This is a genomic window from Aquimarina sediminis, from assembly GCF_002895435.1.
GTDB lineage: Bacteria > Bacteroidota > Bacteroidia > Flavobacteriales > Flavobacteriaceae > Aquimarina > Aquimarina sediminis.
On sequence record NZ_POYJ01000005.1, the window covers coordinates 173014 to 230684 of the forward strand.

The 57671-nt window shown below is 31.8% G+C and carries 62 protein-coding genes (1 of these 62 running past the window's edge); 34 read left to right on the forward strand and 28 right to left on the reverse strand.

Going from position 1 to position 57671, the window contains the following annotated elements:
• Positions 1 to 1463, forward strand: the final stretch of a protein-coding gene (locus C1X07_RS13260) for a VCBS repeat-containing protein (protein WP_103070508.1). The gene continues 1876 nt to the left of window position 1, outside the view; the window shows 1463 of its 3339 coding nt (coding positions 1877–3339); the start codon falls outside the window, past its left edge; it ends in the stop codon at positions 1461 to 1463.
• Between the two features lie 23 nt (positions 1464 to 1486).
• On the opposite strand, the gene C1X07_RS13265 is transcribed toward C1X07_RS13260, so the two are convergent.
• Positions 1487 to 1861 (reverse strand): hypothetical protein, encoded by a 375-nt coding sequence (locus C1X07_RS13265; RefSeq protein WP_103070509.1) that lies wholly within the window; start codon positions 1859 to 1861, stop codon positions 1487 to 1489.
• A gap of 228 nt (positions 1862 to 2089) precedes the next feature.
• Here C1X07_RS13265 and C1X07_RS13270 point away from each other — a divergent pair, with 228 nt between their 5' ends.
• On the forward strand, positions 2090 to 3172 hold the full coding sequence (locus tag C1X07_RS13270) for a bestrophin family protein (RefSeq protein ID WP_103070510.1): 1083 nt from the start codon (positions 2090 to 2092) through the stop codon (positions 3170 to 3172).
• A gap of 125 nt (positions 3173 to 3297) precedes the next feature.
• On the opposite strand, the gene C1X07_RS13275 is transcribed toward C1X07_RS13270, so the two are convergent.
• From C1X07_RS13275 to C1X07_RS13340, 14 genes are all read right to left on the reverse strand, one after another.
• Positions 3298 to 4257, reverse strand: a complete 960-nt coding sequence (locus C1X07_RS13275; protein ID WP_103070511.1) for a sterol desaturase family protein — start codon at positions 4255 to 4257, stop codon at positions 3298 to 3300.
• A gap of 290 nt (positions 4258 to 4547) precedes the next feature.
• Positions 4548 to 5261: a DUF4386 domain-containing protein gene (locus tag C1X07_RS13280; RefSeq protein ID WP_103070512.1), complete on the reverse strand. Its 714-nt coding sequence runs from the start codon at positions 5259 to 5261 to the stop codon at positions 4548 to 4550.
• 1 nt (position 5262) lies between these two features.
• On the reverse strand, positions 5263 to 5472 hold the full coding sequence (locus C1X07_RS13285; protein WP_103070513.1) for a helix-turn-helix transcriptional regulator: 210 nt from the start codon (positions 5470 to 5472) through the stop codon (positions 5263 to 5265).
• Complete coding sequence (locus C1X07_RS13290; RefSeq protein ID WP_103070514.1) at positions 5469 to 5921, reverse strand: hypothetical protein; 453 nt, start codon at positions 5919 to 5921, stop codon at positions 5469 to 5471. The genes C1X07_RS13285 and C1X07_RS13290 overlap by 4 nt, the downstream gene beginning before the upstream one ends.
• 408 nt (positions 5922 to 6329) lie before the next feature.
• A complete protein-coding gene (locus C1X07_RS13295; protein ID WP_103070645.1) occupies positions 6330 to 6821 on the reverse strand; it encodes an acyl-CoA thioesterase in 492 nt (163 codons plus the stop codon).
• Between the two features lie 119 nt (positions 6822 to 6940).
• On the reverse strand, positions 6941 to 7309 hold the full coding sequence (locus C1X07_RS13300; protein ID WP_103070515.1) for a 6-phosphogluconate dehydrogenase: 369 nt from the start codon (positions 7307 to 7309) through the stop codon (positions 6941 to 6943).
• 41 nt (positions 7310 to 7350) lie between these two features.
• The gene (locus C1X07_RS13305) at positions 7351 to 7698 is read right to left on the reverse strand and encodes a hypothetical protein (RefSeq protein ID WP_103070516.1); all 348 of its coding nucleotides are present in this window, start codon (positions 7696 to 7698) and stop codon (positions 7351 to 7353) included.
• Positions 7699 to 8037, reverse strand: a complete 339-nt coding sequence (locus C1X07_RS13310; RefSeq protein ID WP_103070517.1) for a hypothetical protein — start codon at positions 8035 to 8037, stop codon at positions 7699 to 7701.
• Positions 8038 to 8097: 60 nt separating this feature from the next.
• Positions 8098 to 9447, reverse strand: a complete 1350-nt coding sequence (locus C1X07_RS13315) for a DNA recombination protein RmuC (protein WP_103070518.1) — start codon at positions 9445 to 9447, stop codon at positions 8098 to 8100.
• Between the two features lie 81 nt (positions 9448 to 9528).
• Positions 9529 to 9891 (reverse strand): MmcQ/YjbR family DNA-binding protein, encoded by a 363-nt coding sequence (locus C1X07_RS13320; protein WP_103070519.1) that lies wholly within the window; start codon positions 9889 to 9891, stop codon positions 9529 to 9531.
• Positions 9892 to 9917: 26 nt separating this feature from the next.
• A complete protein-coding gene (locus tag C1X07_RS13325; protein WP_103070520.1) occupies positions 9918 to 10712 on the reverse strand; it encodes an ABC transporter ATP-binding protein in 795 nt (264 codons plus the stop codon).
• 48 nt (positions 10713 to 10760) lie between these two features.
• Positions 10761 to 13157, reverse strand: coding sequence for a gliding motility-associated ABC transporter substrate-binding protein GldG (gldG, locus tag C1X07_RS13330; protein ID WP_103070521.1), 2397 nt, complete (start codon positions 13155 to 13157; stop codon positions 10761 to 10763).
• A gap of 53 nt (positions 13158 to 13210) precedes the next feature.
• The gene (locus tag C1X07_RS13335; protein ID WP_103070522.1) at positions 13211 to 13504 is read right to left on the reverse strand and encodes a putative quinol monooxygenase; all 294 of its coding nucleotides are present in this window, start codon (positions 13502 to 13504) and stop codon (positions 13211 to 13213) included.
• A gap of 67 nt (positions 13505 to 13571) precedes the next feature.
• A complete protein-coding gene (locus tag C1X07_RS13340) occupies positions 13572 to 14402 on the reverse strand; it encodes an SAM hydrolase/SAM-dependent halogenase family protein (RefSeq protein ID WP_103070523.1) in 831 nt (276 codons plus the stop codon).
• 261 nt (positions 14403 to 14663) lie between these two features.
• On the opposite strand from C1X07_RS13340, the gene C1X07_RS13345 reads away from it, so the two are divergent.
• Positions 14664 to 15620, forward strand: coding sequence for a PhoH family protein (locus C1X07_RS13345; protein ID WP_103070524.1), 957 nt, complete (start codon positions 14664 to 14666; stop codon positions 15618 to 15620).
• 140 nt (positions 15621 to 15760) lie between these two features.
• Positions 15761 to 16708, forward strand: a complete 948-nt coding sequence (locus C1X07_RS13350; RefSeq protein WP_103070525.1) for a phosphoribosylaminoimidazolesuccinocarboxamide synthase — start codon at positions 15761 to 15763, stop codon at positions 16706 to 16708.
• Between the two features lie 259 nt (positions 16709 to 16967).
• Here C1X07_RS13350 and C1X07_RS13355 read toward each other — a convergent pair whose 3' ends face one another.
• The 4 genes from C1X07_RS13355 to C1X07_RS13370 all read right to left on the reverse strand — a co-directional run bounded on the left by C1X07_RS13355 (position 16968) and on the right by C1X07_RS13370 (position 22591).
• Positions 16968 to 17966: a DUF4421 family protein gene (locus C1X07_RS13355; protein ID WP_103070526.1), complete on the reverse strand. Its 999-nt coding sequence runs from the start codon at positions 17964 to 17966 to the stop codon at positions 16968 to 16970.
• A 123-nt stretch (positions 17967 to 18089) separates the two neighbouring features.
• Complete coding sequence (locus tag C1X07_RS13360; RefSeq protein WP_103070527.1) at positions 18090 to 18494, reverse strand: glyoxalase; 405 nt, start codon at positions 18492 to 18494, stop codon at positions 18090 to 18092.
• A gap of 224 nt (positions 18495 to 18718) precedes the next feature.
• Positions 18719 to 21787: a WD40/YVTN/BNR-like repeat-containing protein gene (locus C1X07_RS13365; RefSeq protein ID WP_103070528.1), complete on the reverse strand. Its 3069-nt coding sequence runs from the start codon at positions 21785 to 21787 to the stop codon at positions 18719 to 18721.
• A 66-nt stretch (positions 21788 to 21853) separates the two neighbouring features.
• The gene (locus C1X07_RS13370) at positions 21854 to 22591 is read right to left on the reverse strand and encodes a LolA-like protein (RefSeq protein WP_103070529.1); all 738 of its coding nucleotides are present in this window, start codon (positions 22589 to 22591) and stop codon (positions 21854 to 21856) included.
• An 88-nt stretch (positions 22592 to 22679) separates the two neighbouring features.
• Between C1X07_RS13370 and C1X07_RS13375 the strand changes: the two genes are divergently transcribed.
• From C1X07_RS13375 to C1X07_RS13385, 3 genes are all read left to right on the forward strand, one after another.
• Positions 22680 to 23570: a DUF72 domain-containing protein gene (locus tag C1X07_RS13375; protein ID WP_103070530.1), complete on the forward strand. Its 891-nt coding sequence runs from the start codon at positions 22680 to 22682 to the stop codon at positions 23568 to 23570.
• Positions 23571 to 23794: 224 nt separating this feature from the next.
• Positions 23795 to 24178 carry a hypothetical protein gene (locus tag C1X07_RS13380; protein WP_128755279.1) on the forward strand — a complete coding sequence of 128 codons (384 nt, stop codon included), beginning with the start codon at positions 23795 to 23797 and terminating at the stop codon, positions 24176 to 24178.
• A gap of 87 nt (positions 24179 to 24265) precedes the next feature.
• Positions 24266 to 25375, forward strand: a complete 1110-nt coding sequence (locus C1X07_RS13385) for a DEAD/DEAH box helicase (protein ID WP_103070532.1) — start codon at positions 24266 to 24268, stop codon at positions 25373 to 25375.
• Between the two features lie 8 nt (positions 25376 to 25383).
• Here the strand turns inward: C1X07_RS13385 and C1X07_RS13390 are convergent, their stop codons facing one another.
• The 7 genes from C1X07_RS13390 to C1X07_RS13420 all read right to left on the reverse strand — a co-directional run bounded on the left by C1X07_RS13390 (position 25384) and on the right by C1X07_RS13420 (position 32656).
• The gene (locus C1X07_RS13390; RefSeq protein ID WP_103070533.1) at positions 25384 to 25779 is read right to left on the reverse strand and encodes a response regulator; all 396 of its coding nucleotides are present in this window, start codon (positions 25777 to 25779) and stop codon (positions 25384 to 25386) included.
• Positions 25770 to 27983, reverse strand: a complete 2214-nt coding sequence (locus C1X07_RS13395) for a PAS domain-containing sensor histidine kinase (RefSeq protein WP_103070534.1) — start codon at positions 27981 to 27983, stop codon at positions 25770 to 25772. The genes C1X07_RS13390 and C1X07_RS13395 overlap by 10 nt, the downstream gene beginning before the upstream one ends.
• Positions 27984 to 28383: 400 nt before the next feature.
• Positions 28384 to 29331 carry a YeiH family protein gene (locus tag C1X07_RS13400; protein ID WP_103070535.1) on the reverse strand — a complete coding sequence of 316 codons (948 nt, stop codon included), beginning with the start codon at positions 29329 to 29331 and terminating at the stop codon, positions 28384 to 28386.
• Positions 29332 to 29409: 78 nt separating this feature from the next.
• Positions 29410 to 30306 carry a LysR family transcriptional regulator gene (locus tag C1X07_RS13405; protein ID WP_103070536.1) on the reverse strand — a complete coding sequence of 299 codons (897 nt, stop codon included), beginning with the start codon at positions 30304 to 30306 and terminating at the stop codon, positions 29410 to 29412.
• 262 nt (positions 30307 to 30568) lie between these two features.
• Positions 30569 to 31129, reverse strand: a complete 561-nt coding sequence (locus tag C1X07_RS13410; RefSeq protein ID WP_103070537.1) for a porin family protein — start codon at positions 31127 to 31129, stop codon at positions 30569 to 30571.
• Positions 31130 to 31190: 61 nt separating this feature from the next.
• Positions 31191 to 32255: a hypothetical protein gene (locus tag C1X07_RS13415; protein ID WP_128755280.1), complete on the reverse strand. Its 1065-nt coding sequence runs from the start codon at positions 32253 to 32255 to the stop codon at positions 31191 to 31193.
• 11 nt (positions 32256 to 32266) lie between these two features.
• A complete protein-coding gene (locus C1X07_RS13420; RefSeq protein ID WP_103070539.1) occupies positions 32267 to 32656 on the reverse strand; it encodes a lipocalin family protein in 390 nt (129 codons plus the stop codon).
• 272 nt (positions 32657 to 32928) lie between these two features.
• On the opposite strand from C1X07_RS13420, the gene C1X07_RS13425 reads away from it, so the two are divergent.
• On the forward strand, positions 32929 to 33798 hold the full coding sequence (locus tag C1X07_RS13425; RefSeq protein WP_164914161.1) for an AraC family transcriptional regulator: 870 nt from the start codon (positions 32929 to 32931) through the stop codon (positions 33796 to 33798).
• 125 nt (positions 33799 to 33923) lie between these two features.
• A complete protein-coding gene (locus tag C1X07_RS13430; RefSeq protein WP_103070541.1) occupies positions 33924 to 35000 on the forward strand; it encodes a DUF418 domain-containing protein in 1077 nt (358 codons plus the stop codon).
• Positions 35001 to 35060: 60 nt separating this feature from the next.
• Here the strand turns inward: C1X07_RS13430 and C1X07_RS13435 are convergent, their stop codons facing one another.
• Positions 35061 to 36110 carry a hypothetical protein gene (locus C1X07_RS13435; protein WP_103070542.1) on the reverse strand — a complete coding sequence of 350 codons (1050 nt, stop codon included), beginning with the start codon at positions 36108 to 36110 and terminating at the stop codon, positions 35061 to 35063.
• A gap of 233 nt (positions 36111 to 36343) precedes the next feature.
• Entirely contained in the window at positions 36344 to 37138 is a 795-nt protein-coding gene (locus C1X07_RS13440) for a hypothetical protein (RefSeq protein WP_103070543.1), read from the reverse strand.
• Between the two features lie 399 nt (positions 37139 to 37537).
• Here C1X07_RS13440 and C1X07_RS13445 point away from each other — a divergent pair, with 399 nt between their 5' ends.
• From C1X07_RS13445 to C1X07_RS13565, 25 genes are all read left to right on the forward strand, one after another.
• Positions 37538 to 39004, forward strand: coding sequence for a catalase (locus tag C1X07_RS13445; protein WP_103070544.1), 1467 nt, complete (start codon positions 37538 to 37540; stop codon positions 39002 to 39004).
• 126 nt (positions 39005 to 39130) lie between these two features.
• Positions 39131 to 40609 carry a catalase gene (locus C1X07_RS13450; protein ID WP_241507257.1) on the forward strand — a complete coding sequence of 493 codons (1479 nt, stop codon included), beginning with the start codon at positions 39131 to 39133 and terminating at the stop codon, positions 40607 to 40609.
• A gap of 15 nt (positions 40610 to 40624) precedes the next feature.
• Positions 40625 to 41086 carry an ankyrin repeat domain-containing protein gene (locus C1X07_RS13455; protein WP_103070546.1) on the forward strand — a complete coding sequence of 154 codons (462 nt, stop codon included), beginning with the start codon at positions 40625 to 40627 and terminating at the stop codon, positions 41084 to 41086.
• Between the two features lie 189 nt (positions 41087 to 41275).
• A complete protein-coding gene (locus tag C1X07_RS13460) occupies positions 41276 to 42025 on the forward strand; it encodes a hypothetical protein (protein WP_164914162.1) in 750 nt (249 codons plus the stop codon).
• A 31-nt stretch (positions 42026 to 42056) separates the two neighbouring features.
• Positions 42057 to 42290, forward strand: coding sequence for a thioredoxin family protein (locus C1X07_RS13465; protein ID WP_103070548.1), 234 nt, complete (start codon positions 42057 to 42059; stop codon positions 42288 to 42290).
• A 79-nt stretch (positions 42291 to 42369) separates the two neighbouring features.
• Positions 42370 to 42630, forward strand: coding sequence for a DUF2024 family protein (locus tag C1X07_RS13470; protein WP_103070549.1), 261 nt, complete (start codon positions 42370 to 42372; stop codon positions 42628 to 42630).
• A gap of 20 nt (positions 42631 to 42650) precedes the next feature.
• The gene (locus tag C1X07_RS13475) at positions 42651 to 42884 is read left to right on the forward strand and encodes a hexameric tyrosine-coordinated heme protein (protein ID WP_103070550.1); all 234 of its coding nucleotides are present in this window, start codon (positions 42651 to 42653) and stop codon (positions 42882 to 42884) included.
• Between the two features lie 4 nt (positions 42885 to 42888).
• On the forward strand, positions 42889 to 43509 hold the full coding sequence (locus C1X07_RS13480; protein ID WP_103070551.1) for a hypothetical protein: 621 nt from the start codon (positions 42889 to 42891) through the stop codon (positions 43507 to 43509).
• Positions 43510 to 43547: 38 nt separating this feature from the next.
• The gene (locus C1X07_RS13485) at positions 43548 to 44120 is read left to right on the forward strand and encodes a MarR family winged helix-turn-helix transcriptional regulator (protein ID WP_103070552.1); all 573 of its coding nucleotides are present in this window, start codon (positions 43548 to 43550) and stop codon (positions 44118 to 44120) included.
• A gap of 263 nt (positions 44121 to 44383) precedes the next feature.
• A complete protein-coding gene (locus tag C1X07_RS13490) occupies positions 44384 to 45127 on the forward strand; it encodes an AAA family ATPase (protein ID WP_103070553.1) in 744 nt (247 codons plus the stop codon).
• Positions 45111 to 45845, forward strand: a complete 735-nt coding sequence (locus C1X07_RS13495) for a YggS family pyridoxal phosphate-dependent enzyme (RefSeq protein WP_103070554.1) — start codon at positions 45111 to 45113, stop codon at positions 45843 to 45845. The genes C1X07_RS13490 and C1X07_RS13495 overlap by 17 nt, the downstream gene beginning before the upstream one ends.
• 100 nt (positions 45846 to 45945) lie before the next feature.
• A complete protein-coding gene (locus C1X07_RS13500; protein ID WP_103070646.1) occupies positions 45946 to 46839 on the forward strand; it encodes a MerR family transcriptional regulator in 894 nt (297 codons plus the stop codon).
• A gap of 55 nt (positions 46840 to 46894) precedes the next feature.
• Positions 46895 to 48358 carry a phytoene desaturase family protein gene (locus C1X07_RS13505; protein ID WP_103070555.1) on the forward strand — a complete coding sequence of 488 codons (1464 nt, stop codon included), beginning with the start codon at positions 46895 to 46897 and terminating at the stop codon, positions 48356 to 48358.
• A 1-nt stretch (position 48359) separates the two neighbouring features.
• Positions 48360 to 49202 carry a phytoene/squalene synthase family protein gene (locus C1X07_RS13510; protein ID WP_103070556.1) on the forward strand — a complete coding sequence of 281 codons (843 nt, stop codon included), beginning with the start codon at positions 48360 to 48362 and terminating at the stop codon, positions 49200 to 49202.
• Positions 49202 to 49642, forward strand: a complete 441-nt coding sequence (locus C1X07_RS13515) for a hypothetical protein (protein WP_103070557.1) — start codon at positions 49202 to 49204, stop codon at positions 49640 to 49642. Before C1X07_RS13510 ends, C1X07_RS13515 begins: the two co-directional genes overlap by 1 nt.
• On the forward strand, positions 49639 to 50091 hold the full coding sequence (locus C1X07_RS13520; RefSeq protein WP_103070558.1) for a sterol desaturase family protein: 453 nt from the start codon (positions 49639 to 49641) through the stop codon (positions 50089 to 50091). The genes C1X07_RS13515 and C1X07_RS13520 overlap by 4 nt, the downstream gene beginning before the upstream one ends.
• Positions 50091 to 50789 (forward strand): lycopene cyclase domain-containing protein, encoded by a 699-nt coding sequence (locus C1X07_RS13525; RefSeq protein ID WP_103070559.1) that lies wholly within the window; start codon positions 50091 to 50093, stop codon positions 50787 to 50789. The genes C1X07_RS13520 and C1X07_RS13525 overlap by 1 nt, the downstream gene beginning before the upstream one ends.
• Complete coding sequence (locus C1X07_RS13530; protein WP_103070560.1) at positions 50779 to 51252, forward strand: TspO/MBR family protein; 474 nt, start codon at positions 50779 to 50781, stop codon at positions 51250 to 51252. Before C1X07_RS13525 ends, C1X07_RS13530 begins: the two co-directional genes overlap by 11 nt.
• A gap of 74 nt (positions 51253 to 51326) precedes the next feature.
• Positions 51327 to 52739 (forward strand): SDR family oxidoreductase, encoded by a 1413-nt coding sequence (locus C1X07_RS13535; protein ID WP_103070561.1) that lies wholly within the window; start codon positions 51327 to 51329, stop codon positions 52737 to 52739.
• Between the two features lie 154 nt (positions 52740 to 52893).
• Positions 52894 to 53376, forward strand: coding sequence for a glutathione peroxidase (locus C1X07_RS13540; protein WP_103070562.1), 483 nt, complete (start codon positions 52894 to 52896; stop codon positions 53374 to 53376).
• A 1-nt stretch (position 53377) separates the two neighbouring features.
• The gene (locus C1X07_RS13545; protein WP_103070563.1) at positions 53378 to 53860 is read left to right on the forward strand and encodes an SRPBCC family protein; all 483 of its coding nucleotides are present in this window, start codon (positions 53378 to 53380) and stop codon (positions 53858 to 53860) included.
• Positions 53853 to 55139, forward strand: coding sequence for a cryptochrome/photolyase family protein (locus tag C1X07_RS13550; RefSeq protein WP_103070564.1), 1287 nt, complete (start codon positions 53853 to 53855; stop codon positions 55137 to 55139). The genes C1X07_RS13545 and C1X07_RS13550 overlap by 8 nt, the downstream gene beginning before the upstream one ends.
• Positions 55140 to 55279: 140 nt before the next feature.
• Positions 55280 to 56098 carry a helix-turn-helix domain-containing protein gene (locus tag C1X07_RS13555; protein WP_103070565.1) on the forward strand — a complete coding sequence of 273 codons (819 nt, stop codon included), beginning with the start codon at positions 55280 to 55282 and terminating at the stop codon, positions 56096 to 56098.
• A gap of 178 nt (positions 56099 to 56276) precedes the next feature.
• Entirely contained in the window at positions 56277 to 56777 is a 501-nt protein-coding gene (locus tag C1X07_RS13560; protein ID WP_103070566.1) for a peptidase associated/transthyretin-like domain-containing protein, read from the forward strand.
• Positions 56778 to 56891: 114 nt separating this feature from the next.
• Positions 56892 to 57302 (forward strand): hypothetical protein, encoded by a 411-nt coding sequence (locus C1X07_RS13565; protein WP_103070567.1) that lies wholly within the window; start codon positions 56892 to 56894, stop codon positions 57300 to 57302.
• Positions 57303 to 57671 lie beyond the last annotated feature (369 nt).

A 57671-nucleotide genomic window follows, 5' to 3' on the forward strand; every position in this document is an offset into this window, starting at 1 on the left:
CTAAACAAGTACTACTTCCTCATAAAATGTCGGCATTTGGACCTGGAACCGCTGTGGCTGATGTAAATAATGACGGGTTGGAAGATTATTTCATTGGGGGAGCATCGGGATATCCTGGTGGATTGTATATTCAAAACAATTCGGGGTTTGAAAAAAGCATATCCAAAGTGTTAGATGAAGATAAAGGGTATGAGGATGTAGGAGCCACTTTTTTTGATGCAGATCAGGATGGTGATCAGGATTTGTATGTAGTAAGTGGTGGTTATGAATTTTTACCAACTTCAGAAATGCTTGAGGATAGGTTATATATCAATGATGGAAATGGCAATTTTACAAAAACCAAAGAGGGTGTTTTGCTACAGCTACCTACAAGTGGATCAAGAGTATATACTCTGGATTTTGATAAAGATGGTAAACAAGATATATTAGTTTTAGGAAGGCAAGTACCAGGACATTACCCAGCTTCAGCAAATACATATTTGTTAAGAAATATAAGTGCCAAAGGAAATGCTTTATTCGAGGATGTAACCCGTTCTTATGCTAAGGACTTTATTAATCTGGGTATGGCAACCAGTGCTGCTATTACTGATTATAATAATGATGGCTGGTTGGATATCGTTGTTGTAGGGGAGTGGATGCCAATACGGGTTTTTAAAAATGTTAAATCGGGGTTTAAAGAAGTGTCACAAGAACTGGGATTAACAAAGGATACAACCGGATGGTGGTGGAGTATTAAAGAAGGTGATTTTGATCATGATGGAGATATGGATTATGTGGTTGGTAATAATGGATTAAATTATAAGTATAAAGCATCAGAAGAGGAAACTTTTGATATGTATATAAATGATTTTAATAAGGATAATAAGGATGATATTGTGCTTAGCTATTATAATGAAGGAAAACAATTTCCTGTTAGAGGAAGAGAGTGTTCGTCTGATCAGATTTCGATGATTAAACATAAGTTCAAAGATTATGAAAGTTTTTCAGAGGCTACATTGGCTGACGTGTATACTCAAAAATCTTTGGAGCAGTCCATACATTATCAAGTAAAATCTTTTGCAAGTATTTATATAGAAAACAAAGCAGGAAAGTTTATCATTCATAATCTACCAGTAGAAGCACAGGTATCTTCAATACATCAGATTCTAGTAGATGATTTTGACAAGGATGGTAATTTGGATGCTCTTATGGCAGGAAATTTATATGCTTCAGAAGTAGAAACGCCAAGGAACGATGCGGGACATGGTCTGTTTTTAAAGGGAGACGGAAAAGGAAGTTTTACTTCCATACCTCCTGTAGATAGCGGTTTGTTTATACCAGGAGATGTTAAAGATATGACATTATTGCACACCCAAAATATAAAGTATATCGTTGCCGCCAAAAACAATGACTATCTGCAATTTATAAAGATAAATAAAGAAGAAAAAGATATGCTTTTGACTAATATTGACCCAAAAAAATGATTGTTTTTTAATTCTTGATATTGCTATTTTTCTTTAAAACCATCTGCTTCCCAATCTAAGATAATATCTATAGTAGATTGTGGTAGCCTTCCTTCTGGTGGCATTACGTTAACACCATTAGATTCTACTCTAAGCACAAGATCTCTATTGACTCCATTAATAGTTTCTGCATAATTACGCATAGCAAAAGGGGCACCTTCAGCAAGGGGTATTGTATGACATCGTAAACATTGATCGTCTATTATTGCTTTTACATCCGCATCATAGGTGGTAATCTTATTGGGATTAGGATTAGTGTCGGGATCTGGAGGTGTTTCAGTAGAATCATCACTACTACTACAGCTAAAAAATATTGCTGCAATAAGAAGTAATGAAGTGTTTTTTATAATGGTATTCATAGTGTTTTTTGTATGGAATATACAAAGATTTTGTTGATTGTATGTATAACGTTATGATTGTGGTTTAATTATATAACGGAAAAATTGGATATGAATTATTTCAAATGTTTTTTCCAAGCACCTCATACACATACCAGTGAAATTATAAAATAAATAAAATATTACGTAGATTACAGAAAGTAATCTACTGAAGAAGTATTAGTAAGAGTTGTAAACCATTATGTTTTTATGTACACAAAAAGAAATTATTCGATAAAAGCGATGCTGTTATGGACACGTAGAAATGTCTATAAATTTATAATAATATCAACAATCCCCACGGTTCTGTATGGGGTTTTTGATTGGAAATTTTTACATCTTCCGTGGTTACCCATAGCATTGGTTGGTAGTGCTCTGGCATTTATAGTAAGTTTTAAAAATAATGCTTCTTATGGGCGTTTGTGGGAAGCAAGAAAAGTTTGGGGAGGTATTGTAAATGCTTCACGATCTTTTACTATTATGATCAATGATTTTATTACCAATGAGCATACCGATGAAAAGCTTTCTGATAAAGAATTATTTAAGATTAGAAAAGAGCTAGTGTTACGTCATGTAGCATGGATGTCTTCTTTAAGGCATGCCTTGCGCTCACCAAAACCTTGGGAGATGTCTAATGTTAATACATCTGATAGAGAGTATATGAAAAATATACAAATTAATGAGCGCAAATATTCACTTGAAGAAGAGTTAGAAGGGTATTTGTCTATAGAAGAAAAAAAATATGTACTGACTAAAAAAAATAAACAAGCCGCTTGCTTGAATTTGCAATCCAAACAGTTAAGAGACCTAAAAGAACGTGGGGTAATATGGGAGTTTTCTTTTTTGGAAATGGAAAGCCTATTAGTTGAGTTATTTACTCTTCAAGGAAAACTAGAACGTATTAAAAACTTTCCTTACCCAAGACAGTTTGCTACACTTAACCTGTTTTTTGTATGGATTTTTGTTTGCCTATTACCGTTTGGAATCATTAATGTTTTTGATGAAATCGGTATGGAATTGATTGCCAGTAGTGAAGCGCCGTCCAAAATGATAACATTTATTGGCAACAGCTTTGTATGGTTGTCTATTCCGTTTAGTGTTATTGTATCATGGATATTTCATACTATGGAACGTATCGGCGAAGTTTCAGAAAACCCATTTGAAGGTATTGCCAATGATGTCCCAATTACTACCATGTCCAGAGGAATAGAAATTGATATGCGCCAAATGATAGACGACGATCCATCTACAATTCCTGAGCCAATACAGGAACAATACAACATACAGATGTAGTTATTTCTACTTATTGTTGGTGGCGCTTACATTTTATAAAAACATCTACTAGACTATCTATCATACATCAGATTTATTCGCTATACAATTGTTATTGTAAATAGAAAGTACTCAAAATGTAAATTTTATTTAGTTAAATAGGATTTAAACAACATTACTATTTTTACAAAAGGAGTAAATAGGTTTTTCCAAATAGTATTGTAATCATCATCTTCTTTACCTAGTCCAAATTTTAAATTGTCCGTAGATTCAGATAAAACAAGTGTTCCAAAGATCCAGTCCCAAATTGCGAGTTTTGATCCTAAATTTTTGTTGTAGTGTTTTGGATTATTACTATGATGGATTTGATGTTGAAAAGGACTTATTAAGAATTTTTCCAAAAAAACTGGATACCTTAGTTTTACATGAGAATGTCGAAGATTTGCACCGAAAAACATAAATAAAAAACCAAAAATGTTTACTCCTAAAAACATTATCTTATGTACTTGATTATCGGATAGATAATCAAATACTCCGGTTAAAACCCCAAAAACTAAAATTCCCTTAGCATTATTGATAATCAATTCTATAGGGTGGATTCTATATTGAGTGATAGGAATTAGCTTTGTCGCTGAATGATGCACTTTATGAAATTCCCATAAAAAAGGAATTTTATGCATAAGAAAATGGATTATATAGGTTAGAAAATCTCCAACTATTGTAAGTGCAAGGGTATAAAAGAATATGGTTTGAATTTTCCCAAGGCTAAAAGATGGATACCCAAAACTTTCAAGTAAATATTCATTAGTATAAAAAGCAATATATAGACCTAAAACAATATAAGGACCAATAACTAATATTTTTACAAAACTGTTAGCAAATAACATTAGATAGTCAACAAATGCTGATTTACTTAACCAGATTTTTTTAGGTAATAAATACTTAATAAATGTGCTTTTACTCTTTGATTTATAATAGACATAATAAGCTATTAAAATTGAAGAGATCAGGTATAAATAATAGATTCTTTTTTTAGAATTAGTAAAATAAGAAGTAGACATTTCAAATGCCTCAAGAATTAAATCATACAATTCGGATATTTCCATTTTTATTCTTTTGAATAGTACCTGTAAAGGTTAGCAATGAGAGACATATGCTTCCTGTTTATATACAATCATAACTATAGTTTACGTATAATAAATGGGGCTATATTTCTGCTTTGCTAGAAGGATTAAAATTACGATAATATTCTATTTAGAGTTTTGTTTTTAGGTTTTTTTTGGTGTTTTATAGGGCTTTAATATCCAACAAGCTAATTTGATGTTATGGTAGTATGTTAAAGAAGTATCTCGGACAAATTTATTTTTTCATTCTAAAGTAACTCGAAATAACATAATTATGTAGTTACAGCATTATCTGCTTCTATTTTACTTAGTGCTAATTTCTCAATAGAGCTGCTTTTAAACAAAAGCCATATTGTTAAAAAGAATTCACCATAAGAAGTATAGTCCGATAGGGTGGGGAGTTGAAAATCAGGATATACAAATAAGAAAATAGAATCTAGTGTGTATCCTATACCGGCAATAAGTAGTGCTATTCCAATAAATTTTGAAATATTAGTTCCTAATTTAAAGATTAAAGCACCAAGAGGAAAAAGCCAAAGCCCCCAAAAAATTGCAGCGATATGAGTTCCATACTTTTGAATTGTAGAGAATAAAATTGTTAGATTCTCACTTTCGATTGTAGAAAAACCATCCATAGTATTGATTGCAATCATTGCAAAATGATTAACCTCATTAATCAGAGATATTGCAGCACCAAATAACATTAAGATTAGCATAAATAATCCCATAGTTTTATTGATTCGGGATAATAGCCTGTAGAGATAGGTTACAAGGAGAATACTAACAACATTCATAACCAGAATGCTAAATATTCCAATTCGAAAGATAAACTGATTATTTTTGATGTTTACTATTGTTTTAGCAGTATCTCCTTCTATTTTTATTTCTGGTAGTGCATAAACAAAGCCATATATTCCTACAATAATGAGAACCAAGTATGAAAGCCCCGCTAATAATGCGTTTTTCTGTAATTTGATTTTTTCCATTTTATTGATATTTAAATACTTCTTCAAGGGGTTTATCAAAGACCAAGGCAATTTTGAATGCAAGTTCTAATGAAGGAGAATATTTTCCTTTTTCTATTGCCATTATAGTTTGTCTTGTAACTCCAACTTTTTCTGCTAAGTCTTGTTGCGTCATCTCATCAGCATGAAACCGTAATGTTCTGATAGTATTGGTGATGTTATGTTCTTTCATCTTAAAATTCCTTTTCTTGTATAATAAAATTCTGATAGGCTTTGTACTATAAAAGCTGCAAATATCGAAAAGAAGAGAAGCTTAAACATAATGTCGATTGATATTCCTAGAACAAGGAGTCCCATCGTTATTATAAAACCAAGCATAAATGTGTTGTTAAAGTTTCTGGTAGCTTTTAGTTTAATCAATTGACCAAATTCGTCTGTAAGAAACTTTTCTTCCGCTTTTTGGGTAAAGACCGAACTTGCGATGCTATATACGAGATATAATACAATTCTGGAAATTATTAATATAGGAACAAGCGACAGTATTGAAGCTCCCCAAAAAGGTAATTCTCCTATAGACATGACTTTATCATTATAAACATTCGACAGAATACTATAATAACTTAGAAATGTAATAATATCAATGATTAAAAATACAATTGGTCGTTTTTCTTGAGTCGTCATATGTTATATAAGTTAATAATATTTGACTCAAAGTTAATAATTTTATTCTTAATGTAAAAAATATTTTACATCATTAGGTTTTTTACTATATATTATTGAGGTTGTTCATGTAGTTCTACCCCAGTAGATTAGATGGCTTTGAAGAAAAATCGAGGATATGAAAAATATTTTGAATTTTAGCAATGCGATACAGTATTTGAAGGCAAAATGAATGATTTGCCTAATTTTGTAATGGAGGCAAAAACTGTAATTATATAGATAATACCAGGTAAATCCCTTTATGTATAATTTTGATTATTATCTCTAAAGGAAGTACTGTTTATGTACTCACATGTATAGTCGAAGTATTAGAAGTAAATTGTTTTCTAAAGAATGAGCGGATGGATAAATGCTAAGTTAGAAACAAAATTATAGATTCACTTTTACATTGTATTTACTCAGGATTTCCAAATGTGCTTCTAGTTCGAATTCTGATTCTTTAAAGCGATTGCGTCTTATTTGAGCATCTTCTTTACGAATAATACTTCTTACAAATCTTCGTATAGCCGTTTCATTTTCTAAAATCAACCCAGGGATAGGAATACTTTTGCCTTTATCATTTTTGGCAACCATAGTAAAATAGCTGGAGTTACAGTGCTTTACTTTACCAGTTTGTATGTTTTCTGATTCAACACGTACTCCTACTACCATTGAGGTAGTACCTACATGATTAACAGATGCTTTTAATGTCATTAATTCTCCGACCTCTACAGGTTTTAAAAAATCAACCTTATCGACACTTGCCGTTACACAATACGCTTCAGAATGCTTTGAGGCGCAAGCAAAAGCAATCTGATCCATTAAAGATAGAATATAGCCGCCATGTATTTTTCCACTAAAATTAGAATGGGAGGGAAGCATCAATTCTGAGATAACTACTCTAGAGTCTGTATTTGTTTTAAACTTTTTCAAAACTATTGATTTAACGTTTTTAGATATACTGCATATAAAACTTAGGTTTGTAGTATTCTGAGCGCATTTTATTTATTCCTGAAATGAGGAGATTCTTCTTCGACTACATTGATTATAAAATATTTGGTATCTCCTAACCACGAGATCTTAGCAAATCGTTCTTTGTATTTTAACTTTACATATCTACCTTGAAATTTCTCCAGTTTTTTGATAATATCTTTATTACCATCTTCTACAGAGAAACTAAATATCTGAGCCCCAGAGATACCTTGGCTAATTTCTCCTTCCCAGGTTTTGACAACCACGCCTTTATGACTAAATTTTATGAGCTCACCACTACGAGTTCCTTCACTATAAGATGCATAGTATATAAAAGCATACCACCCGGCAAAAAGGGCAATAATAACAATAATGATTATGGCTAGTACTTTTTTCATTGTTTAAAAAATTAGATGTTTATAGTATACAAAACATTCTTTTAGTATTGATCCAGAACCTTGTGTTTTATTGTTTTTCTTACTAATATAAAAAAACCAATTACAAAAAGAACAGATCCTATGAACGAAATCCCGTAGAACACATAGGTATAGGTGAGATATGAATCTGCACCCCATACTTGCGAAAACAAAACTCCGATCTGGGTAGATAGCGCGCATAAAAGTGATAGAATACTACCCGAAACTAGTAAGACTCCCTCTATTTTAGATCCTTTTTTAAAAATGTAGTATAGACATATGACTACAATAAAAACCTGAGGAATAGATGCTGCTAAACCAAAAAATATGTGCGTTATGATCTCTGTAATACTGGGGACCATACTTTCCATCTATTGTAAAGTTTTATTTTTGATAATCTTCTGAAATGTCATTGCCAGACCTATTAAGAATAGAATAGAGCCAATAAAAGAAACAAAATTTACTCCCGAATTGATAATGGCATAGGTTTCATATCCCCATGAATCTATAAATACATATAAGAATTGATGTACAATAGCAACGAGCAAAATAAGGATATTGCCAATTAGTATTAAAACGGCATCTTTTGTAGATCCTACTTTACTCATATAATAAATTGTAAGAATAATAAACAGGATGATGGGGAGTATATAAAATAATGCCCCAGTAATTCTAAGTAATATTTCTGTAAAATTTGAACTTGATACCATAATGATTTGTATAAACTATTATTTTTTGTTTTTATGTATTGAAAAACGCTAATTCATTTATTAGTCGTCGTTTTCCTCTGTCGCTCTTTTGATAACAGCTTCAGGTAATGATTTCTTGGCTTTGGCTCCCATTTTTTTCAGTTTTTCGACACTAGTAATTAGATTGCCTCTACCTTCTACCAGTTTGTTCATAGCAGCAGAATAGTCTTTTTTAGCATCGTCCATCTTTTTACCAACTCCGGTAAGGTCTTTTACCAAGCCTTCAAACTTGTCGTATAATGCTCCTGCTTGCCGTGCAATTTCAATCGCATTGCGCTGTTGCTTTTCATTGTTCCACATGGTATCAATTGTACGCAGTGTTGCCAAAAGGGTAGATGGGGTAACAATTACTATGTTTTTCTCAAAAGCCTGATTATATAGTTTACTATCCTGATTTATAGCTATGGCAAAAGCTGGTTCAATAGGTACAAAAAGTAATACAAAATCCGGAGACTCTATATCATATAGGTCTTGATAGTTTTTTTCTGATAGTTGATCTACATGCCGTTTTAGCGAGTTGATGTGTTCTTTGAGGTAGTTGGCTTTTAGATCTTCGTCTTCTTCATTGGCAAAGCGCTCATATGCTGTAAGTGTTACCTTAGCATCAATAATCATTTTTTTATTATCAGGTAAATAGATTACTACATCTGGTAACACCCGTTGACCACTATCAGTAGTAAAACTTTGCTGCACAAAATACTCTCTATCTTTTTCTAATCCTGATTTTTCGAGTACGCGTTCTAGCACTAATTCTCCCCAGTTACCTTGCATCTTACTATCTCCTTTTAAAGCTTTGGTTAAATTAGTAGCTTCTTTACTCATCTGTTCATTAAGATCTTTAAGCCCAACAATCTGTTGGCGTAAAGCCGCGTGGTAATCGATACTTTCTTTATGAGTCTGTTCTACTTTTTTCTCAAATGTATTGATCTTTTCTTGTAAAGGGGTAAGTATACTTTTGATATTTTCTTTATTCTGTTGGGTAAACTTATTGGATTTTTCGTCAAGGATTTTATTGGCAAGGTTTTCAAACTCTTTGGTGAATTTTTCCTGAAGTTTCTCTACTTCATCTTTTTGCTCTTGATTTTTATGCTGAAGATTTTCAAATTCTGCATTACGGCGAGTTAACTCTGTATTAAGAAAATCCTTTTCTCTACGAATTTCTTCACGCTCTTTAACGATCTCAGAAAATTGTTTTTCTGAATTATGCTTATACTCATCAAACTGTGATTGTAATTGGTTGGCTCTCTCATTAACCGCACTTTTTTCACTTTTATTCTTTAATGAAGCAACGTATTTACCTATAAAAAAGCCTACTATAATTGATATGATAATGGCTCCAACGGCAATGATGATTGGTGTGTATTCTGACATGTACTCTTTTAATTTACAATACCAAAGATAAAGATAAGCAATGAAAATTAGGGAGAAGTATCCCGAAGTTTTGCACAGTTTTTATGGTAAATCTTTTAATTTACTCCTGTCACGAAGAGGTAGTTTTTTGACTACTAAATCATAAGAATCATCTATCCATTGCTTAATAAGTGTATCTGGTATAGTATGATCCATAGCAATTTTGTTCCAATGCTTTTTGTTCATATAGGCTGGAGGCATTACGGCACTATATATTTCGCGAAGAAGCTCTACATTATTAGGATCACATTTTACACTTATCCCTTCAAAGTTAGAGATATCTGTTGCAGTAAACATTTTTCCCAACACTTTAAAAACCAGAACATTTGGAAGCTTACTAAAAGGAAAAGACTCTGTAACTCCTTTTTTTGCGATACAATAATCTCTATATTCTTCGATATTCATTTTGTAGGAATTAAGATGTAACTGCTTTAGCTTCTTACTTTATACCGCCCAGATTTGGAGTCAAAAAGGATGAGGTCTTCGGGGAAAAGTGAGGAAAATGCTCTGCATTGTACCAATTCTTTTGGTCTGCCAAATTCAAAACCTTCTTGATTCATTACAATCATTTTATCACATAGTTGTATGGCAAAGTCAATTTCGTGCGTAGAAAAGAGGATTGTTTTTTTTGTTTCAAAAGCGAGACGTTTTAAGAGCTTAAGAATATAGGCCTTATGATATACATCTAAGTGTGTAGTGGGCTCATCTAGCATAATAAAGGGGGTGTCCTGAGCTATAGCACGGGCTATAAGTACCTTTTGAAGCTGACCATCACTAAGCTCAAAACATCGTTTGGAAACCAAATCGGTGATATGTGTAACCTCTATAGCTTTGCGTATTTTTTCTATATCCTCTTCAGCCATTTTACCCACCCAATTGGTATATGGTTGTCTGCCCAGTGCAACCAATTCTTGTACGGTAAGGTTTTTTGAAGCTATTTTCTCGGTTAAGACGATACTTAGTTGGGAAGCTAACTCAATCGATTTATAAGATTGAAGATCTTTATCTGATAATAATATTTTACCATGTAATGCGGGCTGTACTTTGGATAAGGTACGTAATAAGGTTGATTTTCCTATACCATTGGCTCCAACTAATCCCACCAATTCTCCTTCATGTAATTTGAGGTTGATATCGGCAGCAATAACATTTAATTTTTTTTTGGTACGATACCCTATAGAAAGGTTTTCTGTTTTAAGAACGATATTTAAATTTTCAAGGTCGATATATTTAGGTTTTCAAGATTTACGCTATCAAATATAAAAAATAGATTTTTAAGTGCTTTTTCTATACTTTTTCTTTCTAAAGAAAGAAAATAAAAATCCAAAAATCAACAAAGTAAGTAAAGGCACCAATATATTAACAACTTGCCAGTAGGTTTTATTGGCAATCACCTTTTCTATATCTAAAAACGAAATTTTAATTTCTTTACTCCGTACATCTATCAATCCCGAATCATCAAGTAGGTAGTTTACCGCATTTAAAAGAAACTCTTTATTGCCATATTTTAGGTTCATCGTAGGGTCAAAACCTAATTCTATAGGTTGCCCTTTTCGAGTTTGATTTTTGATAATATCACCATCGGCAATAACGATCATTTTTGTATCGATACTTTTATCTTTATGATTCTCTATCTTATATGGTTTTATCCTGTCCTTATAGGTAGATTTAAAGTTCCCCTCTAGCAGTACTGCCAGGTTTTGAGGACCTTCTTGATAGGTATTCATATCTGGTTTTTTTCGTATGATATGATCTAATCGTATTTCTTTGGGTACTCCTTCGATTTTAGATTTATCAGAACTAGCGAGTAATACTGTCTTTTTTACATTGTTTTTTAGTGTGTCAATTTGATTTGAAAATTCAAATTTTACGGATTCTATATTTTTTACAATAGGGTGATCAGTTGTACTTTTTGTTAAGGAACCATAAAACCATGGATAGGGGGTAAATTGAGTTTCGCTCCCCTGACCAGAAGCCAATACCAGTGGTGCAGAATATAAATCATTAACCAAAACGGGGTTAACTCTCACTCCATAAGAAAACAATGCATCACCTAGTCTAAGATCTTGCATTATAGCAACGGCTGAACCCTCGGGATTCATTAGACTATCGATTTCCATAGTCACTGATTCTAGTAACCATAGTGATTTCCCTCCGTTCATAATATATTGATCCATTACATATTTTTCTTTTTCAGAAAAAGCTTCGGTAGGTTTGGCATTAATGACCATATCAAATTCTTGCAAGTTTTGTAATGTTTTTACGGGATTACTCGCTACAGAATCCAAAGTAAATGCTCCAACAAAATAATAGTCTTGTAATGTTTTAATGAAATCAGCTATTTTAATATCTGGTAACTGATTGTTACCTTTTAATACAGCAATTTTGCGTTGTTTGGGATGTAATAGTTTGGTTAACCCATCTGCAAAAGCATATTCTAATTGTTGGATAGAACTGTTTACTCGCTCTTCTGTATTGGCTCCTATGGTGTTTTTAACCAATGGAATCTTAACACTACGATTCTGGTAACTTAAAATAGCCCAAGGCACTACGGTTTCAATTTCTGTTTTTCCACTTTCCTGAACACTTACTTCCATTGGAGTAAGACCGAATCGTTGTAGCTCTGCGATAGTTTTGGCACGTAATTCTTCTTCCTCCAAAGGATTGGTGAAAATATATTGTATATTAGGATTTATAGTATTGAACTCTTCTAATAATTGTTTGGTCTCTAATTGTAAACGCCTAAACTCTGAAGGGAAATCTCCTTCTAATAATACATCAATAGCAACAGGAACAGCAGCCTCTAGAATTAGATTTTCTGTAGCTTTAGAGAGAGTAAAACGATTATCTTGAGTGAGATCAAACCTACTATATAAAGAGTTTCCGATTAGGGTTAATACAACTACAGATGCAAGAGTGATAACAAGGGGTTTGATTTTTTGTCTAAAATTTCCTTTACGAAGTATAATAATGGTGAGGAAGACAAAGAATGCTGTACTCATTATAAAATACAAAATGTCTCTTGTGTCCAGAACTCCTTGACTCATACGCTCATAATGCAATTGCATGCCCAGTTGCTCAATAGCATTTGCAGCTCCGAGTAGATTGTAAGTAGCAAGCCCACTAAATCCAAAGTAGAAAATAAAACATAAAAAAATGGAGATCAAAAAAGAAACAATCTGATTGCTAGTAATTGAAGAAGAGAATATACCAATAGCGGTATAAGTAGAGATAAGTAACATTAGCGCTATATAGGAGCCAATAATACTACCTAGATCAAGATTACCAACAGGGTTACCAAGTTGATAGATTGTTATAATATAAAGAACACTAGGAACCAAGGCTATAATGATCAGGGATAAACTTCCCAGATATTTTCCAATAATAATGTGCCAGCTTTTTATTGGTTTGGTAAGTAGTACTTCTAGGGTTCCTTGTTTATTTTCTTCAGAAAAGCTTCTCATGGTTACTGCAGGAATAAGGCATAGCAGAATCCAGGGGGCAATCTTAAAAAATGGTGAAAGATCTGCAAAACCACTATCGAGAATATTATACTGCCCTTTAAAAACCCACAAGAAAAGCCCATTTAATATCAAAAAAAGGGCAATAACAAGATATCCTACTGTAGAGGAGAAAAAGGTGTTAATTTCTTTTCGTATTAATGCAAACATATTTAGTTTTGAGTATTATAATTTAAAATTTCCGATAATTAAACCACTTCATTTTATAGATCAGCAATAGAATCAACACTCCATGCTTCTGGTTTTTGATTGAATTTATTTTTGGTATTTGCCCAGACTCCTTTGAATAACGTAGAGTTTCGATAGTTATTGAGGTGTGTTTCAGATTCCCAATGACTGTAGGTAAAAAATTGATTTGGTTGATTAATATCTCTTAACAATTTTAAATGGCTACAACCTTCAAAATTTCTAATCTTGTCTTTATTCTGTTCAAAATTTTCTAAAAAAGCATCAATTTGATCAGAGATAAACCCCATTTTTACAATTCGTATTATCATTTTTTTAAGTTTCAAAAGGGTAAAGCCATATGGCTTTACTTTTTGTTTTTATTTTTAAGATTTCGGATTACTCAAAATTAATACTAACAGTATCCCGGTAATATAACCCAAATAGATTAGATGCTCCGCCAACGGTTTTAGGGTTACTTTTATAAATAGCCAGCTCCAAATATCCTGAAGAATTAAATATGGCTAGTTTTTTTCCGTCCTCTTCTCGTTTGCTTTTTTCAATATCAAAATTAATAGCATCACTATATCTTTGATATACATTTTCGAATACTGCGGTACGGGCAGTAATTTTAAACTTTCGTCCTTTTCCTATTTTTTCAAATAATTTTCGGGTAATATTAGTAATTAGGTTTCCGTAGTTATCTATATAAATAATACTACCTACTATTTGCTTATCGCCCAAATTCACAATAGGAGTCATTCCTTTTATTGTTTTAATTTCGGGAATAGTTTTACCAATAACTTCGAGTGTACCCCCACGAGCAATATGGCAGGCTACAGTTACAAAAACATCTAATACCGGAAAATTAGAAACTATGGCGTCATGAATATTAATCTCTACAATTTTTTCTGGATTAAATTCTGAAGTTATTAAACAGATCAATCCATTATTGGCGCATATGAAATAGTGATCATCTAGTTTTACTGCAATATGTTTATTTTCTGGATGAAGTTCACTATCAATTCCTACAATATGAATACTCCCTTTTGGGAAATTTTTATATGCATTTTGTATTATATATGCAGCTTCCGTAATATGAAAAGGTGAGATTTCATGAGATATATCAACAACATTAGCTTCTGGTAATTGGGTGTAAATAGCCCCTTTAACCGCAGATACAAAATGATCTTTGATTCCAAAATCTGTAGTTAGAGTGATAATTGGCATGTACAAGAATTGTTAATATCTTTTAGCTGTAAGCGTTTAAAAATATGTAAATTTGTTTTGAAGTTGTTCAAAGTTTTTCTTTGGGCTGCAAAATGATGATAAAACCATCGTATTTACTGTTTTAATCACTACCTTATGCAGAGATTATATAAGTATTTTGCTTCGTTTTAAATTTTATTTTGTTTTCCCTACAAAAACTCAAACAACTTTAGCAAACTTAGTCAATCCTAAAAAAAAATCATACTAAAATTCGTATAGCTTTTGAACGAACTTATTATTGAACTTACAGAAATCAATCCGAGAGAGTTTTTCGGACTTCAGAATAGCAATATTCAGTTATTAAAAAAATACTTCCCAAAGCTTAAAATTGTTGCCAGAGGTAGCAAGATGAAAGTATATGGAGATGAAGACATGCTCGAAGAGTTTGACATACGTCTTAATATGCTTCTTGAGCATTTTAGTAAATATAATAAACTGGATGAAAACGTAATTGAGCGAGTACTAACCAGTGATAGTAAAGAAGACTATGAGACATCTGCTAATAGTGGAGAGACTTTAGTTCATGGAGTAGGAGGTAAGCTTATTAAAGCCCAGACTGCCAATCAACGCAAGCTAGTAGAATCGTGTAATAAAAATGACATGGTTTTTGCTATTGGACCTGCGGGTACAGGAAAAACATATACGGGAGTAGCACTGGCAGTAAGGGCATTAAAAGAAAAACAGGTGAGACGTATTATTCTTACTCGACCGGCAGTTGAAGCAGGAGAGAATTTAGGGTTTTTACCAGGTGATCTTAAAGAAAAATTAGATCCTTATATGCAGCCTCTCTATGATGCTTTGCGCGATATGATACCACCAGAGAAACTAGACAGTTTTATAGAAAAAGGAGTTATTCAAATTGCTCCTATGGCGTTTATGAGGGGTAGAACACTGGATAACGCTTTTGTCATTCTTGATGAGGCACAAAACACAACCCATGCTCAGATGAAAATGTTTCTGACTCGTATGGGGAAAAATGCTAAGTTTATTATAACAGGAGATCCGGGGCAAATTGACCTACCTAGAAGAGTCACTTCTGGACTTAAAGAAGCTTTGCTGGTTCTAAAGAATATTCAAGGAATCGGCATGATTTATCTGGATGATAAAGATGTTATTCGCCATAAATTGGTGAAAAAAGTAATTTCAGCATATAAAGAAATTGAAAACAGAAATGGATAGTTTTTTAGTAGTAAAGTAGGAGAGGTATTATATTGTGTTAATATTGTTTATATGTTATCTAAGCAAATAATCCAAATGATAGCACATAGTAACTCAAGTACTTTTAGACTAAGTGACTCAAATACTCACAAACTAATATAATGAATACAATAGTAGATACAAACTACGATTTTCCTAATCAAAAATCAGTTTATAAAGGAAAAGTAAGAGAAGTCTATAATATAGGAGATAAACTTTTGGTAATGATAGCTACCGATCGTTTATCAGCATTTGATGTAGTAATGCCAAGGGGAATCCCTTTTAAAGGACAAATTCTTAATCAGATCGCAACCAAAATGATGAAAGAAACCGAAGATTTGGTGCCAAATTGGTTGATTGATACTCCGGATCCTAATGTTGCTGTAGGGCATTTATGTACACCTTTTAAAGTAGAAATGGTGATTAGAGGGTATCTATCTGGTCATGCTGCTCGTGAGTACAAGGCAGGTAAACGAATATTGTGCGGTGTAGCAATGCCCGAAGGAATGAAAGAAAACGATAAATTTCCTGAGCCGATCATTACTCCTTCTACCAAAGCAGATAATGGCGAGCACGATGAAGACATCTCAAGAGAAGAAATACTATCTAAAGGAATTGTCTCTGAAGAAGATTATCTCATCTTAGAAGATTACACCAAAAAGCTTTTTCTAAGAGGAACAGAGATAGCTGCAAAACGAGGATTGATTTTAGTAGATACCAAATATGAATTTGGAAAAACAAAGGACGGTAAAATTGTATTGATTGATGAAATACATACTCCTGATTCTTCAAGATATTTTTATGCCGATGGATATCAAGAACGACAACAAAAGGAAGAACCTCAAAAACAATTATCTAAAGAATTTGTAAGACAATGGTTGATCGGTAATGGATTTCAAGGAAAAGAAGGACAGCAGATCCCTGAAATGTCTGATGAATATGTAAATTCTGTTTCAGAACGTTATATCGAACTATATGAAAATATAACAGGAACACCTTTTTCAAAAGGTGATGTTTCTAGTATACATGAACGTGTAGAAAATAATGTATTAGAGTATTTAGGTAAATAGAATACTATATTTTATTTAAGTTTAAATAAACAAGGTCGTGTAATATCTTTTATACGACCTTGTTTTTTTATGAACTAATGTGTCTAACCTAGATGTATTGATTATCTGATCTTTAAGTCGATTATTAAATATATTAATAGTGTATAGATTAACGAAGAAAAATGGATGAACCAAGCCCGCTAATTAGGTCTGTTACCCCTATTCAATATTTATATTAACCCGTTTTTAGGGAGCAAGTTAGATCACTATGTTATCTGTTTTATAACCCTAATTTATGATTTATGGCTTTAAAAGTTTTTCTAACAAACTTTGGAGGCTCAAACCTGTAACCGAAATAGACTTTTGCAAAGACTTTGTTATTATTCACTGTAGTTTTCTCATCTTCTTTGATCCAAGACTTGTTAAAATTAAAATTCGCCCCAAAAACAATTTTTCGGGAACTATAGCCCACTTGAAGACCACTGTTCAAAAAAGTTGTTAGGGCTGTGAATTTTTCGATATTGGTACCTACATTATAGCTCGTATATCGAATCCCTAAAGAAGGTGATATATAAGGTGCAGCAAACCAATTTTTATAAATCACCCATGTGTAATAGTAATCAGCGGCTAACCTTACATCATAATTGTTTTCGAACGTCTTTTCACCATTTGTAGTGTTGGATTTTCTATTGTAACCATAATGAAGTGTTGGAATAAGACTACCTGCACTCTTTCTTTGCCATTCTGTATTGTAAGTTACATTGCGCAACGAGAATTTTGGATTCAATACATAAGAGGTAGACCCACCCCAAAATATTGTTTTCAAGTTTGGAAATTGAATATATGCATCTTGACCTCTAATCCAGTTTGGTACGAAATCTACCGTGTTCTCTACATAAAACCCTTGATTTTTAGTGTATTGAACGCTTTGTGTCCAGTTGCCGAAAAAGAACCGAAACTTATAATCAGTAAAGGAAGATTTTCCACGAAGGCCATCATCATTATTGTCAGGTAAGAATTTTGGAGCAAAACCAATACTAATCCCTAAAAATTCATAATCTAGGGATAAGCTCAGCTTGTATTGATTATTTGTCCGTATTTTGAATTCGTCTGTAGCTCCCCTAATAATTGAAAAAGATTCAGATTGGGTATCAATATTCACTTTTGTTACCATTTTATCTACAAAAGACAATATGCCCGTTGAATCTTGTTCCTTTTTGTTTTGCCCAAATATAGGTTCAAGACAAAGTATTATGGCTAAAAGGAGTATAGTTTTCAATAGTTATATATTAAGACCAAAACCCTTCATGCCAAAAGATTTTGTTATGATTTTTAGTTTAACTCATCTATCAGAAAACAGTGAGTAAAGAACAAGCAATAAAAGAAACCTAATATTTCATTATTAAGCAACTTTGTATTCTAATAATTGAGCGTTGTCTAGTAATCGCTCTTTTACAATATGCATCATACGTTTGTTTAGAGCTGATGAATTTTTGGTATATAGTAGGTATTCTTCTACAGTAAACTGCCCTATGATCATTCCTTTAAGGCTATTCCTAAATTTCATGTCTTTTTGAATTGCATTTTCTATAAAATCAAAACGTTTTTCTAGAGACAATTCGTAGAAAGTATTTTTCCTTTTCTTTATATAATTTTTAAAAACTTCAATTAACAAATCTCCTTGTAACTTAATAATAGGGCGAATGGTCTTATTCTGAAATTGTTCGTCATTAGACATGTTTTCAGAAACTCTTGCATTTAATAATTGCGGACGTATTGCCAATAAATTTGATTCCCTGTTTTCCATAATAATGAAGGTTTACTAAAAATAGTTATTTGTAAGACTCAAAAATCAAGACTCTTGTTAGAGTTTTAAACGACTTATAAACAATAAGAATGTTACAGGATTTAGACATATTTTCTTTTGCTAATCTATTGTTTTGATTTCCTAAGTGTATTAACTTAATAATAACTTATATATATAAAAGCCCTCTGTAAGAGGGCTTTTAGAACAAAATAAAATTTCAATTTTTATTTACTTAGAAACTCTTGTTTAGTTAAAATTTGAGCAGGAGTATCACCAGCTTTAGTAAGATACTTGTTTAGTTTAGCGATTTGTTTACCATTTATTTTTTCGTAAGTCGCTTTACCTTCATTTAGTCTAGTTTCTAACACTTCTTTGTTTTCTAACTTCGCGAACGAAGGTTTTTCAAATTGATTAGCCACTTCACCATACAACTTTGAAAGTTTTTCTCTTAGTTGCGGTTCTGCTTCGGCAACGTAATTATCTCCTGTTGTGACCACCAAAGTTTCTTTTAAGGCGTTTAACTCTTTTATTACTGCCGAAGTAACTTTTTGAGAAGCTGGATCTTTTTTATTCAAAGCTTCCGCTTTTTTAATATTCTCATCTATTTTATATACCAGATAAGCAAGATCTTCCATGTCGTTAAACAATTCTTGTGTTGCATTCTTATGAGAAATTCTTTCTTTTTCTGTTATTATAGAAGTAGGATCATTTTGTAATGTTATAGTACTTTCATATTGTTTTTTACCTTTGGTAAGTACTATTTTGTATTTGCCAGCTGAAGCCCTAGGAGCTGTAAATCCGCCAAAGGTAAATGTTTTTCCTGCAGCGACTTTTGGTCCTTTTTTTCTAAAGTTCCAATCTACAATATTGATTCCCTTGGATTTTCCGGGAACAAGGTCTATGATTTTATTACCTTTTTCATCCTGAATAGAAAGGGTCATTTTTCCAAAAGTATGCCTCTTTTTGAGATAGTAGATTATTTTTGCAGAAGACCCTGGGTTATCTCCTTTAAATTGAAGTTCTGTACTTCCTCCGCCAAATCCACCTTCTTCTTTAATGATTGACGGCTTAGCCGCAAAAAAGTGTACATCTTTAGAGAGCATTTCTTGATTGATTTGTCGTAATGGAGAAATATCATCAATAATGATAACTCCTCTACCATGTGTTCCTAATACTAAATCATTGGTTTTTTTCTGTAAATCAATAAAATGTACTGCAGTTGCAGGCATGTTATTAGTGAATCGAGACCAGTTTTTACCGCCATCAATAGTAATAAACAGCCCAAATTCGGTACCTAGATATAGTAAATCTTCTTTTACATAATCTTCCTGAATATTTCTTGCAAATCCTTTAATATCACTAGTAGCCAGAGATTTCCATGTTTTTCCAAAATCAGAGGTTTTGTAGACATAGGTATTCATATCGCCAGATGTATGTCCATCAAATACGGCGTAAGCAGTTCCTTTGTTATGAACACTAGCTTCAATATGATATACCCAGGTATTTTTTGGAAGCCCTTCAATATTAGCAACAGTATTGGTCCAGGTAGTACCTCCATCTTGAGTAACCTGTACATTGCCATCATCGGTTCCTATCCAAATTATTTTTTCATCAATAGGAGATTCTGCGATGGTGAAGATAGTGGTGTGCGTTTCTGCACCAGATTTATCGACAGAGATACCTCCAGATTCTTTATCCTGTTTTGCTGGGTCATTGGTAGTAAGATCTGGTGATATTTTTTTCCAATTATCTCCCATGTCTTCACTTACATGAAGAAACTGACTAGCCATATAGAAACGATTAGGCTGATGGCTACTTACTGCCATTGGTGCATTCCAGTTAAATCGTAAATCAGCTTCTCCTTTTATAGGAAGGGGTTGAATATTTTTTGTGTAGTTTTTATCTACATCGTATCTCCATACATTTTGCGCTCCTTGCATTTCAGAATAAATAATATTCTTTGTAGGGTGTTTTAAGACTCTAAATCCATCTCCATATCCAACAGGATTCCAATCACGTGCTTCTATACCGCCTGGAGAGGATGAAGGACCCCACCATGATCCATTATCTTGTAGACCTCCATAGATATTATAGGGTTCTTCATTATCCACACTAATGTGGTAAAATTGTGAAACAGGTAAGTTATCTACCATATCCATAGTAGATCCGCCATCCCAACTTCTGTATACACCACCATCTGTTCCTACATACATTCTATCAGAGTTATTAATATCAAATACGATATCATGTATATCGGCATGCATGTTTCCTAGATTTTTAAAAGTCTTACCACCATCTCTGGAGATAGAACCAAATAATCCTCCTTTTACAAGAATATCCGGATTTTTAGGATCAACAACTAATCTCGAAAAATAAAATGGTCTAACAACTAACCCAAAGTCTCCATTAAGAAGTTTCCAGCTAGCTCCTGCATCTTCAGAACGATAAAGCCCTTTATTTTCTTTGCTTTCTATTACACTATAGATTATTTGAGGGTTTGATGGCGCAATTGCCAAAGCAAATCTTCCTAAGTCTCCTTCTGGAAAACCATTGTGGATTTTATTCCATGTTTTTCCTGCATCAGTAGATTTATATAGAGCGCTATTGGCTCCACCAGAATTAAATCCCCATGCAGTTCTTCTGAATTCCCACATGGCAGCATAGAGTGTATTTGGATTTTTTGGATCCATGATAATATCTGTAGCCCCTGTTTTTTGATTGACATAAAGAATTTTTTCCCATGTTTTTCCACCATCTATGGTTTTATAAACTCCTCTTTCTTCGCTATCTCCCCATAGAGCTCCTAATACACCAACATAAATTTCATTAGAGTTTTTGGGATTGATTTCAATACTACTTATTCGTTCAGAGTTTTCGAAGCCCATTTTTTTCCAGTTAGAACCTCCGTCTGTAGATTTGTACAAACCGTCTCCTATTGAAACACTATTTCTAGTCCAGATTTCTCCGGTTCCTACCCAAACTGTATTGTCAGGATCATTAGGATCTACTTTGACTACACCTATTGATTGGGCGTGATCATCGAATATAGATGCAAAACTGGCTCCCCCATTAGAAGACTTCCAGACACCACCTCCGGCAGTACCGGCATATAAGATTCTATCGTTGGTTGGGTGATTTTCTAAGTCTATAATTCGACCGCTCATTAGTGCAGGACCGATTTGTCTGGCTTTAAGGTTGCCAAATAATTCTTTACCTTTTAGAACGACTTCTTGTGCTTGCAAGTGTATGGAAAAGAGTATAGCCAAGCTTGCAATTATAAATTTTCTGTTCATAATTACTGGTTGTTTATTTAGAATAAAAAATCCCCAATGTTTTAATTTGGGGATTATGATTTGTGATTATTTTCCTTCAGGAAAAGTAAATAAAGTTTCTTCTAATTCTGGATTGAGAACAAATTCTTTAAAATCCATGCTCTGGAAATCACTACTCTGAGAAAAAGGGAAGTATAAACCTTCTACTTCTTGGTAGTCGCTAATAGACATTTTTATTTTTTGCCCTTTCATAGGTCCTTCATTAATTTGTTCTTCAACTATAATAGGGACAAAGTTTTCTGTATCAAAATAGTAATGAGATATATTTGGTTGTGATTGACCATTAACCATAATAGGATCTTTTGTAACTTTTATTTTGAATGTATCCGTACCATCTACAGTTTCATTTCCGATAAGTTCTACAGTATATCCTTTTTCTTTATAGTTTAGGAATGGTGAAGGCCAGTCTTTGGATTGTTTTTTCATGTTTTCGGTAGCTTCATTGTCACTTTTTTCAGCTTCCATTGTCATTTGGTTTCTAGACCAAGAAGTTTCACCGTCATACGCTGCCCATACCATTTTATTCCCCTGTAATTCAATAGTAGTTGCCTGGCGTCCATCTTTCATCATAACTTGCTCGAATGGGATTTCCATATTTTGCATTTTCATTACCCCCTTCATGGTAATACCTTCTAGCTTTTGCCAATTTTCTTTTCCTCCCGTATTTTCGAAGTAATTGTCAATTATTTCATCCGCAGTTTGTGCGTAAAAAGATGTTGAAATAGCTAATATCATAGCTACCAGAATAGATTTTAAAGCGCTCATTTTTATATTTTTTTATGATGTTCTTGTAAAATTAGTATATCCAATTATATTTTTGTTACACTTTATATTAATCTTTTATTCAAATGACATGCAATTTGGCAAAGTAGAGCACCCAGATACGATTGATTTCACCCTGCCTGAAGATCATAAAAAGACTGAGGAGGTATTAAAAAATAGCAATAAAAAAAAGGTATCTGTTCATGTTGGTTGTGCCAAGTGGAACCGGCAAGATCTTAAAGGGTTCTATCCTAGAGGAACAAAGGATGAATTGGAATATTACTCCAGGCAATTTAATAGTATTGAACTTAATGCTACGTTTTACAGGATATTTCCTGAAGATCAATTTAAGAAATGGTATAAAAAAACACCTGAGGGGTTTAAGTTTTTTCCTAAACTAGTACAGAATATATCTCACCTAAAAAGATTAAATGATGATGTACAACCATATGTTGACGAATATTTGTCTAATGTAATACACCTAAGAGAGAAACTTGGCACTATTTTTTTGCAATTACACGGTAATTTTGCACCCAAAAATTTTGATAGAGTAGTGCAATTTGTAGAAAAATGGCCGAAGGAAATACGTCTGGCGGTAGAGTTTAGACATACAGATTGGTTTAATGATCCTGTTGTAGCAGATGAACTATATGAGTTGCTAGAAGATAACAATATTACAAATATCATTACGGATACAGCAGGTAGAAGGGATTTATTACATATGCGACTAACTAATGATGAAGCTTTTATTAGATACGTGGGCGCAAATCATAAAACTGATTATACCAGACTTGATGATTGGGTTAAGAGACTTACTTCCTGGAAGAATAAAGGAATTAATCATATCCATTTTTTTGTGCACCAAAATATAGAAGAAGAGTCACCTTTACTTTCTAAGTACTTTATCAATAAGTTGAATTCTTGCATTGGGACTGAGCTAAATCTTCCCAATCATTTATCAGATGACCTGCAATTGTTTTAGTAAGTTGTTGATTAATTGATCTTTGCGTTGTATTTTGGTTTTGTGGTATAACCTTACTTTTGGAAAGTGTTAAAATTCGAAATTTAATTGCTTTTTGACGATTATATATGTATTTTGCCGATGTATTGTTTGATTATGTTGTAGGAAAAACATACTTTTTGTCTTACAAAACATTGCTTTTAATACGAGAATATAATTACCCCATAATTCTTAAATATGATTATATGACTAAATTTTTACACTACTCTTTTTTATTATTCTCTTTATTAACTATTAATTTGGTGTTTTCTCAATCAAATAATACTATCAATCATTCTAATCACGAACAGGAACATAACTTATTGCCACATTCATGTACAATTTTACTGCATAATACTATGATAAAACAAAAGAGAGATTTTTCTTACGATTTGTTGATGTACTCTACAATTTTTGAAGTAGAGCATAATCATATAAATGAAGTTGCTTTACTAGATATTATTTCTTCTGATGAAGGTGCAGATTTTAACTGCTCAGGTGGTTTTTGTATGAATAAATCCCATTTTCATAAGAAGGGATTAACTCTAAAAAAGCAGTTTTTTGATTACTTTATGAGTATCACTTGTTGATATTATCTTGTATTTATTGGTTATTTTCTATTTAAGTTAAATTATAAGTAGATATTAATTTACTTTTGCAACTTAAATTATACAAGTATGACGTTTTTAGAGTTGGGAGTGTCCAAAGACTTAAACAAAGGTCTTAAAGAAATAGGGATTGTAACTCCAACAAAGATTCAGGAGCAAGCAATCCCGGTTTTGATGAGTAATCAAACGGATTTTATAGGTAAAGCTCAAACAGGAACGGGAAAGACTGCTGCTTTTGGAATTCCTTTATTATCCCAAATTGATACTTCAAAATCACATGTTCAGGCATTAATTTTGGCTCCAACACGAGAATTGGGTCAACAAATTGCTAAACAACTTTTTAAATTCACAAAATATACCGATAAGATTTTTACCGAGTCGGTTTATGGTGGAGAGAAAATTGAGAGACAACTTTCTAGATTAAAAAGACCTACCCATATTATTGTTGCGACACCCGGAAGGCTTATTGATTTAATTAACAGGAAAGCGGTTGATATTTCTAAAATAAAAACATTGGTTATGGATGAAGCCGATGAAATGCTTAGTATGGGGTTTAAAAAAGATTTGACTACTATCCTATCTAAAACGAAAGGAAACAGGAATGTTTGGCTTTTTTCGGCAACGATACCATCTTCATTAAATGATATTATAGATACCTATGTTCAAAAAAATGCTGTTCGAGTTACAGTAGATAAAAATGATGCGATTAATAAAAGTATTGATCATCAGTTTGTAGTAGGAGATGAGGTTAATAAACTGGATACTTTAACATATTTTCTAAAGACGCAAAAAGGAGGTAGAGGTATAATTTTTACAAAAACAAAAGTGGCAGCTCGTACTTTGTTTAAGCAATTAGTTTCTAAAAGTTATGAAGTTGGACTGTTGGAGGGCGAAATGACACAAAAAGAGAGAGATAAAGTGATGCGTGCTTTTAGAAAAAAGACATTACAATTGTTAGTGTCTACGGATGTGGCTGCAAGAGGAATTGATGTTGCTAATTTGGCTTTTGTGGTACATTATCAATTACCTGATCAAATAGAATACTATACACATAGAAGTGGTAGGACTGCCAGAGCAGGAAAAACAGGTATCTCTTTGGCTTTGATAACAAAGTCCCAAGTACAGCTTATTAGAGGACTCGAAAAAGAATTAGGAATACGATTTAACCAGATTAGATAATTATAAAACTAGTCGGGTTGGTTTTTATTAAAAGATGTGTTTATTTTTGATATTACCGATAAAAGCTTATCAAAATTTACGGGTTTAGAAAAATAATTATCAAAACCTATATTAATAAAACGTTGTTTGTCTCCGGGCATGGCATAAGCAGTTACTGCAAATACAGGGATATTATTAAGAATATCCAGTTTTTTAAACCTTTGTAGTAATTCACAACCATCCATTTGGTTAAGACCAAGGTTGATATCAACCAAAATTAGATCTAGGGTTTTTTCTTTTACAACTTTAAGTGCTTGCGAGCCGTTTTCTGCAATAATAACATGTGAATCATTTTTGGATAACATTTTATCCATTACCATTGCATTTATCTTATTATCTTCTACATAGAGGACATTCATTGGCATTTTGGAATTATTATATTAAACTGTGTACCCTTACCTACTTTACTTTTTACTTTTATATTACCATCTAGAATTTCTATATATCTTTTGGATAGGCTGAGTCCGATACCTGTACCTTCGTACTTTCGACTTAATCCAAAGCTTTCTTGCATAAAGGGGTCAAAGATTTTTTTAAGATTTTCTTTGTCTATTCCAATACCAGTATCAGTAACCGAAATATAGACATTATTTTTTGAATTAGTGCTGTTTTTAGAACTAACTCTAATAGTAATACTTCCTTTATTAGTATACTTAATGGCGTTATGAATTATATTATTGACAGCAGATCTAAACAAGTCTTCATCAATACGTACCTGCGGGCAGCTATGATCAAGTTCTAATTGATAAACTAGTTTTTTTGCCTCAGCCATATGTTTATATTCTCGATATGAGGTTTCTACTGTATAATTGATATCATACTCTTTTAGGTTGAGATTGTTTTTTATAGCTTCAATCTCACTAAAGTTTGATAAGTTGTTTATCGTATCTAGAAGTCTGTTTTTACTCTCCTCAAGATATATTAGGAGTTGTTCTCTTTCCTCGGGTTTTTCTTCATCTAATAGTAGATTGCTTACAGTCATTATTCCATTTAATGGAGTTCTTATTTCATGACTAAAATTAGATAATATGTTAGATTTAAGGCTGTTGAGTTCTTGTTCTTTAATATGAGATTCTTTAATTGCTATTTCTGCTAGTTTTTGTTCTGTAATGTCATGAAAACTAACAAGGACAGAGTTAACCATTTTTGCGTGATCTAGAATCGGCGTGTATTTGGCTTCAAGCCATTGTAGATCTCCTTTATGAGTAATGCGTTCAATTTCTTTTTTTACCGTATTTCCTTTTAGAGCTTCATTAAATTCATGAGCAAAAGAATTTTTAAAATTAAGAGGCATAACATCTATAAAACGGCACTTTTCTTTGGTGGGATCAATCTTATAGCTTCTCATAATGATTTTAACAGACTTTTCATCCGTCATTAAAATGATTCCTTTGGTGTCTAATAAAACTGTATACGCAAACCCATTATTTACCATGGCTTGCAAGCGATTTTTACTTTCTATAATAGTTTTTTCATTAATCTTTTTTTGATGCACGTCAATAAGATTACCGATCATTCTGATGGTTTCTCCCTTTTTATTTTTTTTAATGTAACCATAAATATCATAGTGACGATAGCCTTCATTAAGATGTTTTATTCGATAATAGTTATAGTAGTACTTACTTTTTTTATTAAAATTATCTTGCTGCCTTTTAATTGCTTTTTCAACATCATCAGGATGTATCATTTTAATAAACTCTTCTTCGGGTACAAAATCCTTATCTAGAGGTAACCCTAACATTTTTTTAAAATCAACACTATAAAAAACCTCTTTTTCTTTTACATGATAGTCAAACAATCCAGATTGGATTCCTTTAAGGGCTAATTGTTTTGTTTCTTCACTATATTTTAATTTTTTAATATAATTGTACCGGTCTGTGACGTCGGTCATAGTTCCATTTATATAGATAACTTCATTTTTATATATAATTGGTTGACCGACAATTTTAACCCATTTTTCATTTCCTTTTTCTGTTATTATTTTTTCGGTACAGGTATATTGTTTTTTGTCCTTAATTAATCTGTTTATATACTCTTTTACTTGATCACTAGATTCTTCAGGATAGAAGCTAACACCATTTTTTGATGTTATTGAAGCGGAGGGATCTGATTCTTTGATTAAATAACATCCTTTTGACCAGTACATTTCATCGTTTCTGGGGTTAAAATACCAGGCTCCAGTCTTGGTAAGCTCAGAGATTGTTAATAAAGCTTTGTGTTCTTTGTACTCTTTTGTAGTATCAATCCCGGTAGCATACACCAAATTATTATGCAGAGTAAGGTCAAATTTTAAAGCTAGAACTCCTTCTTTTTCCGAAGAAAAATGAAAGGATTTATTGATTAATGGGGTCTTGTCAGATAAACTAGACATAGAATTGATGAAAACCGATACATCATCATCTATCATAAAATCGGTAATGTATTTTCCTACAATTTCGTTTTTGTCAAAGGGAAACAATATTTCACATCTGCTATTGGAAGCTATTATTTCTCCATCCTTTCCTAAAACAAAAAGAAAAAGTAATGTTTTTTCAGATAAGACTCCGAATTGTTCTAAAGTAAAAGACATATATATGTTAATTCTAATTAAAGTTACAAAATGATTTGTAATTCTTAAGTAGGTCTTTGATTCTAAAAAATGAAATTATGTTTTTTGTATACACTAAAAGATCTAAATGATTAACCTATTACAAGTCGATAATGTGATTGATGAGTTGACCATTTATTTACGATTTTGAAAGACTAATATATCTTATTTTTTACTGTTCTAAAACATTTTATTTAGTTTCTATATATTGAGACATGGTATTTAGAACAGGTTTTTTGTTTAACTTTTTTAGAACAAGGGAATTAAAAGTATCGGTTATAGTGGTGGTTAAAAATCATTAGTTGCTATAAGTTGTACCATTCAAGAGATAATGGAGAGATCAAAAGAATGTAAATAATAAATAGGTTTATTATAAAATTGGTTAAATGAAGAGTATTATAAGTAAAGAAATGGATGATATAATTAACCATGTACATATTCCTAGAATTGCAGGCTTATAACCCACAGATTTTATATGAGAGATAGATAAATTTGTTCCTATTAAAAACAAAACCAATACAAAGAATGATTTTGAAATTGATTGGACTGTAGTTGTTATAACGTTAGGTATGGACCAATAACTATTTAGAATTATAGTTATGGTAAAAACAGCTATAAACCATGGTATTTTTTTTGAATTAAAGCTTCCTCTAAAGAAAAAAGAAGAAAAAATTGAAACAGGTACAATCCATAAAGTCTTAACCAATTTGATAACTGTTGCAATTTTTAAAGATTCTTCTCCATAAATTTGAGCGGCACCAACTACAGAACTAGTGTCGTGAATTGCAATTGCGCTCCATAACCCAAATTGATATTCGGATAGATTTACAGTATGTCCTATTATTGGGAAAATAAACAAAGCTAGTGCATTCAGAATAAAAATGATGCTCAGCGCAATAGAAATGTTTTCTTTTGGGGCATTAATTGTCGAAGCGATTGCAGCGATTGCACTTCCTCCACAAATAGCGGTTCCAGAAGAAATTAGATATGTGGTTTTTTGTTCTACTTTAAAAAATTTACCAAGTATAATACCAATGAAAAGGGCAAAAATCACAAAGATCATAGTGTATATAAAGCCATTTTGACCAATAGTCAATGCTTCTTGGATGTTAAGACCAAAACCAATACCTATAATTGCAAACTTTAATAAAAAGCTAATAACCTTATAATTAAATTTTAGAAAAGAAGCCCCTGGTGCGTTCGAGTAGATAAAGCCTAGTATCAAAGCAGTAGAACCTTCTATAATTGAAAAAAGACATGCAATTACAATTAATAAAAACAGTGTCGCTTTTATAAAGTTAATAGGATTTCTTTTTAACAGAATATTCATGTGCCTTTATAATCATTGGATTATATAGACAAAATTGAGTTTTTTTCTAGAATAAAAGATATTACAATTTGTAATGGCTTATTCCATTAGGTTATAATGGGTAGTGAAGAAGTGCTTTAATTTTTCTACCGTATTAGAGTATTCGCCGTGTAAATTAACCACATGAAAAACACGTTTAATATCAAAAGAAGTTATGTCAATTACCTTTAACCTATTGTTTTTTAATTCATTCGAAATGGAATGAATAGATAGAAAAGAATAAGAGTTAGAATGCATTAAATAGGTTTTTATGCTTTCTGTGCTTCCTAAGGTCATCTCTATTGATAATTGTTTCATATCAATATTATTATTGTAAAGAGAGTCTTTTACAATGTTTTGAGTGCCAGAACCTTTTTCCCTTACGATCAGGGGAAGGTTTTTTAATTCTTCTAAAGTGATCTCAGGTTTTTTAATTGTCGTATTTGTAACACTAGTAGCTAGAACAATTTCATCTAAAACAAATGTCTCGTAGCGAAGCAAAGGATTCGAGGTTTTTCCTTCTGTAAAACCAATATCCACTTGCTTATTTATAATAGAAGATTCTATGTTTTCTGAGTTATTATTAAGTAAAGTAATGTTCGTATTACTATAAACAGTTTTAAACTTAGATAATATTTTTGGTAAAATATATTGAGAAATAGTCGTGCTAGCTCCAATAGTTATTTTATTGGGTAATTTACTATTTAAAGCTAAAAAGTCATCCTCTAGTTGATTATAAGAGTTAAGGATCTTATTGGTATGTTGTAGTAACAATTGACCTTCTGTTGTTAAACTTATTTTATTGCCGTGTCTGTTAAATAATGCTTTTTCGAAATGTTTTTCTAGTTCATTAATATGTTTCGTAATTGCAGGCTGAGTGATAAAAAGTATTTTGGCAGCTTTAGTAAAACTTAAACAATCAGCTACTTTTTTAAACACTTTTAATCTATAAATCATCCATTAGATATTTGAACAGTTCTGTTTGTTTTTAACAACTTATCAAAAATACTATATTTTTTTTCGAGATAAGATTGACTTGATACTTTCTTTACGAGCTATCTTTTGTATTCTGATATATTCTTTTAAAGCTTATCTTTACTAAATTAAGGAGACCGAAACCTCTAGTTTCGACCTCCTAATTTTTGATATTACAAATATGTATTGAGTAATATCAACATAAAACACACCATTAACTTTACTAATATCATCATATCGAACATCATAATTTTAATGAGGCACTAGCTTGAAATACTGAGTTTTTGAGTGAAGTATTACTTACTTTCGAAATATTGGCTAAGCCAAGATTATATCTAACTCCAATTTCTATAGAAGGAGTTATGGCGTACCCTACACCAATAGCTGCTCCGTAATCAATTTTTTTATAGTTATTTTTTTGAAAACCTTGCCCTTTTCCTCCTAATAAATAGCCTATCTGAGGTCCTGCTTCTAAACTTAATTTGTTTATTGGAAAGAATTTGACTAGTGCAGGAATTACGGTAATATAATTAAGCTTTATTTTATTAGAAGTATTTTTTGACTTAGCTCCCTGAACCGAATATAATGCTTCAGACTGAAATGTAAATTTTTCAGAAATCTGATACCGTATAAAAAGCCCCCCTATTAGACCAGTTTTGAATTTTGAAGATTCTTTCCTGAATTTGGTAAGGTTTATACCACCTTTAATTCCGAATTCTATACCTTGATTTTGATTTTCTTGTGCATTCGAAGTAATTATTCCCAATAATAATGCACATGTTACTAATTTGATTGTTTTCATCATTTTTAAATTAATTATTTGTAGTTATAAAATTTGTTTGCGAGTAATAATGCGACCAGATAGCCTAAAAGTTTATACCGAGCTCTAATTCAAATCCGAAATTTTTGCTATATATTTTGGATGTTTGTATTTGTTGAAATAAGCCTGCTCCGATAGTAATTCCATGATCTTTCCAGGGGATTATTTTAATCCCTTGTTTGGTGCCTACTCCGATCAAGAAATTGTGATTCTTTTTATCTTTGGTAGTCTTTGAGATTTCGATGCCAATAGGAATTTCTATACCTAGGTTGAGATAAACACCAGGATGCACTTTTAGATATCCATCAAAACCACCTCCCAATGTATATGAATTAACAGATTTATACCCTTTGTCCTTTAGCGACTTGGGTTTTATACTATATCTATCATATGACAATACAAAAGGAATGATAAAGTCTTTGTCACTATCAGCGAAACCGACATAGTTTATTTTCCATCCTTCTGTATGCTTGCTATAGGCTCTTTTATACGTTAAGATATTATACCAGTTACCTAACTGAGTATTATATTGAGATTTAGGTGTGTTATGAATTTTGTTTTTTGTTTCCTTGTTATGACTATGTTCTTTTGAGTAATCGTTTATAAAACTTTGTATACAATGCTCTAGTGCAGCCCTAATTCTTTTTTCATGAGTGTCAAAAACATCGATTTTGTTTGATATAGAAAAAACTTGTTCTTCATAGTGACTTTCGGTATAAAGTTCTTTTAATACATTGTTGTTTTTTTCTAAAAAAACCAAGTTAATATGAACTCTTGTAGTTAAATCGTTAATACTACTTTGTGACTGTTGAATTTGTAACGCCTTTATTTTAATATAAATAGGTTTGGCATTCTCGGAATAAGGAAAGGAAGTATCCATAAAATTTTGAATTGCTTGTGATGCATTTGGGTGTAGTTTAAGGATAGTTGTCTTTCCGATTTCGTTTTCTATCTCTCCTAAAATTTTGTTTTCTCGCTCATCAATAACATCTTTAATGTACATGAATACATTATCAGTTTCAAAAGGAACAGTATTTAGGGTGATTTTTTCTTGAGAAAAAATATTGGTTACTATCATAAAAGATGCAAAAACAGACTTATAGAGATTCATAATAATGTGGTTTATGATCGATTGCTATAATGCACTTCTACTTCTCTAATTTCTTCGATATCATATTTCAATATGAGTGTTTTGGAAGTTAAGGTTATGATATACGCTTTTACCTTCTCCCCATTGTTATCTGTCATAACAATGTATCCGCCATTTATATTTAGTTTCCAGGTTCCGGTTTCCTTTTTTCCTGCTGATACAGAAGAAAAAGTCATGTCTTTTATTAAAAAGAGATAATCATTTTTTTCTCTTTTGGATGGCTGGTATTCTTTACTACCAATTTTGTAATGATCCAAATGCCAGTTTTCTAACAAGTTGTTTTTTTCGATTCCTTGAGCACTTGTACAATTCATTGAAGAAAGGAATATTAATGTTATAGAAATTACTATTTTGTTATACATTAGGTTTTGTTTTTAAAACTTTGTCCAAAATTATGAGGAGAATAGAGTATGCAGTTTGTCCATTTTAGACAAAAGCATAAAAGCATGGGTTTTAGAGAAAAGGAAGGCTATACTAATCATGTAAAATAGACTGAATGTATATACGAACTGATTTATGTAATAACTAAACACATGCATACTACTGGGAGAGATCAGAAATAAAGTCCAAAATGAACAAATAGATGCATAATGCTCTAGCATATCTTTGTTCTTTATGGTATAAATTGATAAAAATGGAAAACCCCACACAGCTAGAACGATACAAAAGATTGATCGATTTTATAGACAAGAAGTTTAAAGAAGAGATTAATATAAAAGACATAGAAGAGATATCATATTATTCTTATAGAAACATCAATAGAATATTTTTAGCCTTGCATCACGAAACAATAGGGCAATATGTAAAAAGAGTTAAGTTAGAAAAGGCTGCCGAGTACATAAAATTTTCTGATGAAAGTATTTCTGATATAGCTTTCGAAATAGGGTATAGTGATATCGCTGCTTTTAGTAAGGCATTCAATAAACAATTTAAATGTTCACCTTCCAACTTCAGGAGTACTCATGAACTTAAACAATACATTACGCAAAAAGCTATTTTTCCTTTAGATACGGCACAAAAAAAAGTTCTTGATTTTAAAATTGAAGAAATCCCAAGTTTTGAAGTTCTGTATTTGACCTATCAGGGGTCTTATGAAAACTTGAAAGAATTAAAAAAAGTGTGGGATCAATTGGCATCCTATGCATTAAAAAAAGGTCTTTTAAATGATGAGACCCTTATAATGGGAGAAATATTGGATGATGATCAAATTACTGATGCATTACAGTGTAGGTACAATGCAGCAATTGTGCTAGAAAAAGAAGTAGAATTTTCTTTAAAAGGACTTTTTAAGACAAAGCGAATTGAGCACCAAAAGTATGCTAAATTTATCCATAAAGGTAGTCATGAATCTTGTGCAGATACCTATAACCATATTTATGCTCATTGGATGACCGAGGTACAATTGGAGTTTGAAGACAAACCCACTTTAGAGTTTTATTTGAATGACGAATCTAATACTCCCCAAGAAGATCTACTCACAGAAATTTACATCCCCGTAAAATAATAGCATTGCGAATCGACAATTGTATTTGATATACTATCGACGCAGGTGTAAATGGTACAATGTCCAATTTGAACAATGATTAATCTTAGTGTGATAGCTACATTTATTTAACAAAACTAGGATGTATGCAAAATAGAATTATAGGAATAGATGTAGCTCGAGCATTTGCAATATTTGGGATGATTATAGTTAATTTCAAGATGACATTTGGAAATTATGGTAATCAAGGATTGGCTACGATTTTAAATATCTTGGATGGTAAAGCAGCTTCGACTTTTGTGGTTTTGGCAGGAGTAGGTATTGCGTTAATGTCCAAAGGTTCGTTACAAAACTATAACCTAGCAGGTATACTAAAAATTAAAAAAAAGCTTTTTAAAAAGGCATTGTTCCTGTTTTTAGTAGGACTTTCTTATTCACTAATATGGCCTGCTGATATTTTGCATTTTTATGGCGTATATATGCTATTAGCAATAGTTTTATTAAGAAGTACTCAAACTGTATTGATGCTATTTTCTGCAAGTTTAATAGTTCTTTATCCAATACTTATGATAATTTGGGATTATGATATTGGTTGGGATTATACAGTAATGGAATATGAAGACTTATGGACTACTGCAGGCTTTTTTAGGAATCTCTTTTTTAATGGTTTTCATCCAGTAATTCCTTGGAGTGCTTTTATGCTAATCGGTATGTGGTTTGGTAAAATGGAATTAGATAATAATGATACTGTTAAAAAAGCTATATGGGTTAGTTTTTCCGTATTTATATGTGCTCAATTTGTGTCATATTTTTCTATGTTATGTATTCCGGAAGGGGGTCAGGAAACTCGGATTGAGCTGATTTCAATATTGGGTACAAAACCAATGCCTCCGCTACCATTATACATGATTTCGGGTAGTAGTATAGCTATATTTACTATTTCGGTATGTATTTTGGTTTCAAAAAAATATAAAAAGTCAAAAGCAATACAGGTTCTAAAGAATACAGGGCAGTTAGCATTAACATTTTATATTGCTCATGTTGTATTAGGAATCGGAATAGTAGAAGCAATTGGAGTTACTGAAATGGGGCAATATTCAATAAATTTCTCATTTTTTTTCGCATTGTTATTTATTGTAGGATGTATTATTTTTTCAATAATTGTTAAAAAATATATGAAGCATGGACCTATTGAGTGGGTTATGCGAAAATTAACAAATTAAAGATAGATATGGACTAATTTTATAGAAGTTACATCCTAAGAATTAGTAACACTCAACTATTTAGTAAGTCTTTTTTTGATGCTTCTTAATCTGTTCTGCTCTTTTAATTTCAAAAGGAGTGAACCAATCCCAGGTAATACCAACACTAAATTGATTGCCAGAATCTACAAGACGATAATTATAATTGTCATGACCAGTTATAAATGCTGCAAATACCCCAATATCTCTATTAAAAGGATACCATGTAAAATTTAATTCACCTCTAAAGGGCTCTACAAATGGATGTGCACCTTGGATAATCTCAGTTTTTACACCAAGAGAATATCTTATTTTCTGTGTATAGGTGTGAATGAATTCATACTCAAAACCAAATCGATTTCGTCCATAGATATCAATATCAAAATCAGAATATCCACCTTTGTCGATAAAACCAAACATTAAATTGTGATACAACTCCCAGGATACTGAAAAAGAATGTACTTTATATGGCTTATCTTCTTTGTTTAAGTTGTTTAATCTAAAATTAGCAGATAGTTTGGTGATATTAGTAGAGAAATTACCATTAGTTCTATTTAAAAGTGCAGAAAGGTTGGATTGATCATTTATAGTTAGATGTATTTGGCGACACTCCTCTGATTCATCTTCTAACCCCGCTCCAAAAGCACATCCTGATTGCCCATTAGAGTAATGCCCTGATTCTAATGCCCAGGCAAAAAAATTGTTGTTTTGAGTTTTAACTAATCCCTGAAAACCAAACAATAATCTATAAGAAGGAGTCTTTACAGGTAATGAATTCTCTGAAAACATTCTGATATGGGGTTGAAAAAGTGCATAAGCTGCATAACTAAGCTTATGATCAGAGTTTTGCATGATATGACGCATATTATTATAGAAACTATAATAAACGATTGGTTTGGCATCAAAAAGAATATCTTCAAATTCACTGGTGTTGGATAAATAACTTATTGATGGTTTTACATGTATGGGGTAATATTCTTTAAAATCAGAATAGGTAGTTTTAATATTCAAAGAATCTTTAGAGCTTTGCCCTATTAATAAGTTAGCACTACACAGAAATATAAATAGTTGTAAAACGATACCCCTTTTCATTTTTAATGAATTTTGATTGAACCCCGAAGAAAAGTGAATTTACTATTTATCTTTTAAGAATAAGAGGTAAACTAAGAAAAATATGTTACTTGAAAAGTAAAAAAAAATCTATTAAGTTTTCTTCGGAGAAAAAAGTACTGATTGTTTAAACTATTACGTATTACAAGCTAGTTAAAATACAAAAGAAGATCTAACTAAGTCTTTTATTAGTAGGTGCGTTTTTGGTAAAAGTTCTATACTTCAAAATCATCAACATCATCGAATGTTACTTCTGCGAAGTAATTGATATCATTGTCAATAGGAGAATAATTATCTTCCATCATCTTATAGCTTCTGATTTTACTTACTTCAAATATTGGAGAAGATAGAAACGGTGTTTTGATTTTTGAAACCTTAAACAATGGTGTTAATCCTTTCTTGGATATCAGTTCTGTACTTAAACCTTTAGAGAAAGTTGCACCTAATTCTAATGAACCATCCGCTATATCAAGAGCGCTGGTACCAATATTACCATTTGCTCTAATATCGATTGCACCATTTTTTTCGCTAGAAATTAGAATAGTAGAACTATCGGCAACTACTAATTCTGTTATAATAACATAATCTTTATCCCACTTTCCATTTTTGTACAGATCCAAAATGGTATCGCCCAATTTAATTTGATCTTTAATAGAATGGTTATAAGTTCCGTTTGCTTTAAATAGAATTGCGTTTTCTTTTGAAAAAGAAACATTAAACCCTGCATCCAAATCTGTTAAAGTACTATACGAAGGAGATACTGTTCCCGAAAGTTTGGCTGTCAAAGTAACTGCTCCTTTTGATGAGTGACTTATTGATGATGGTGTTTTGTCATATTCTATATCAAAATCAACTTTGAACTTATCATCACTAAGATTACCAATCTTAGTGAATTCTCTTCCTCTCATTAAACCTATATCACCCAATGCCAAGGGTGTTCCTGGTAACCAAGTGGCTAAATACTTAAATTGCCTATATAGTTCTCTTGTATACTTTCTACTCGTTTTCATGATATGTGTTATTGATTAATAATTCTACTCTGGTGCTGCACCACAACATCTGTAACCGAATGTTTATATAGTAAACATCGGCTTTAATGATATATTATGATGTAAATCTACACTTTGTGTTAAGTAGAAAAAATACCCAGTAAAGGGGATATTAAAGTGGGCAGATTCTTAATCTTCATATACAACTTAATAGAAAAGTAAGTTTTGAATTAGAAGTAGATTTTATATAAAGTGTTTGCTAAAATTCAGTATTTGTTTTTGTAATTACAATTTTTTTTACAATAGATTATAGTTATAGTGTTATCTGTTTAAAATATTTGATTTTATTGTTAGGATAGCTAACATTGTCTTTATTTGTGATCAATCAACAACGTTTTTTAATCCATAAAATTCCAACTTATGAATGATCATCAAAACAAACTAACTTCGGTTTCAGGAAAACCGATTGCAGAAAATCAAAACGTACAAACAGCAGGAAAGCGTGGACCAATGTTACTACAAGATGTGTGGTATTTAGAAAAAATGGCACACTTTGATAGAGAGGTTATTCCAGAGAGGCGTATGCATGCAAAAGGGTCGGCAGCCTATGGTTCTTTTACAGTAACACATGATATTACCAAATATACCAAAGCAAAGATATTTTCTGAAATAGGAAAGAAAACTGACACTTTTTTACGTTTTTCTACTGTAGCTGGAGAACGTGGTGCTGCCGATGCAGAAAGAGATATCCGTGGTTTTGCCGTAAAATTTTATACAGAAGAAGGAAACTGGGATTTAGTAGGTAACAATACCCCGATTTTTTTTATAAGAGATCCCTATAAGTTTCCTGATCTGAACAAAGCTGTAAAAAGAGATCCCAAGACAAATTTGCGAAGTGCCAATAATAATTGGGATTATTGGACATTATTACCAGAATCATTGCATCAAGTTACCATGACTATGAGTGAAAGAGGTATTCCAAAATCTTATCGCCATATGAATGGCTATGGTAGTCATACATTTAGTTTTATAAATGAAAAAAATGAACGTTTTTGGGTAAAATTTCATTTTAAAACTGCACAAGGTATCGAGTGTTTAACAGATCATGAAGCTGAAGTTTTAGTGGGTAAAGACAGAGAAAGTCATCAACGTGATCTATTTGATAGTATTGAAAAGGGGGATTTTCCAAAATGGAATGTAAAAATCCAGATTATGCCTGAAGAAGATGCCAAAGAGTATCGTTTTAACCCTTTTGATTTAACAAAAGTATGGCCTCATAGTGATTACCCATTGCTAGATGTGGGAGTCTTAGAATTGAATAAAAATCCGGATAATTATTTTGCAGAAGTAGAGCAATCTGCTTTTAATCCGGCAAACGTAGTTCCTGGTATTAGTTTTTCTCCAGATAGGATGTTGCAAGGACGTTTATTTTCTTATGGTGATACACAACGTTATCGTTTGGGTGTTAATCATTATCAAATCCCTGTAAATGCCCCAAAATGTCCATTCCATAACCATCACAAGGATGGAGCTATGCGAGTAGATGGAAATGGTGGTGGAACAGTGCATTATGAACCAAACAGTTATGGGAAATGGCAAGAGCAAAAGCAGTATTCCGAACCGCCATTAGAAATTGGAGAGGTAGGTGATCATTGGGATTTTCGAGAAGATGATAACGATTATTTTACACAACCAGGAAATCTGTTTAGAATTATGACACCCGAGCAACAACAAATGTTGTTTGAAAATACAGCAAGGTCAGTCGGCGGAGCAGAAAAATTTATACAAGAGCGCCATATTTCTAATTGCTACAAGGCTGATCCAGAATATGGAAAAGGTGTTGCTAAGGCATTAGGGATAGAGCTTACCAAATTGGATATGGTATAATCATAAGTAGTATTTAATAATTAAATAAGTAATAAATATAACTCCTACAGAGTCTTGAAAAAGGCAGGGGCTGGGAGACTAATTTCTAAATTTGAAATGAAAAAATCGATTATAATCTGCGCATTCATGGCAATGTCAATATTGACTTTTGCCCAAGAAACAAGTGACAACAACATGACCTCAAGCGGAGGAACGCCTTTAAACGGAGATAAGGAATCTTTAACTGTCGGAAAAACAGGTCCCGTTTTGCTAGAAGATGTGCATCTGATAGAAAAACTACAACACTTTAGTAGAGAGAGGATACCTGAGAGAGTAATGCACCCAAGAGGTACGGGAGCACAGGGATATTTTATAACTACAAAAAATATTGATGAGTTAACAAAAGCCAAAATATTTTCGGAAGTAAATAAAAAAACACCTGTACTAGTTAGGTTTTCTAGTGTTATTCATTCTAAAGGATCCCCAGAAACAGCTAGAGACCCTAGAGGGTTTGCTATTAAGTTTTATACAGAAGAAGGAAATTGGGATCTAGTAGGGAATCATATACCTACATTTTTTATTAGAGATGCCATTAAATTCCCTGATTTTACCCATGCAAATAAACCTTCGCCTATAACGAATTTGCAAGATGAAAATCGCATATTCGATTATTTTTCTCTAACTCCCGAAGCTACTCAGACACTTACATGGCTGTTTTCTGATAATGGGACTCCTAAATCATATCGAGAAATGGACGGTTTTGGAGTAAATACCTTCAAGTTTATAAATGATAAGGGAGATATTCATTGGGTGAAATTTCATTTTAAATCTCATCAAGGAATTAAAAACCTATCGGCAGATGAACTGGTAAAGGTGCAAGGAAAAGATTTTAATCATATGACTCGTGATTTATATGAAAATATTGCCAAAGGGAATTTTCCTAAATGGGATTTAATGGTCAAAGTAATTCCAAACAAGGATATCAATAAGTATGACTTTAATATTTTTGATGATACCAAGCAGTGGTTTGATGTAGAAGAATTTAAGGTAGGGACTTTGGTCTTGGATCGTATTCCTCCAAACTTTTTTCAGTATACAGAAAGTGCCGCTTTTGCTCCTTCTCGAGTAGTGCCAGGGATAGGATTCTCTCCTGATAAAATGCTTCAGGGAAGAAACTTCTCTTATGCCGATGCGCAAATGTATCGCCTGGGTAAAAATCATCAATTGTTACCTGCAAATAGGCCACTAGTTAAAGTGAAAAATTATCATATTGATGGTTCTATGAATTTTGAAGAAAGAACTGGTGATATCAACTATTTTCCAAGCCACAAAAGTAAATTAACAACCACATTTAAGGCAGAAGATAAAAGGCTAATCCAAGGGTATATGGTGAGAGAAGAAATTCAAAGACCAAGAGATTTTTATCAAGCTGGAATTTTGTATAGAGGATATACAAAATCAGAAAAAGACAATCTCATAAAGAATTGGGTTAGTGCTTTGATCAAAGTAAAAGATATCAATGTACAAGCAAAAATGGTGAGCTTTTTATATAAAGCAGATAAGGATTATGGTATGCGTGTAGGTAATGGACTTAAACTGTCTAAAGAAATGTATAGTAAACAATAAGTATAGAATTGAGAGATGAGAAATAATATCAAATATAAACAGTGGGGCATAGTTGCTATTTTAATGTGTACAACATGTATTCAAATCACAAGAGCTCAAAGCGAGTTGACAGTGCAACAAGAATTAGAAAAATCTTTTTTTCATGGAGCAAGAGTAGCGGATATGGAGTTGTTAAAAAAGTTTATTGATTCGGGAGTAGATATAAACTATCAAGGAGAGAATGGTTATACTGGGTTAATGATAGCTGCATATAATGGACAGAGAGAAGTTGTTGAGTTTTTCTTGGCTAAAGGAGCGGATCTATGCTTAAAAGATAAAAGAGGAAATACTGCGCTAATGGGAGCTATTGTGGCAGCAGAAGACAAAATCTCTGAGATTTTAATCAAAAGGGAAGAGTGCGATGACGCAACTAATATTAGGGCTTTGGAATTTGCAACTCGTTTTAATAGAAAAAAGATAATACCCCTTTTGCAATAACAAAAATAGTTGTCTTGGATTATTGGAACCAGGGTAATGCGTGATTTTTATTTCCTGATGCTTGAAAAGCGGGGATCTCTTTGTAGAGATTCTCGCTTTTTTATGTTAAACAAGTGTTAAATATATGGTTTGATTTTATATAGTTAGGAATCCTAATTATATTTGAATTCAAATTATAAAAATATGAAAATGAAAAACTATCTATTACTACTTTTATTGATATCTACGGTTGTTTCTTGTAAAGCGCAGGTTAAGACAAATGAAGATCCATCATTTAAATCTTCTGATGATTTAAAGATTACTGCTGCAAAAGTTACATATGATGAGGATCTTGAGCATCATATTTTTGAGATTCAGGTTAAAGGAAAAGCTGGTGAAAATAAACCTACGGCGGTAGGTAGTGTTGATGGTGCTCCAGTATTGGGCTATGTATTTCCAACAAGTTTGAAATCGACTGATGTTGGCTTTTCTAAAACGGAGGGAATAGTAGCTTTAGCTTTGACTTCACATCCAGATTTTGACGATACACCGCTATGGGATGAAGATTTTGATTTTAACTATGCCAATGATGGTATCATATGGCATCCACATTGGGTTGTTTTGGTCAAAGATGAAAGAGTGCCTGGTGGACTAAGTGTAAAAACTTTTGATACAGAGAATAAAACAGTAAGGCTTCCTGCTACCAATCCAGGAATGCCAATGTATATGGATTCACCTGGATATAATGTGATTACTAAAGGAAATACTATTAAAACAGTAGTCCCAAAATTCAGAATGAATAATATAACAGATTTTTCTTTTGATGGTGTTGCCGCTTATATGGAAGTAAATACAAAGTGGAAAGAGAAAAATATGCCAATGCTAGGAGTGTATGCTGTATACAGTGTAGCATCTGGAGATTTATCTCTTCCATACAAAGTGAAAAAGATCAATTATTAATAAATGTAAACCCTTAAAATTAATTAAAATCATGAGTAAATCAATTTTCTATCACGCAGGATGTTCAGTTTGTACCAGTGCAGAGCATGATATTATAAACCTACTAGGAAACGAAAACGTAGAAATAGTTAATATCGGTGAGGTTAGAGATCGTATTGGAGAGGCTGAAAATGCGGGAGTTAAATCTGTACCGGCACTTCTTACTCCAAATGGCAATGTATTACACCTTAATTTTGGAGCATCTATGGCAGATGTAAAAGGCTAAACTAAGTTTAAACATTATTGTTATGTAGGCGGTGTTAGTGCTACACCGCTTACTTTTTTAAACAAAAACACAAAAAAATATGAAAGTCTTAGTTTACGATACTTATGTACCAAAAGAAAAAGATAACACAATGCATTTCGATATTCTTGTTAAAGACAATACTTCTCTAGAACAAGTATATGCATATGGTAAAAAATATTTGACTCAAAAAGGAATTTCAAACTTTAAATTAACAACCAAAGAATGTAACTTTTGTCATATGGAGACAGCTCCGGTACAAGTGGAAAAGGAAATAATAGAAAAAGGGTTTTACATCATAGAAATGGAAAATTGTAATTAACTCCTTAAAAAACAAATGTGATGAATCAAGAAATTTGGCTAAATAGTTTGCAGACCAAAACACCACAAGAAGGTTTTGAACTGGCTATAAAATTATCTCGAATGGGGGTTAAGTATACACAACCTAATGTTGATGTATTAAAAGAATTAAGAGGAGATTATGCAAATAGTGCCAATGGATTAACGGCAGCATCACAAGTGATAGCTTTGCATTTTAAAACAGTATCTGCGGCGAACAATTATTGGAAAAAATAAAGTTTTGAAAAAATTAGATTTAAATTTTGACCAGATTCTGCAAGGAGAGTTTAATTTGAGAAAATTAAATTTCCTTTTTGTTTTTCAGGTGAATTGCCCTGGCTGTTTTTTGTATGGAATCCCATTAGTAAATGAGTTATATAAAAAATTCAATAAAGACATCTCCTTTTTAGGGCTTTCTACTGCTTTTGAAGATTTTGATTATAATAATGCAACAAATACTAATCTATTAATCAATACCCGAGAAGTAGTAGGAGAAACCAAAAAAGCTATGATTGAGCAAGGTTTTAATCACTATCCTAATAGTATAGATTTTCCTGTAGCAATGGATAAAACCGCTGATCAATCATTTGATTTTTCTATAGCGGCAGCCAAAATTTGTAAAACAAATCCAAATTATAAGATTTGGCCAGAGTTTGAACAACGTGCACTTTTTAATAAAGTAATTGCCTATCTAAAATCACAAGAAAGAATTGCGTTAACATTTACGTTGAATCAGTTAAAAGGAACGCCTTCTATACTTGTTTTTAATGATAGTTACGAAATTTTGTTTGAACAGTTCGGCCATGTTGAGTTTAACATGATCACAGCCAAGTTAAAAAGCCTTATTGATACATTTGGTTAGGATTGTTAACTTTGAACAAATAATAATAAATAATTTGTATGGATTTAAATTCAAAGATTACTGTTGGTTTGAGTAGACTTTCAGAAGTATTTAAGGTACTACTCTGGGAGCAAGCCAAAAAACTGAAATTAAGTCCAATTCAAATACAGATTCTTAATTTTATAGCTTATCACAAACAAGAATTATGTAGTGTAAGCTATTTGGCAAAAGAGTTTAATGTAACAAAACCAACAATTAGTGATGCAATACGTATACTGGTAAAAAAAGATTTATTAATAAAAGATAATTCTTCTGAAGATAATAGAAGTTATACGTTGATGTTGTCTCTTAAAGGAAAAAAGATAGTTAGTGAAACAGAAAATTTTACTGACCCCATAAAGGAACAATTGGCTAAAGTTGAAGAAGAAGACCTGAAATCTGTGTATAAAACACTAACTAAATTAATTTATCAATTAAATCGTATCGGAGTTCTTACTGTGCAAAGAACATGTTTTGGGTGCACATTTTATGAGGCTAAAAAGAAGGGACATTATTGTAACCTGTTAAAGGCAGAGCTTTTGGATGTTGAAATACGGTTAGATTGCCCTGAATATGAAGAAGCTAATCCATAATAGCGTTAAATAGTAGTACTACAAAATGATTGTTTCTAGATTACTTTTTTCTTAAACAACCCCCTTTTTTGAAGTTGCTTAGGAAGTAGTTGATTTATGTAATTATCTCAATTCTAGTAATGGTAATAGACTACTACGTTATTTTACCTATAAAAACAATCTAGTCGTAGTCGATTTATTTAAGAGATATATCTAAACTCCATTACATAATTTGCTAAAATAAGAGTAATAAAAACAAAACTTTAAGTTATAAAGTTATATCAATGACATATAATACTACTTTTTTTGAGAGTACCGAAAAATATCGTTTGAACGATGTTTTTGCTGATGACAAAATATCTACTCAACTTGCTCTTTTTCTAAAAGAGTACAACCAAAGAGAATTACTGGATAAGTATAATTTGCCAGTAAGCCGTAAATTATTGTTTTTTGGACCTAGTGGATGTGGTAAAACTTTTGCAGCCCAGGCTTTAGCTTCAGAATTAGACAGAAAATTAATTACTGTAAATCTGACGTCAATTGTTTCTGCAAAACTTGGGCAGACTGCTCAAAATTTATCCAACCTTTTCCAAAAAGCGAAAATCTCTAAATCAATATTATTTCTAGATGAATTTGATTCGCTTGCTACCATTCGAGAAAGAGATAGTAAAGAATCAGGAGAAATGAGAAGAGTTGCAAATGCCATAATACAACTTATAGATAAGCTAGATAAAAACATTCTGCTAATAGCAGCTACCAACCAATTACAGTTAATTGATCATGCATTAATTAGGCGTTTTGAACATAAGGTAGAATTTACATTACCTACTAATGACTTACTAGATCGATACTATGAGAACCAATTATCTAATTATCCTTCACGCTTTCAGGATATAAAGAGATCTTACCAAATATCATATGCTGAGGCAAAAGTAAAAGTTATAAATGAAGTGAAGAAAATGGTACTAGATGAAGGAGAGAAAATCAATAGCATAAAAAACACAAATATTAATGAAGAATCTCATTAAAGAAAACCTCAGTATTCTAGAAAATCGGATAAAATCAGCTTGTCTTTATTCTGAGCGAGATCCGAAAGAAGTAAAAGTGTTATTATCGACAAAAACAGTTGAGGTAGAAAGAATACAGCTTGCTGTGGATGCAGGATATTCACTAATTGGCGAAAACAAAGTCAAAGAAGCAGAAGGGAAATTTGAAGTATTAAAACCTCAAAACTGTATTTGGCATATGATAGGTCACCTACAGACTAATAAAGTTAAATATGTGCTAAAATATGCCGACCTTATACAATCTATAGACCGAATGAGGCTTGTAGAAAAACTACAAAATCGCTGTGAATACGATAACCGGAATATTGATATCTTTATACAAGTTAATACCTCTTATGAACATAGTAAGTTTGGTATTCCACCAGAAAAGGCTTTAGAATTTATAAAACAAGTTTCAAAATACCCGAGACTGCATATCAAAGGGTTGATGACTATTGGGGTACTTTCTTCAAAGAATGATAAAGTTAGAGATTGTTTTAAACGTTTAAAAGAAATTCAATTGAAAGCTTTAGAGTTACAACTACCTAATTCAAGTTTCAATGAACTTTCTATGGGAATGTCTAACGATTTAGAATTAGCAATTGCAGAGGGTAGTACAATGATACGAGTGGGTACTGCAATTTTCGGAAAAAGACCATATCCCGACAGTTATTATTGGAATGAAGTTAATAAAGAATAGAAACCTGTCTATAAGACCTTGATAAGGATCAAAAAATCCGACAATAACTCTTTTGTAATTACTTAAAGCTTTATATTTGTTTAACAAAATAAGTAATAAGTTGAACAATGTAAAGACCTTTTTCACGATAAAAGATCTTGAGAATATTTCAGGAATAAAAGCACATACTATTCGTATTTGGGAAAAAAGGTATGCTTTATTGTCTCCTCAAAGATCGGATACAAATATTAGGTATTATTCTTTAGAGAGTTTGCAAAAGTTGTTAAACATTGTTTTATTAAAAAAGAATAAATACAAGATATCAAAAATAGCAGAAATGTCTCATGAGACTATTTTGGTATACGCAAGAGAACTAGCCTATAAAATAGCTATAAATGATGATGCTATTAATTCTCTAAAATTGGCCATGTTTCAATTTGATAAGGTCTTGTTTAATAATACTTATAACAAATTATTACAAAAAAAAACATTTAGAGAGGTTTTTAAAGATGTGTTTATTCCTTTTTTGAATCATATCGGTTTGTTATGGCAAACAGATTCTTTATCTCCTGCTCATGAGCATTTTATGTCTAGTTTGATTGCGCAAAAAATTCAAATTAATACTGAGAAACTTGAATATTTTACTGCCAATTTGGATACTACTTATGTGCTCTTTTTACCAGAAAATGAAATACATGAATTAGGTCTAATGTATTTAAACTATGAATTGGTTTTAAGAGGGTATAGGACTATCTATTTAGGACAAAGTCTGCCGTTGAATAATCTTAATTATTTTATAGAAAGTGATACTAAAGTTTACTTCTTCACTGCATTGACTGTTCAACCATATGATGATAAAATTGTTGAATTTTTTCAAAAAATTGAAGATATGCTCAAAGAAACTAAGCATAGTTTTGTGGCTGTTGGGAGAAAAGCTATGCAGGTAAAAAACATGGAGTTTTTAGCGGATATTTCAGTGTGCTCGTCTATGGAAAAATTAATTGATAAATTATAGGCTCTGGCTTTAGATTTTTATTTTGTTTAATCTTTTGTTATATTTGTTAAACATTATGAAGAAAACAATATATGTAATAGGCTCCGGTTTTTCCTCTTTGTCGGCTTCATGTTATTTGGCAAAGTCAGGTTTCAAAGTCGTTGTTTTAGAAAAAAACTCAACGCTAGGTGGTCGTGCAAGGCAGTTATTAAGAGATGGATTTACATTTGATATTGGTCCTACATGGTATTGGATGCCAGATGTTTTTGAGAAATTTTTTGCTGATTTCGGAAAAAAACCATCTGATTATTATATCTTAGAAAGGTTGAATCCTGCTTACCAAGTGTATTTTGATAAGGAAGATTCGATAACTATTCCAGGAAGTCTGAAAGATATTTATCAAGTTTTTGAAGCAGAGGAAAAAGGAAGTTCTATCCATTTAGATACTTTTTTGAAATCAGCAGAATATAATTACGATGTGTCTATAAATGACTTAGTGTATAAACCTGGAGCTTCGCCATTAGAATTGATTACTCCTGTTACAATTGGAAAAATCACTCAGTTTTTTTCCACAATACGCAAACAGGTAAGAAAGAAGATAAAAAGTAAAAAGTTGATTCAGATACTAGAATTTCCAGTTTTGTTTTTAGGAGCTAAGCCATCTAATACACCTGCGTTTTATAACTTTATGAATTATGCCGATTTTGGTTTAGGAACATGGCACCCAAAAGGGGGGATGTATAAGGTGATTGAAGCTATGGTTTCATTAGCAACTAGCTTGGGAGTTGAATTTAAAACGAATTCAAATGTCGAAAAAATCATGGTAAATCCTGTTGGAGAAGCTTGTGGACTGGTAGTAAATGGTGATTCTTTTCCTGCAGATATTATATTAAGTGGAGCAGATTATCATCATACAGAAAAGTTACTTCCTAAAAAATTTAGACAGTATTCTGAGAAGTATTGGAGCAAAAAAGTTTTTGCCCCATCGTCATTATTGTTTTATGTTGGTTTTAATAAAAAAGTGAAAGACGTATGTCATCATACTTTGTTTTTTGATACAGATTTTGATAAACATGCAAAAACCATTTATGATTCACCAAGTTGGCCAGAAAAACCATTGTTCTACGCTAGTTTTCCTTCTATTACGGATGATTCTTTTGCCCCTAGTAATAAGGAATCTGCGACTTTTTTAATTCCTTTGGCACCTGGTATTGAAGATACTCCCGAAATAAGAGAGCACTATTTTAGTGTAATTATTGAAAGGTTGGAAAAACTAACTAATCAATCTTTAAAAGAAAGCATCTTGTTTAAAGAAAGCTTTTGTGTAAACGATTTCATAAAAGATTATAATTCTTATAAGGGTAATGCATATGGTTTGGCAAATATTTTAACACAAACCGCCTTTTTAAGACCAAAAATAAAAAGTAACAAAGTCAAAAACATGTTTTTTACTGGGCAATTAACTGTACCAGGACCAGGTGTACCCCCTTCATTGATATCGGGTAAAATAGCTTCAGATTTAATCTTAAAATATAACTAGTATGAAATATTTGTTTGATGAGGTGTCTTATTCATGTAGTAAACTAGTAACTCGTAAATATAGTACATCTTTTTCATTAGCAACTAAAATGCTATCTCCAAAGATTCGTTCAGAAATATATAATATTTATGGTTTTGTACGTTTTGCCGATGAAATTGTGGATTCTTTTCATGGATATGAAAAAGAACTGTTGTTAAACAATTTTGAAAAAGAGTATTATGAATCCAAAAAATTGGGAATCAGCTTAAATCCAATTATAAACTCGTTTATCTCTACTGTTAGTAAATATGATATTACAGATGATCTGGTGCAGGCTTTTTTAAAAAGTATGAGGGCAGATTTATATAAAACAGAATATAAAACAGAAGAAGAATATAAAGAATATATTTATGGCTCTGCAGATGTCGTGGGCCTAATGTGCTTAAAGGTTTTTGTAAAAGGAAACCAACAAAAATATGAAGAGTTAAAAGAAGCAGCTATGCGATTAGGTTCTGCGTTTCAAAAAGTTAATTTTTTACGTGATTTAAAAGATGATATGCAAACATTACATCGATCTTATTTTCCGAATGTAAATTTAAAAGAACTAAATCAAAATTCGAAGGCGGCAATTATTAAGGAGATAGAGAAAGATTTTGAATGTGCTTTTGAACATGGGATTTTGAGATTGCCAGTAGAGGCTAAGTTTGGAGTTTATGTAGCCTATCGTTATTATAAAAGATTACTTAAAAAATTAAAAAAAGTACCTTCTTCTGAAATTATGGAAACTCGTGTTCGAATTTCTAATCCAATGAAAGTAAGTTTGTTAGCAAGAAGTTATGTTAAGTATAAACTCAATTTGATATAATGTTTAGTATCTTTATACAATTGCTTTTTGTTCTTAATAACTTTAATGCTGAAGTACCAGAATTTGTAAAAGACTACCATGAAATCTCTACAAGAGAAATGGAACTTACTTTTATAGAAAAGTATTCGAATTCTAATACGGTAAGTATAAAAGGGTATGTGATTTCGTTAAAAATGAAACAATCAAAATATAAGTTCTCACCATTGAGTAAACTTAAGATTTTTAAGAAAGAGAAAGAAAATTTAGAGTTGTTGATATTTAAAAACCCAAAGAATGTTCATTTAAGATACATTCGATTAGTTATTCAAGAGGAACTCCCTAGGATACTCAACTATTCTTCGGATATAAAAAAAGACAAAGAGTTTTTGAAAATGATTTTAGAAAAAAAAGATAGTACGGATTATTTAGATAGCTATATTTTAAAAAATACATCCTTATGATTTTAATATTTTTTGCAGTAGTAACTTTGGTGACCTTTATTATTATGGAAGGTGTTACATGGCTTACTCATAAATACGTGATGCATGGATTTGGTTGGTTTTTACATGAGGATCACCATCAGCCTGGATATCCGCATGTGTTTGAAAAAAACGATGCTTTTTTTGTGGTATTTGCAATACCTAGTATAGTATTATTTTATTTTGGAGTTAATCCCCAAATAAATTACTTGTTCTTTATTGGGTTAGGAATTCTTTTGTATGGTATAGCTTATTTTTTAGTACATGATGTATTAATTCATAGGCGATTTAAGTGGTTTCGAAATACTAATAGTAGGTATTTAAAGGGATTAAGAAAAGCGCATAAAATACATCACAAACATTTGGGTAAACCAGATGGAGAGTGTTTCGGTATGCTGTTTGTCCCTTTTAAATATTTCAAAAAAAGATAATGAATCAATATTTATATCTCATATTAAATTTGGGAAGTTTAAGTATTCCATTATTATATAGTGTATTCGAAAAAAAATTTCATTTTATACAGTATTTCAGGGCTTCTGTTTTAAGTATTGTTTTAATAGCAATCCCTTTTTTGATTTGGGATGCTTTTTTTACTAATATGGGAGTTTGGTATTTTAACTCAAAGTATCACTTACCCTTAAAAATACTCCAGATGCCTATAGAAGAATGGTTGTTTTTCTTTTGCATCCCTTATGCTTGCTTATTTACTTACGAAGTTTTAAAGTATTACTTACCAAGTTTTAAAGTATCAAAATCCATAACCAAGTTGATCAGCTTTTCTTTGCTCTTGCTCGCAGGCATATTATTGTTACTTAATTTTGGCAAATGGTATACCACGATAAACTTTCTACTTTTTTTAGTGGTGTTGGCGTATGGGGTAAAAGAACACCTAACAGTATTACAAACTTATTTTCCAGGATTTTTGATTATTCTTATTCCATTTTTTATAGTAAACGGTGTTCTTACAGGAAGCTTTATTGAGGAACCAGTAGTTTTGTATGACAACTCAGAGAATCTAGGGGTTAGAATGTTTACGATTCCACTCGAGGATGCTTTTTACCTTTTTAATATGTTATTTCCTGTTCAGTTACTATTTAATATTCTAAAAAAGAAGTACTATGAAAAGTAACAAAGCGTTTCGTTTTTTGGTTTTTATCTTTTTTAATTTTTTAGCACTTTGGGTTGGAGTGATAATTATGCAAAATGGTCCACGAACGGATTGGTATTTACAATTAAACAAAGCTCCTTGGACTCCGGCAAACTGGGTCTTTGGTACAGTATGGTCTACAATAATGATTCTTTTTTCATTCTATATGACCAAATTGAGCTTTCGATATGAATTTTTGGATAAGAAATTGGTTGGACTATATGGTTTTCAGTGGATCTTAAATGTAGGATGGAACTATACTTTTTTTAATAAACAACTTACGTTAGTAGGTCTTGTGGTTATTACTCTTTTGTGGTTGTTAATAGGTTATTTTACCACTAAGCATATCAAACGGCTTCAGTTTTATACATTGTTGATCATACCATATTTGGTATGGATGACTATTGCCACTAGTTTAAACGCATATATTGTTTTTAATAATTAAATCTAATGATTAGTGACTTATAACCATAAAGTCAATAACTGTTTTTCTTATCAAAGACCTAAATAAATTGAGAGATGAATATTCTTGTAACAGGAACAACTGGTTATATTGCCAAACGATTAATTCCAATTTTATTGGAAAAAAAACACTTGTTGACGTGTTGTGTTCGCGATAAGAATAGAATTCCGGAAGAATTTAAAAACAGTCCTGAAATTGATTTTTTAGAAATTGATTTTTTAGAACAACAAAGCCAACTTCCTTCAGATATTGATGTTGCTTACTATTTAATCCATTCCATGTCCACTAGTAGTACAGATTTTGGTAGTTTAGAAAGCACATGCGCACATAATTTTAAAGAGTTAATTGGTCGGACAAGATGTAAACAAGTAATTTATTTGAGCGGAATAGTAAATGACACCTCTCTTTCTAAACATTTACAGTCTAGGCACAGAGTGGAGAAAATTTTGCAATCTTCTAAGTACACCGTAACTACTTTTAGAGCTGGAATTATTGTAGGAAGTGGCAGTGCTTCATTTGAAATTATAAGAGATTTGGTAGAAAAACTACCAGTTATGATTACTCCAAAATGGTTGAATACCAAAACACAACCGATTGCTATACGAGATGTTTTGACGTATTTAACAGAAGCTATACATAAAGTAGAGCTCTATAACGGGGCATTCGATATTTATGGACCAGAAGTGTTAACATATAAACAGATGCTATTAAAATTTGCAGAGGTGAGGGGGTTTAAAAGAATCATTATAACCTTGCCAGTATTAACTCCAAGATTATCTTCATATTGGTTGTATTTTGTCACATCTACATCATTCAATTTGGCAAAATCATTGGTTGATAGCATGAAGATAGAAGTTATTGGGAAGGCAAGTAATATTAATAATGTTATACAAATTGAGCCGATAAAATATGAAGAGGCTGTTGAAAAATCGTTTTCTAAAATTGCTCAAAACTCAATAGTATCCAGTTGGAAAGACGCTATGGTCAGTGGTGTTTTTAAAACAGAGTATACAAAGTATATAGATATACCAAGTTATGGATGTTTTAAAGATGTAAGAAGTAAAAGTGTTAAAAGCGAAAAGCAAACACTAGCGAGGATCTGGAAAATTGGTGGTAAAACGGGTTGGTATAAATTTGATTTTTTATGGAAAATTAGAGGTTTTGTAGATCAAATTTTTGGAGGAGTAGGATTGCGCAGAGGAAGAAGACATGGTAGCGAATTAAGAACCGGGGATGCGATAGATTTTTGGAGAGTATTACTAGCAGATAAAGAGGAAAAGAGACTTCTTCTATTTGCAGAGATGAAACTGCCAGGAGAAGCTTGGCTTGAGTTTAGAATAGTAAAAAACAAATTGTACCAAAGAGCTATTTTTAGACCCAAAGGAATTGCAGGCAGAATATATTGGTATGCAGTTTTGCCTTTTCATGCTTTTGTTTTTAAAGGGATGATAAATGAATTGGTAAAATGATAATTATAGTAGTTGAAAAAAGAAAAAAATGATTCAAAAAGGGGATCATGTATAGTTTGCAATTTTGGTACATGGTATTTTTTAGATTGCTGTTAGTTAGAAGGTTAGAAAGTGAGGTGTTACTAATAACTAAAAATTATAGAATAAAAGGTTTATGGAGACTTTAAAAACATCGGTTTATGATATTAGTATTAAGGATATTTTGGGTAAACCAGTAGACTTAAGAACTTATAAAGGCATGAAGATTTTATTTGTAAACGTAGCATCAAAATGTGGTTTTACTAAACAATACAAAGGATTACAAGAGCTTTATAACACTTATAAAGATACATTAATGGTTGTAGCAGTCCCTTGTAATCAATTTGGAGGTCAAGAGCCTGCAAATGCTACAGAAATTAGAACTTTTTGTGAGCTAAATTATGGAGTTACGTTTTTAGTTACCGAAAAAATCAAGGTTAAGGGAGATGATCAACATGCTTTGTATCAATGGTTGACAAGAAAGAGGTTGAACGGGAAGTCGAATTCTTCAGTAAAATGGAATTTTCAAAAATATCTATTAGATGAAGAAGGGGAGCTTATTGATTATTTTTATTCGATTACAAGTCCAAAAAGCGCTAAGATAACCAGACATTTATAGTATGATTAGTTTTGAAAAACATTCAGGGATATATACCTTAAAAACAGAGCAGATTTTGAATGTACCTCGTGATAAGGCATGGGATTTTTTTAGTTCTGCCGAGAATTTACAGAAAATTACTCCTAAACATATGGGATTTGAAATTACTTCTTCTGTAGAAAGTAAAACCTATGCAGGACAAATAGTGACCTATAAAGTGGGGATTTTGCCTGGTATAAAGTCTAACTGGGTTACAGAAATAACACAAGTAAAGAATCAAGTATTTTTTATAGATGAACAACGTTTTGGACCATACAAAATGTGGCATCATGAGCATTGGTTTGAAGAACTGCCTGATTCTAAAACTTTGATGAAAGACAAAATTTCATACAAAATTCCATTTAGAATTTTAGGGCATTTGGCTCAGAGGATTTTTGTGAAAAAGCAATTAGAGACCATTTTTAAATACCGCCATTCAACTTTAGAAAAATTATTCAATGCGTAGTGAAGTTAGTGTTTTTTGGTTTCGAAGAGATTTGAGACTAGAAGATAATAAAGGATTATACAAAGCATTAAAATCTGGTAATAAAATTGTTCCCATTTTTATTTTCGATGATGAGATTTTAGATCAATTGCCTAAAGACGATGCCCGAGTATCTTTCATTTATGATACCCTGGAGAAGTTGTATAGAAAATTAAAAGGAATTGGTGTGCCACTATTTGTTAAAAGAGGAAATGTGCTAGATGTTTGGCAAAAGCTAATTTTAGATTTTAATGTTACTGCAGTATATACAAATAAGGATTATGAACCTTATGCAACCAAAAGAGATACTGAGATAAAAGCATTTTTAAAAGCAAACCATATCCAATTTTACTCCTATAAAGATCAGGTCGTTTTCGAAAAGAATGAGGTGTTAAAAAACAATGATTTACCATATACGGTCTTTACTCCATATAAGAATAAGTGGTTAAAAGCATTAAATAAAGAGGAAGACCTAAATGAATTTACGATTGATTTTTCTAATTTTTATAAATCTTCAGTAAGTTTTCCTTCATTAGAAGAACTGGGTTTTGAAAGAAGTAGGATTAAGGTAAAACCTTATAACCTATTGGATTTGGATAATTATGATGAAATTAGAGATTTTCCTGCTCTCGATAAAACATCCTATTTGTCACCTTATTTGCGCTTTGGTCTGGTAAGTATTCGTAAAACAGTACGATTTGCATTAAAAACAAATATTACATTTTTAAGCGAACTGATCTGGAGAGAATTTTTTATGCAAATTCTGTATCATTTTCCCAGAGTAGTTACGCAAAATTTCAAACAAAAATATGATGCCGTATCCTGGCGTAATGATAAAGAAGATTTTAAAAATTGGTGTGAGGGTAAAACTGGATATCCAATGATTGATGCAGGTATGCGAGAATTGAATACTACAGGGTATATGCATAATAGAGTACGTATGCTAGTAGCCGGATTCCTTTGTAAACATTTGTTGATTGATTGGCGTTGGGGAGAGGCTTATTTTGCTAAAAAGCTTTTGGATTTTGAACTAGCTTCTAATAATGGTAACTGGCAATGGGCTGCTGGTACAGGGTGTGATGCTGCTCCTTATTTTAGAATATTTAACCCAATGACACAAATACAAAAATTTGATAAAAATTTTGAATATATAAGCAAATGGGTTCCAGAATTTCAGGAGTTAACGTATCCAAAACCAATTGTAGATCATAAGTTTGCTAGAGAAAGGTGTTTAAAAGTTTATAGTAATGCCTTAAGTTAATGTATGATTAAACTTCTGGGTGTATTGAAACTAAAAATAAATAATGTTTAAGCACTTTTTAGGTTATAATTTATAATATTGATGAACCTTAGTTTTGTGTTTGGGTCTGATTAGAAAACATTGTTATAAATTGTATATTTATGATAGTGAATCATACTTCGGAATTATACATCAAAAAACATTGGGTTCTAGAAAACCCAGATAAAACACTTTTAAAAGGTGCAAACCATATGATTCCTGACGGTTGCTTAGAAGTAATGTTTGTAGAAAGAGGAGAAGTAATTATAAGTAATAGTCGGGATATAGAAAGATGCGCTCTGGGTATTTATGTAGCTTATCAGGTTTCTGATTTTGTAAACATAGCATTAAAGCCATTAACAAAAGTGCATTTTGTTAAGTTGTTCCCCTGGGTCAATGGTATAATTTCTAGTACTAGTTTTAAAAAAATAGCGAATAAGGTGGTACCGTTATCTCAGATAAATCAGACACTTTTTTTAAGATTGAGTAATTATAACTTAGCAGAAGAAATAGAAGTTACTGTCCGTAAACTCTGCCTTTTTATAACAGAAAATGTAAAGCTTTATAATGATTTTGATCTAATATACCAATCTTGTACAAAATTTTCATCTAAAGAGTCTGATTTTAAAAAATCTAAAAAGGAGATACTCTCTACTTTTAAAATATCATCCAAGACTTTGGAAAACAAGTTTAAACATACCATTGGATTATCACCCAAACAGTTTGAAATAGTTGTTCGTTTAAGAGCCGTTGCAGAAAAATTAAAGTATGAAAAAGATGATTGTTCCTTAACTTCAATAGCGCAAGAATTTAATTTTTTTGATCAAGCACATTTCATTAGAACGTTTAAATCTTTTTTTAAATTACCCCCTGGAGACATAGATCTTGATAAATATTTTATTTCTGACTCAAAAGAGCCTTTTCGTTATTATACAATTTAATGTCTTTCCTATCTAATAGATTTACCTTCTAATTAAGGTTACTACCCTGGCATAACGTCTAACTGATAGTGAAGTTAACTTAGTTTTTTGCGTGTTATGGGTAATTGGGATATCTACGGTCGGAATATGTTGAAAAAAGACTTAAAACAGGAGTAGACTTCATTCTAAATCAAAATTAATGCAAGGTAAAATTACATCAATCTTTATGGCGAGCACTATACTATTTGCAACGAGTTGTGCAAGTATTGTTAGCAAATCCAACTATCCAATTTCTATTAATAGTACACCTTCTGAGGCAAGAATCATTATTACAGATAAAAAAGGAGTAGAGGTTTATCAAGGTAATACCCCTGCAACACTACAGTTAAAAGCAGGAAATGGTTTTTTTTCTAAAGCAAAATACAAAGTGAAATTTGAAAAAGACGGGTATGATGTAAAAACAGTAGCTGTTCAATTTAAATTAGATGGGTGGTATTTTGGGAATATCCTTTTTGGAGGAATCATTGGTTTTTTGATTGTTGACCCCGCAACAGGAGCCATGTACAAACTTGATACAAAATTTTTGGATGAAACATTAACCCAATCTACAACCAGTATTCAAAAAGAAGAGTTAAAATTATATACAATAGATGAAATTCCGGTTGAATGGAAAAAACACTTGATTGTTGTAGCAGAATAGTAAAACATTATATAGTGTTAATCTCTTTAAAATGAGGTTGATACTTGTTATGATGTCAAACCCCTTTTGATTTAAAAATGATTATAGAAGATTATAATTTAATACCAATTTAGCATGAAAAAAATCAGTATTATTTTTAGTGTGATTTTATACGCTTTTGTAGTACCATACTTAGAAATTAACAGTACGCATGTTTTTAATCCTGATTGGACACCTCATGTCCGTATTCATGAAGTATGGCAGCTCATAACCAATACAGGAATTGGATTACTATGTATATGGCTTGTTGGGATAAAAAACGAAATCAAAACTCCTGCGATTTTAAGTATGTTGATTACTGGAGGGTTTTTGATAGCATTTTTCATCAAAGATCTTTATGGAGGTTCTATGAAATATCTGGATGGATCAGAAAAAACAATTATGGGGGTTAATATTGGACTTTTGGGTTTTGGAATTGCTTTTTTACTACTCACATTAACTTTAGCAAAACATTTACAGTCTTCTAATAGAAATCTGAAAAAGTAAGAAGGAATTTTAAACAACAACTGTAAAAACAGGTAAGAGGTCTAAAATCAAAAGACTGCCTGTGATTATATGTTTTATTAAGTTTTTGTGTTTTTTAGAGAGCTGTATTTTTTGTAATTTTTTTAAAGAGTTTTTGTTTTTAGATATGTTTTGGCAAAAATAAAATACGATCTAAACGTTTTGCTTTTTTATTAAACTTACTGAATAGTGTATAAATACGTTTTGATTTGTCTTTCTACATCATTCAAGATACGGGCTTTTTATGAGATATTGGTTAATAATTTAGTGTTGGACAAAATCCCAATCAGGCTATTACATTAATTTGATATTTTGCTTGTAGTTTTTCATAATGTAATAAATGAAGCCCAA

What these genes read in the sequence shown, in the direction of transcription:
- C1X07_RS13265 (WP_103070509.1), bottom strand. Translation starts at nt 1,861, where the DNA reads ATGAATACCATTATAAAAAACACTTCATTACTTCTTATTGCAGCAATA.
- C1X07_RS13270 (WP_103070510.1), top strand. Translation starts at nt 2,090, where the DNA reads ATGTACACAAAAAGAAATTATTCGATAAAAGCGATGCTGTTATGGACA.
- C1X07_RS13275 (WP_103070511.1), bottom strand. Translation starts at nt 4,257, where the DNA reads ATGGAAATATCCGAATTGTATGATTTAATTCTTGAGGCATTTGAAATG.
- C1X07_RS13280 (WP_103070512.1), bottom strand. Translation starts at nt 5,261, where the DNA reads ATGGAAAAAATCAAATTACAGAAAAACGCATTATTAGCGGGGCTTTCA.
- C1X07_RS13285 (WP_103070513.1), bottom strand. Translation starts at nt 5,472, where the DNA reads ATGAAAGAACATAACATCACCAATACTATCAGAACATTACGGTTTCAT.
- C1X07_RS13290 (WP_103070514.1), bottom strand. Translation starts at nt 5,921, where the DNA reads ATGACGACTCAAGAAAAACGACCAATTGTATTTTTAATCATTGATATT.
- C1X07_RS13295 (WP_103070645.1), bottom strand. Translation starts at nt 6,821, where the DNA reads ATGCTTCCCTCCCATTCTAATTTTAGTGGAAAAATACATGGCGGCTAT.
- C1X07_RS13300 (WP_103070515.1), bottom strand. Translation starts at nt 7,309, where the DNA reads ATGAAAAAAGTACTAGCCATAATCATTATTGTTATTATTGCCCTTTTT.
- C1X07_RS13305 (WP_103070516.1), bottom strand. Translation starts at nt 7,698, where the DNA reads ATGGAAAGTATGGTCCCCAGTATTACAGAGATCATAACGCACATATTT.
- C1X07_RS13310 (WP_103070517.1), bottom strand. Translation starts at nt 8,037, where the DNA reads ATGGTATCAAGTTCAAATTTTACAGAAATATTACTTAGAATTACTGGG.
- C1X07_RS13315 (WP_103070518.1), bottom strand. Translation starts at nt 9,447, where the DNA reads ATGTCAGAATACACACCAATCATCATTGCCGTTGGAGCCATTATCATA.
- C1X07_RS13320 (WP_103070519.1), bottom strand. Translation starts at nt 9,891, where the DNA reads ATGAATATCGAAGAATATAGAGATTATTGTATCGCAAAAAAAGGAGTT.
- gldG (WP_103070521.1), bottom strand. Translation starts at nt 13,157, where the DNA reads ATGTTTGCATTAATACGAAAAGAAATTAACACCTTTTTCTCCTCTACA.
- C1X07_RS13335 (WP_103070522.1), bottom strand. Translation starts at nt 13,504, where the DNA reads ATGATAATACGAATTGTAAAAATGGGGTTTATCTCTGATCAAATTGAT.
- C1X07_RS13340 (WP_103070523.1), bottom strand. Translation starts at nt 14,402, where the DNA reads ATGCCAATTATCACTCTAACTACAGATTTTGGAATCAAAGATCATTTT.
- C1X07_RS13350 (WP_103070525.1), top strand. Translation starts at nt 15,761, where the DNA reads ATGAATACAATAGTAGATACAAACTACGATTTTCCTAATCAAAAATCA.
- C1X07_RS13360 (WP_103070527.1), bottom strand. Translation starts at nt 18,494, where the DNA reads ATGGAAAACAGGGAATCAAATTTATTGGCAATACGTCCGCAATTATTA.
- C1X07_RS13365 (WP_103070528.1), bottom strand. Translation starts at nt 21,787, where the DNA reads ATGAACAGAAAATTTATAATTGCAAGCTTGGCTATACTCTTTTCCATA.
- C1X07_RS13370 (WP_103070529.1), bottom strand. Translation starts at nt 22,591, where the DNA reads ATGAGCGCTTTAAAATCTATTCTGGTAGCTATGATATTAGCTATTTCA.
- C1X07_RS13375 (WP_103070530.1), top strand. Translation starts at nt 22,680, where the DNA reads ATGCAATTTGGCAAAGTAGAGCACCCAGATACGATTGATTTCACCCTG.
- C1X07_RS13380 (WP_128755279.1), top strand. Translation starts at nt 23,795, where the DNA reads ATGACTAAATTTTTACACTACTCTTTTTTATTATTCTCTTTATTAACT.
- C1X07_RS13385 (WP_103070532.1), top strand. Translation starts at nt 24,266, where the DNA reads ATGACGTTTTTAGAGTTGGGAGTGTCCAAAGACTTAAACAAAGGTCTT.
- C1X07_RS13390 (WP_103070533.1), bottom strand. Translation starts at nt 25,779, where the DNA reads ATGCCAATGAATGTCCTCTATGTAGAAGATAATAAGATAAATGCAATG.
- C1X07_RS13395 (WP_103070534.1), bottom strand. Translation starts at nt 27,983, where the DNA reads ATGTCTTTTACTTTAGAACAATTCGGAGTCTTATCTGAAAAAACATTA.
- C1X07_RS13400 (WP_103070535.1), bottom strand. Translation starts at nt 29,331, where the DNA reads ATGAATATTCTGTTAAAAAGAAATCCTATTAACTTTATAAAAGCGACA.
- C1X07_RS13405 (WP_103070536.1), bottom strand. Translation starts at nt 30,306, where the DNA reads ATGATTTATAGATTAAAAGTGTTTAAAAAAGTAGCTGATTGTTTAAGT.
- C1X07_RS13410 (WP_103070537.1), bottom strand. Translation starts at nt 31,129, where the DNA reads ATGATGAAAACAATCAAATTAGTAACATGTGCATTATTATTGGGAATA.
- C1X07_RS13415 (WP_128755280.1), bottom strand. Translation starts at nt 32,255, where the DNA reads ATGAATCTCTATAAGTCTGTTTTTGCATCTTTTATGATAGTAACCAAT.
- C1X07_RS13420 (WP_103070539.1), bottom strand. Translation starts at nt 32,656, where the DNA reads ATGTATAACAAAATAGTAATTTCTATAACATTAATATTCCTTTCTTCA.
- C1X07_RS13425 (WP_164914161.1), top strand. Translation starts at nt 32,929, where the DNA reads ATGGAAAACCCCACACAGCTAGAACGATACAAAAGATTGATCGATTTT.
- C1X07_RS13430 (WP_103070541.1), top strand. Translation starts at nt 33,924, where the DNA reads ATGCAAAATAGAATTATAGGAATAGATGTAGCTCGAGCATTTGCAATA.
- C1X07_RS13435 (WP_103070542.1), bottom strand. Translation starts at nt 36,110, where the DNA reads ATGAAAAGGGGTATCGTTTTACAACTATTTATATTTCTGTGTAGTGCT.
- C1X07_RS13440 (WP_103070543.1), bottom strand. Translation starts at nt 37,138, where the DNA reads ATGAAAACGAGTAGAAAGTATACAAGAGAACTATATAGGCAATTTAAG.
- C1X07_RS13445 (WP_103070544.1), top strand. Translation starts at nt 37,538, where the DNA reads ATGAATGATCATCAAAACAAACTAACTTCGGTTTCAGGAAAACCGATT.
- C1X07_RS13450 (WP_241507257.1), top strand. Translation starts at nt 39,131, where the DNA reads ATGGCAATGTCAATATTGACTTTTGCCCAAGAAACAAGTGACAACAAC.
- C1X07_RS13455 (WP_103070546.1), top strand. Translation starts at nt 40,625, where the DNA reads ATGAGAAATAATATCAAATATAAACAGTGGGGCATAGTTGCTATTTTA.
- C1X07_RS13460 (WP_164914162.1), top strand. Translation starts at nt 41,276, where the DNA reads ATGAAAAACTATCTATTACTACTTTTATTGATATCTACGGTTGTTTCT.
- C1X07_RS13465 (WP_103070548.1), top strand. Translation starts at nt 42,057, where the DNA reads ATGAGTAAATCAATTTTCTATCACGCAGGATGTTCAGTTTGTACCAGT.
- C1X07_RS13470 (WP_103070549.1), top strand. Translation starts at nt 42,370, where the DNA reads ATGAAAGTCTTAGTTTACGATACTTATGTACCAAAAGAAAAAGATAAC.
- C1X07_RS13475 (WP_103070550.1), top strand. Translation starts at nt 42,651, where the DNA reads ATGAATCAAGAAATTTGGCTAAATAGTTTGCAGACCAAAACACCACAA.
- C1X07_RS13485 (WP_103070552.1), top strand. Translation starts at nt 43,548, where the DNA reads ATGGATTTAAATTCAAAGATTACTGTTGGTTTGAGTAGACTTTCAGAA.
- C1X07_RS13490 (WP_103070553.1), top strand. Translation starts at nt 44,384, where the DNA reads ATGACATATAATACTACTTTTTTTGAGAGTACCGAAAAATATCGTTTG.
- C1X07_RS13495 (WP_103070554.1), top strand. Translation starts at nt 45,111, where the DNA reads ATGAAGAATCTCATTAAAGAAAACCTCAGTATTCTAGAAAATCGGATA.
- C1X07_RS13505 (WP_103070555.1), top strand. Translation starts at nt 46,895, where the DNA reads ATGAAGAAAACAATATATGTAATAGGCTCCGGTTTTTCCTCTTTGTCG.
- C1X07_RS13510 (WP_103070556.1), top strand. Translation starts at nt 48,360, where the DNA reads ATGAAATATTTGTTTGATGAGGTGTCTTATTCATGTAGTAAACTAGTA.
- C1X07_RS13515 (WP_103070557.1), top strand. Translation starts at nt 49,202, where the DNA reads ATGTTTAGTATCTTTATACAATTGCTTTTTGTTCTTAATAACTTTAAT.
- C1X07_RS13520 (WP_103070558.1), top strand. Translation starts at nt 49,639, where the DNA reads ATGATTTTAATATTTTTTGCAGTAGTAACTTTGGTGACCTTTATTATT.
- C1X07_RS13525 (WP_103070559.1), top strand. Translation starts at nt 50,091, where the DNA reads ATGAATCAATATTTATATCTCATATTAAATTTGGGAAGTTTAAGTATT.
- C1X07_RS13530 (WP_103070560.1), top strand. Translation starts at nt 50,779, where the DNA reads ATGAAAAGTAACAAAGCGTTTCGTTTTTTGGTTTTTATCTTTTTTAAT.
- C1X07_RS13535 (WP_103070561.1), top strand. Translation starts at nt 51,327, where the DNA reads ATGAATATTCTTGTAACAGGAACAACTGGTTATATTGCCAAACGATTA.
- C1X07_RS13540 (WP_103070562.1), top strand. Translation starts at nt 52,894, where the DNA reads ATGGAGACTTTAAAAACATCGGTTTATGATATTAGTATTAAGGATATT.
- C1X07_RS13545 (WP_103070563.1), top strand. Translation starts at nt 53,378, where the DNA reads ATGATTAGTTTTGAAAAACATTCAGGGATATATACCTTAAAAACAGAG.
- C1X07_RS13550 (WP_103070564.1), top strand. Translation starts at nt 53,853, where the DNA reads ATGCGTAGTGAAGTTAGTGTTTTTTGGTTTCGAAGAGATTTGAGACTA.
- C1X07_RS13555 (WP_103070565.1), top strand. Translation starts at nt 55,280, where the DNA reads ATGATAGTGAATCATACTTCGGAATTATACATCAAAAAACATTGGGTT.
- C1X07_RS13560 (WP_103070566.1), top strand. Translation starts at nt 56,277, where the DNA reads ATGCAAGGTAAAATTACATCAATCTTTATGGCGAGCACTATACTATTT.
- C1X07_RS13565 (WP_103070567.1), top strand. Translation starts at nt 56,892, where the DNA reads ATGAAAAAAATCAGTATTATTTTTAGTGTGATTTTATACGCTTTTGTA.